The 57,671-nt window shown below is 49.3% G+C and carries 56 protein-coding genes and 2 pseudogenes (2 of these 58 running past the window's edge); 35 read left to right on the forward strand and 23 right to left on the reverse strand.

The features are described 5' to 3' along the window. Positions 1-1,356: the 3' portion of a tRNA uridine-5-carboxymethylaminomethyl(34) synthesis GTPase MnmE gene (gene mnmE, locus EWA64_RS08580; RefSeq protein ID WP_061893098.1), read on the forward strand. The gene continues 6 nt to the left of window position 1, outside the view; only the last 1,356 of its 1,362 coding nucleotides appear in the window; its start codon lies beyond the left edge, outside the window; the stop codon is at positions 1,354-1,356. Positions 1,357-1,527: 171 nt separating this feature from the next. Next, on the forward strand, positions 1,528-2,709 hold the full coding sequence (locus EWA64_RS08585) for a site-specific integrase (protein WP_061893099.1): 1,182 nt from the start codon (positions 1,528-1,530) through the stop codon (positions 2,707-2,709). Positions 2,710-2,728: 19 nt separating this feature from the next. Here EWA64_RS08585 and EWA64_RS08590 read toward each other — a convergent pair whose 3' ends face one another. The 3 genes from EWA64_RS08590 to EWA64_RS08600 are packed head-to-tail and all read right to left on the reverse strand — an operon-like array spanning position 2,729 to position 5,002. After that, complete coding sequence (locus EWA64_RS08590) at positions 2,729-3,064, reverse strand: helix-turn-helix domain-containing protein (RefSeq protein WP_061893100.1); 336 nt, start codon at positions 3,062-3,064, stop codon at positions 2,729-2,731. 60 nt (positions 3,065-3,124) lie between these two features. Then, entirely contained in the window at positions 3,125-4,798 is a 1,674-nt protein-coding gene (locus tag EWA64_RS08595; RefSeq protein WP_061893101.1) for a DUF927 domain-containing protein, read from the reverse strand. Positions 4,799-4,810: 12 nt separating this feature from the next. Continuing rightward, positions 4,811-5,002: a helix-turn-helix transcriptional regulator gene (locus EWA64_RS08600; RefSeq protein ID WP_061893102.1), complete on the reverse strand. Its 192-nt coding sequence runs from the start codon at positions 5,000-5,002 to the stop codon at positions 4,811-4,813. Positions 5,003-5,047: 45 nt separating this feature from the next. On the opposite strand from EWA64_RS08600, the gene EWA64_RS08605 reads away from it, so the two are divergent. Next, positions 5,048-5,176: a hypothetical protein gene (locus tag EWA64_RS08605; RefSeq protein ID WP_280512696.1), complete on the forward strand. Its 129-nt coding sequence runs from the start codon at positions 5,048-5,050 to the stop codon at positions 5,174-5,176. Positions 5,177-5,248: 72 nt separating this feature from the next. Beyond that, positions 5,249-5,391: pseudogene (locus EWA64_RS21225) on the forward strand (IS3-like element ISVpa4 family transposase); the annotation flags it as partial. 357 nt (positions 5,392-5,748) lie between these two features. Here EWA64_RS21225 and EWA64_RS08615 read toward each other — a convergent pair. Further along, positions 5,749-10,335 carry a PKD domain-containing protein gene (locus EWA64_RS08615; RefSeq protein WP_061893103.1) on the reverse strand — a complete coding sequence of 1,529 codons (4,587 nt, stop codon included), beginning with the start codon at positions 10,333-10,335 and terminating at the stop codon, positions 5,749-5,751. Positions 10,336-10,565: 230 nt separating this feature from the next. On the opposite strand from EWA64_RS08615, the pseudogene EWA64_RS08620 reads away from it, so the two are divergent. From EWA64_RS08620 to EWA64_RS08635, 5 genes and pseudogenes are all read left to right on the forward strand, one after another. Beyond that, positions 10,566-10,862, forward strand: a pseudogene (locus tag EWA64_RS08620) (transposase); the annotation flags it as partial. 20 nt (positions 10,863-10,882) lie between these two features. Further along, positions 10,883-11,074, forward strand: coding sequence for a hypothetical protein (locus EWA64_RS21280; RefSeq protein WP_483368907.1), 192 nt, complete (start codon positions 10,883-10,885; stop codon positions 11,072-11,074). A gap of 375 nt (positions 11,075-11,449) precedes the next feature. Then, positions 11,450-12,028, forward strand: a complete 579-nt coding sequence (gene mobI / locus EWA64_RS08625) for a conjugative transfer protein MobI(A/C) (RefSeq protein WP_061893104.1) — start codon at positions 11,450-11,452, stop codon at positions 12,026-12,028. After that, positions 12,021-12,530: a hypothetical protein gene (locus EWA64_RS08630; RefSeq protein ID WP_061893105.1), complete on the forward strand. Its 510-nt coding sequence runs from the start codon at positions 12,021-12,023 to the stop codon at positions 12,528-12,530. Before mobI ends, EWA64_RS08630 begins: the two co-directional genes overlap by 8 nt. Positions 12,531-12,881: 351 nt before the next feature. Further along, positions 12,882-13,337: a hypothetical protein gene (locus EWA64_RS08635; protein WP_244881398.1), complete on the forward strand. Its 456-nt coding sequence runs from the start codon at positions 12,882-12,884 to the stop codon at positions 13,335-13,337. Between the two features lie 141 nt (positions 13,338-13,478). Here the strand turns inward: EWA64_RS08635 and EWA64_RS08640 are convergent, their stop codons facing one another. Next, positions 13,479-13,799: a helix-turn-helix domain-containing protein gene (locus tag EWA64_RS08640; RefSeq protein ID WP_079863607.1), complete on the reverse strand. Its 321-nt coding sequence runs from the start codon at positions 13,797-13,799 to the stop codon at positions 13,479-13,481. Between the two features lie 94 nt (positions 13,800-13,893). Here EWA64_RS08640 and EWA64_RS08645 point away from each other — a divergent pair, with 94 nt between their 5' ends. The 17 genes from EWA64_RS08645 (at position 13,894) to glmU (ending at position 29,457) form a co-directional block, all read left to right on the forward strand. Continuing rightward, positions 13,894-14,277: a hypothetical protein gene (locus EWA64_RS08645; protein WP_061893107.1), complete on the forward strand. Its 384-nt coding sequence runs from the start codon at positions 13,894-13,896 to the stop codon at positions 14,275-14,277. A gap of 202 nt (positions 14,278-14,479) precedes the next feature. Further along, positions 14,480-15,337: a hypothetical protein gene (locus EWA64_RS08650; RefSeq protein WP_061893108.1), complete on the forward strand. Its 858-nt coding sequence runs from the start codon at positions 14,480-14,482 to the stop codon at positions 15,335-15,337. A 332-nt stretch (positions 15,338-15,669) separates the two neighbouring features. Next, positions 15,670-16,107: an FMN-binding protein MioC gene (mioC, locus tag EWA64_RS08655; RefSeq protein WP_061893109.1), complete on the forward strand. Its 438-nt coding sequence runs from the start codon at positions 15,670-15,672 to the stop codon at positions 16,105-16,107. 469 nt (positions 16,108-16,576) lie between these two features. Continuing rightward, the gene (gene mnmG, locus EWA64_RS08660) at positions 16,577-18,475 is read left to right on the forward strand and encodes a tRNA uridine-5-carboxymethylaminomethyl(34) synthesis enzyme MnmG (RefSeq protein ID WP_061893110.1); all 1,899 of its coding nucleotides are present in this window, start codon (positions 16,577-16,579) and stop codon (positions 18,473-18,475) included. Then, positions 18,472-19,104, forward strand: coding sequence for a 16S rRNA (guanine(527)-N(7))-methyltransferase RsmG (gene rsmG, locus EWA64_RS08665; protein ID WP_061893111.1), 633 nt, complete (start codon positions 18,472-18,474; stop codon positions 19,102-19,104). Before mnmG ends, rsmG begins: the two co-directional genes overlap by 4 nt. A gap of 13 nt (positions 19,105-19,117) precedes the next feature. Beyond that, positions 19,118-19,891, forward strand: coding sequence for a ParA family protein (locus tag EWA64_RS08670; RefSeq protein WP_039422363.1), 774 nt, complete (start codon positions 19,118-19,120; stop codon positions 19,889-19,891). 24 nt (positions 19,892-19,915) lie between these two features. Beyond that, positions 19,916-20,797: a ParB/RepB/Spo0J family partition protein gene (locus tag EWA64_RS08675; RefSeq protein ID WP_039440859.1), complete on the forward strand. Its 882-nt coding sequence runs from the start codon at positions 19,916-19,918 to the stop codon at positions 20,795-20,797. A 192-nt stretch (positions 20,798-20,989) separates the two neighbouring features. Continuing rightward, positions 20,990-21,379, forward strand: a complete 390-nt coding sequence (locus tag EWA64_RS08680; protein ID WP_039422368.1) for a F0F1 ATP synthase subunit I — start codon at positions 20,990-20,992, stop codon at positions 21,377-21,379. Positions 21,380-21,387: 8 nt separating this feature from the next. Then, on the forward strand, positions 21,388-22,200 hold the full coding sequence (gene atpB / locus EWA64_RS08685) for a F0F1 ATP synthase subunit A (protein ID WP_039422370.1): 813 nt from the start codon (positions 21,388-21,390) through the stop codon (positions 22,198-22,200). Between the two features lie 52 nt (positions 22,201-22,252). Next, positions 22,253-22,510: a F0F1 ATP synthase subunit C gene (gene atpE, locus EWA64_RS08690; RefSeq protein WP_011079050.1), complete on the forward strand. Its 258-nt coding sequence runs from the start codon at positions 22,253-22,255 to the stop codon at positions 22,508-22,510. Positions 22,511-22,580: 70 nt separating this feature from the next. Further along, positions 22,581-23,051 (forward strand): F0F1 ATP synthase subunit B, encoded by a 471-nt coding sequence (gene atpF, locus EWA64_RS08695; RefSeq protein WP_039440861.1) that lies wholly within the window; start codon positions 22,581-22,583, stop codon positions 23,049-23,051. Positions 23,052-23,065: 14 nt separating this feature from the next. Continuing rightward, positions 23,066-23,599, forward strand: a complete 534-nt coding sequence (atpH, locus tag EWA64_RS08700) for a F0F1 ATP synthase subunit delta (protein ID WP_039422375.1) — start codon at positions 23,066-23,068, stop codon at positions 23,597-23,599. A gap of 13 nt (positions 23,600-23,612) precedes the next feature. Next, a complete protein-coding gene (atpA, locus tag EWA64_RS08705) occupies positions 23,613-25,154 on the forward strand; it encodes a F0F1 ATP synthase subunit alpha (protein ID WP_039422379.1) in 1,542 nt (513 codons plus the stop codon). Positions 25,155-25,197: 43 nt separating this feature from the next. Next, positions 25,198-26,064, forward strand: coding sequence for a F0F1 ATP synthase subunit gamma (atpG, locus tag EWA64_RS08710; protein ID WP_061893112.1), 867 nt, complete (start codon positions 25,198-25,200; stop codon positions 26,062-26,064). Positions 26,065-26,099: 35 nt separating this feature from the next. Then, positions 26,100-27,503, forward strand: a complete 1,404-nt coding sequence (atpD, locus tag EWA64_RS08715) for a F0F1 ATP synthase subunit beta (protein WP_061893113.1) — start codon at positions 26,100-26,102, stop codon at positions 27,501-27,503. Positions 27,504-27,521: 18 nt separating this feature from the next. Beyond that, a complete protein-coding gene (locus EWA64_RS08720) occupies positions 27,522-27,944 on the forward strand; it encodes a F0F1 ATP synthase subunit epsilon (protein ID WP_039422386.1) in 423 nt (140 codons plus the stop codon). Between the two features lie 151 nt (positions 27,945-28,095). Next, on the forward strand, positions 28,096-29,457 hold the full coding sequence (gene glmU / locus EWA64_RS08725; protein WP_061893114.1) for a bifunctional UDP-N-acetylglucosamine diphosphorylase/glucosamine-1-phosphate N-acetyltransferase GlmU: 1,362 nt from the start codon (positions 28,096-28,098) through the stop codon (positions 29,455-29,457). Between the two features lie 45 nt (positions 29,458-29,502). Here glmU and punC read toward each other — a convergent pair whose 3' ends face one another. Beyond that, positions 29,503-30,702 (reverse strand): purine nucleoside transporter PunC, encoded by a 1,200-nt coding sequence (punC, locus tag EWA64_RS08730; protein WP_061893115.1) that lies wholly within the window; start codon positions 30,700-30,702, stop codon positions 29,503-29,505. Between the two features lie 151 nt (positions 30,703-30,853). Here punC and punR point away from each other — a divergent pair, with 151 nt between their 5' ends. Continuing rightward, positions 30,854-31,762: a DNA-binding transcriptional activator PunR gene (gene punR / locus EWA64_RS08735; protein ID WP_061893116.1), complete on the forward strand. Its 909-nt coding sequence runs from the start codon at positions 30,854-30,856 to the stop codon at positions 31,760-31,762. Between the two features lie 30 nt (positions 31,763-31,792). On the opposite strand, the gene ilvA is transcribed toward punR, so the two are convergent. Genes ilvA through ilvG form a run of 5 tightly spaced genes read right to left on the reverse strand, consistent with a single transcriptional unit; the run spans position 31,793 to position 38,072 of the window. Next, complete coding sequence (gene ilvA, locus EWA64_RS08740) at positions 31,793-33,322, reverse strand: threonine ammonia-lyase, biosynthetic (protein ID WP_061893117.1); 1,530 nt, start codon at positions 33,320-33,322, stop codon at positions 31,793-31,795. Between the two features lie 3 nt (positions 33,323-33,325). After that, entirely contained in the window at positions 33,326-35,167 is a 1,842-nt protein-coding gene (gene ilvD / locus EWA64_RS08745; protein WP_061893118.1) for a dihydroxy-acid dehydratase, read from the reverse strand. A 12-nt stretch (positions 35,168-35,179) separates the two neighbouring features. After that, a complete protein-coding gene (ilvE, locus tag EWA64_RS08750) occupies positions 35,180-36,118 on the reverse strand; it encodes a branched-chain-amino-acid transaminase (RefSeq protein WP_061893119.1) in 939 nt (312 codons plus the stop codon). A gap of 11 nt (positions 36,119-36,129) precedes the next feature. Next, positions 36,130-36,414 (reverse strand): acetolactate synthase 2 small subunit, encoded by a 285-nt coding sequence (ilvM, locus tag EWA64_RS08755; RefSeq protein WP_039422406.1) that lies wholly within the window; start codon positions 36,412-36,414, stop codon positions 36,130-36,132. 11 nt (positions 36,415-36,425) lie between these two features. Next, complete coding sequence (gene ilvG / locus EWA64_RS08760) at positions 36,426-38,072, reverse strand: acetolactate synthase 2 catalytic subunit (protein WP_039422409.1); 1,647 nt, start codon at positions 38,070-38,072, stop codon at positions 36,426-36,428. 468 nt (positions 38,073-38,540) lie between these two features. On the opposite strand from ilvG, the gene EWA64_RS08765 reads away from it, so the two are divergent. Then, positions 38,541-40,064, forward strand: a complete 1,524-nt coding sequence (locus EWA64_RS08765) for a YifB family Mg chelatase-like AAA ATPase (RefSeq protein ID WP_061893120.1) — start codon at positions 38,541-38,543, stop codon at positions 40,062-40,064. Here the strand turns inward: EWA64_RS08765 and EWA64_RS08770 are convergent. After that, the gene (locus EWA64_RS08770) at positions 40,061-41,017 is read right to left on the reverse strand and encodes a DUF2860 domain-containing protein (protein ID WP_061893121.1); all 957 of its coding nucleotides are present in this window, start codon (positions 41,015-41,017) and stop codon (positions 40,061-40,063) included. The genes EWA64_RS08765 and EWA64_RS08770 overlap by 4 nt on opposite strands. Before the next feature lie 159 nt (positions 41,018-41,176). Between EWA64_RS08770 and yihG the strand changes: the two genes are divergently transcribed. Continuing rightward, complete coding sequence (gene yihG / locus EWA64_RS08775) at positions 41,177-42,058, forward strand: 1-acylglycerol-3-phosphate O-acyltransferase, YihG family (protein WP_061893122.1); 882 nt, start codon at positions 41,177-41,179, stop codon at positions 42,056-42,058. A gap of 49 nt (positions 42,059-42,107) precedes the next feature. Here yihG and EWA64_RS08780 read toward each other — a convergent pair whose 3' ends face one another. The 4 genes from EWA64_RS08780 to EWA64_RS08795 all read right to left on the reverse strand — a co-directional run bounded on the left by EWA64_RS08780 (position 42,108) and on the right by EWA64_RS08795 (position 45,745). After that, positions 42,108-42,707, reverse strand: a complete 600-nt coding sequence (locus EWA64_RS08780) for a thiol:disulfide interchange protein DsbA/DsbL (protein ID WP_061893123.1) — start codon at positions 42,705-42,707, stop codon at positions 42,108-42,110. 31 nt (positions 42,708-42,738) lie between these two features. Beyond that, on the reverse strand, positions 42,739-43,725 hold the full coding sequence (locus tag EWA64_RS08785; protein ID WP_061893140.1) for a serine/threonine protein kinase: 987 nt from the start codon (positions 43,723-43,725) through the stop codon (positions 42,739-42,741). 50 nt (positions 43,726-43,775) lie between these two features. Then, positions 43,776-45,197 carry a cytochrome c oxidase accessory protein CcoG gene (ccoG, locus tag EWA64_RS08790; protein ID WP_039439348.1) on the reverse strand — a complete coding sequence of 474 codons (1,422 nt, stop codon included), beginning with the start codon at positions 45,195-45,197 and terminating at the stop codon, positions 43,776-43,778. Between the two features lie 281 nt (positions 45,198-45,478). Then, positions 45,479-45,745 (reverse strand): YihD family protein, encoded by a 267-nt coding sequence (locus EWA64_RS08795; protein ID WP_039422426.1) that lies wholly within the window; start codon positions 45,743-45,745, stop codon positions 45,479-45,481. A gap of 600 nt (positions 45,746-46,345) precedes the next feature. Here EWA64_RS08795 and EWA64_RS08800 point away from each other — a divergent pair. Together EWA64_RS08800 and trhA are read left to right on the forward strand one after the other, a co-directional pair. Beyond that, entirely contained in the window at positions 46,346-47,137 is a 792-nt protein-coding gene (locus EWA64_RS08800) for a sporulation protein (protein ID WP_039460927.1), read from the forward strand. Between the two features lie 89 nt (positions 47,138-47,226). Beyond that, positions 47,227-47,871: a PAQR family membrane homeostasis protein TrhA gene (gene trhA, locus EWA64_RS08805; RefSeq protein ID WP_039422432.1), complete on the forward strand. Its 645-nt coding sequence runs from the start codon at positions 47,227-47,229 to the stop codon at positions 47,869-47,871. On the opposite strand, the gene EWA64_RS08810 is transcribed toward trhA, so the two are convergent. The 6 genes from EWA64_RS08810 to def form a co-directional block, all read right to left on the reverse strand. After that, on the reverse strand, positions 47,868-48,401 hold the full coding sequence (locus EWA64_RS08810; protein ID WP_061893124.1) for a DUF3157 family protein: 534 nt from the start codon (positions 48,399-48,401) through the stop codon (positions 47,868-47,870). The two genes, trhA and EWA64_RS08810, sit on opposite strands and share 4 nt — an antisense overlap. Before the next feature lie 9 nt (positions 48,402-48,410). After that, positions 48,411-49,856 (reverse strand): TrkH family potassium uptake protein, encoded by a 1,446-nt coding sequence (locus tag EWA64_RS08815; RefSeq protein WP_061893125.1) that lies wholly within the window; start codon positions 49,854-49,856, stop codon positions 48,411-48,413. A gap of 9 nt (positions 49,857-49,865) precedes the next feature. After that, positions 49,866-51,242, reverse strand: a complete 1,377-nt coding sequence (trkA, locus tag EWA64_RS08820; protein ID WP_039435980.1) for a Trk system potassium transporter TrkA — start codon at positions 51,240-51,242, stop codon at positions 49,866-49,868. Between the two features lie 57 nt (positions 51,243-51,299). Beyond that, positions 51,300-52,580 carry a 16S rRNA (cytosine(967)-C(5))-methyltransferase RsmB gene (gene rsmB / locus EWA64_RS08825; protein WP_061893126.1) on the reverse strand — a complete coding sequence of 427 codons (1,281 nt, stop codon included), beginning with the start codon at positions 52,578-52,580 and terminating at the stop codon, positions 51,300-51,302. Between the two features lie 78 nt (positions 52,581-52,658). Beyond that, positions 52,659-53,606, reverse strand: coding sequence for a methionyl-tRNA formyltransferase (fmt, locus tag EWA64_RS08830; protein WP_061893127.1), 948 nt, complete (start codon positions 53,604-53,606; stop codon positions 52,659-52,661). A gap of 33 nt (positions 53,607-53,639) precedes the next feature. Next, positions 53,640-54,152 (reverse strand): peptide deformylase, encoded by a 513-nt coding sequence (gene def, locus EWA64_RS08835; RefSeq protein ID WP_061893128.1) that lies wholly within the window; start codon positions 54,150-54,152, stop codon positions 53,640-53,642. A gap of 138 nt (positions 54,153-54,290) precedes the next feature. Between def and EWA64_RS08840 the strand changes: the two genes are divergently transcribed. The 4 genes from EWA64_RS08840 to EWA64_RS08855 are packed head-to-tail and all read left to right on the forward strand — an operon-like array spanning position 54,291 to position 57,573. Then, the gene (locus tag EWA64_RS08840) at positions 54,291-55,388 is read left to right on the forward strand and encodes a LysM peptidoglycan-binding domain-containing protein (RefSeq protein WP_061893129.1); all 1,098 of its coding nucleotides are present in this window, start codon (positions 54,291-54,293) and stop codon (positions 55,386-55,388) included. Then, positions 55,388-56,491: a DNA-processing protein DprA gene (gene dprA, locus EWA64_RS08845; RefSeq protein WP_039460915.1), complete on the forward strand. Its 1,104-nt coding sequence runs from the start codon at positions 55,388-55,390 to the stop codon at positions 56,489-56,491. The genes EWA64_RS08840 and dprA overlap by 1 nt, the downstream gene beginning before the upstream one ends. A gap of 2 nt (positions 56,492-56,493) precedes the next feature. After that, complete coding sequence (locus EWA64_RS08850; protein WP_061893130.1) at positions 56,494-56,973, forward strand: DUF494 family protein; 480 nt, start codon at positions 56,494-56,496, stop codon at positions 56,971-56,973. A gap of 21 nt (positions 56,974-56,994) precedes the next feature. Next, a complete protein-coding gene (locus EWA64_RS08855) occupies positions 56,995-57,573 on the forward strand; it encodes a DNA topoisomerase family protein (protein WP_061893131.1) in 579 nt (192 codons plus the stop codon). Between the two features lie 71 nt (positions 57,574-57,644). Here the strand turns inward: EWA64_RS08855 and EWA64_RS08860 are convergent, their stop codons facing one another. Continuing rightward, positions 57,645-57,671 carry the 3' portion of a 5-(carboxyamino)imidazole ribonucleotide synthase gene (locus EWA64_RS08860; protein WP_061893132.1) on the reverse strand. It continues 1,107 nt past the right edge of the window, so only the last 27 of its 1,134 coding nucleotides appear in the window; its start codon lies beyond the right edge, outside the window; the stop codon is at positions 57,645-57,647.

Genomic DNA, 57,671 nt, shown 5'->3' on the forward strand with positions numbered 1-57,671 from the left:
ACAGATACGATTGTTGCCCAAGCCACTGCGCCGGGTCGCGGCGGTGTCGGAATCATTCGCGTCTCTGGGCCAAAAGCCGCTCAGGTGGCGCTGGAAGTGACTGGTAAGGCCCTCAAACCGCGCTACGCCGAATACCTCCCTTTTACCGCGCAAGATGGCAGCGTGCTCGATCAGGGCATCGCCCTCTATTTCCCCAACCCACATTCGTTTACCGGTGAAGATGTGGTCGAGTTCCAAGGTCACGGCGGCCCAGTCGTGATGGACATGCTAATTAAGCGTATTCTCACCATCAAAGGGCTACGCCCAGCGCGCCCTGGAGAGTTTTCTGAACGCGCCTTTCTCAACGACAAAATGGACCTCACTCAAGCCGAAGCGATTGCCGACCTGATTGACGCTAGCTCGGAAGAAGCGGCCAAATCGGCGCTCCATTCACTGCAAGGTCAGTTTTCCAAACGCATCAACACCTTGGTTGAATCCTTGATTCATCTGCGTATCTACGTTGAGGCCGCGATTGATTTTCCTGAAGAAGAGATCGACTTCTTAGCGGACGGCAAAGTCGCTGCCGACCTGCAAGGGATCATCGATAACCTTGATGCGGTGCGCCAAGAAGCCAATCAAGGTGCGATTATGCGCGAAGGGATGAAAGTGGTGATTGCAGGCCGTCCTAACGCTGGTAAATCGAGCCTGCTCAACGCCCTTTCTGGTAAAGAATCTGCGATTGTCACCGACATTGCCGGCACCACCCGTGACGTGCTGCGAGAGCATATCCACATCGATGGCATGCCACTGCACATCATCGATACCGCGGGCCTGCGTGATGCTTCTGATGAAGTGGAGAAAATAGGTATTGAACGTGCTTGGGATGAAATTCGTCAAGCAGATCGCGTGCTGTTTATGGTCGATGGCACCACCACCGAAGCCACCGATCCTCAAGAGATCTGGCCCGATTTTGTTGACCGCCTGCCCAGCAGCATCGGCATCACGGTGATCCGTAATAAAGCCGATCAAACCCAAGAAGAACTTGGGATCTGCCATGTGAGTAACCCGGCCTTGATCCGCCTTTCTGCCAAAACAGGTCAAGGGGTCGATGCGCTGAGAAAACATTTGAAAGAGTGCATGGGTTTTTCTGGCCAAAGCGAAGGGGGCTTTATGGCCCGCCGCCGCCACCTCGATGCGTTGCAACGCGCCGCAGAGCATCTGCAAATCGGTCAAGAGCAGCTTGAAGGTTACATGGCTGGGGAAATCCTCGCTGAAGAGCTGCGCATCGCTCAGCAGCATTTAAACGAGATTACCGGTGAGTTCAGCTCTGACGATTTGCTCGGCCGAATCTTCTCCTCGTTTTGTATCGGGAAGTAAAGTGGGCAAATAACGGAAAACAACAGCAAGCAATGGTAGATAACACACTGATTTTATTAGATCGTCATTTGCCGTTTGTTTCCATCTATTGCCGTTAATTGCCAAATCTAGTCCCCATTTGGGCTCCATGACATGCTACTCGCACTGATTGGGGCCCAAATGGAGTCTAAAATGAAAATTTCTATTCAAAAACGAACACTTAGAGCTGATGGCACACGCTCACTACGTTTGGTTTATGATCATGGTTATGCCACAAACACACTAGGTGGACGCCAAAATAAACGTAAACGCAGCTACGAAACTTTAGACCTGTACGTTCACGACAAACCTAAAACACCCACCCAGCGCCAACACAACAAAGAACACATGCTTCTCGCCGAAACCATTAGGAGTAAACGACTGGTTGAATGGCAATCCCAAAAGCATGGTTTTGAAGATCGAACTAAGCGCTCAGCTAGCTTCATTGATTACTTTCAACAGCAAATTGATATCAAAGAACAAACTACCTCAACCTCCAACCATTCGATCTGGCTTTCAGCTCGTAAGCACCTGCTGTTCTACTGCGGAAAACATGATCTTAGTTTTGATGAGCTGGATAAAGACTGGTTAGACGGGTTTAAGTATTACCTAACCAATGAAGCGAAAACCAAAAGTGATACCGCGTTATCTCGCAACACACAAAGCTCCTACTTCAATAAAGTTCGAGCGGCGATCAACGAAGCACATCGAGAAGGTATTATTCGCGATAACCCGCTTTCACAAGTGACCAGTATCAAAGCGAAAACGACTAAGCGGGTTTATTTAACACTGGATGAGGTCAACGCGTTAGCCCAAACGGAGTGTCGCTACCCAGTCCTTAAACGTGCGTTTTTGTTCTCATGCGTGACGGGTATGCGTTGGTGCGATATCCATAGACTTACCTGGTCAGAAGTAGAAACATTCAATAATCACAAACGAATTATCTTCGACCAAGCCAAACTCTCTCACGGCGATGCTAAGAGCCTTCAGTATTTAGACATACCAAAGTCAGCAGAATCACTCTTAGGCCCAGTCAAAGCAGCACACGAGCGCGTATTCAAGGGATTGAAATACTCTTCTTATATAAATGTAGAACTGCTTAGGTGGGCTCTGGCTGCTGGGATAAGTAAACACGTTACATTTCATGCTGGTCGCCATACCTTTGCTGTAATTCAGCTTAGCCGAGGAATTGATATATATGCCGTATCGAAACTGCTCGGCCACAGCGAACTCAAGACAACCGAGATTTACGCTGACATCATAGAACAGCGCAGGATGGAAGCCATGCTGACATTCCCTGATATTTTTGCTTCTGGAAAGGATTCAGCGGCCTAAGGCCGCTGCTATGAAAGTATTACTTACGAGAAGTGGTGGCGACATAGTTTGCTGCCCTTTTTTCTATCTCATGGCGAGATGAAACACGCTGCTCCTCAACCCACCTCATGATGGCTTGGCGCTCAAACCGGAGGTGTTTGCCAAGCTTAAAGTAAGGGATCTCTGCCGAGCTCGTTAGCTTATAAAGCTGGTTGGTTGATAAATCCAGCAAGGCTGCACACTCATCAACGGTTAGAATGTCCTTTCCAAGGAGTTCCACCTTTTGTTGCTGTAAACGCTGCTCCAGAACAGCACGCTCAACACGATCAATCTTGGCGAGAATGGATTGAAGAAGAACTTGCTCGTTGGTTGTCATCGTATCACCTCCTCACCCATTGGAATATCTCTGGGAAAAGTGGGAAAACTGGGAAGTACACTATTCATCGATGCCCATCTCCTTCAACTCAGAGAGGATCTTTTCCGGCCAGAAGGCGAAAAAACGATGATCAAACTCAGTATCGTTCTTCTTTTCGATAATCCGAAGTGTTCCCCTACGATCTTCATTGGTTTCAAACCACCCTTTATGAATCAAAGGGCTCAATTGACTCTTATATTGACGCCGCAGTCGTAGCTGCTTAACAAATTCTTGTTTGTGGATAAGCCACTGGACGTCATCACCATCCTGCCGCCAGTAACCAAACTTTGACGGTCTGCTTGTACAGAATTCAGGAAGCTTATTTTCCCAATGGCTAATGGCTTGTTTCAAAGCACTCAACACCTCATACGTTTCTTGATTGTGCTGGTGCCCTCTGTGAGATAACCAGCGGCTAAAAACGCTATATACGGAATAGAGCGACTCTTCTTCAGACCATGGCACTAACTGGTTTCGTGACGCAACAGACAACGCTACACCAACAAGGACAAAGCGCTTCAAGACCCGATGAACCTGACCGGAATAATTGCTTTTAGACCAATGCTGCCTCAGCGTTTCGATTTCACGCTGTAAAACGACTTCCAGATCGGGCTTATCTGAAATAAGCGTCATCCAAGCCGTGAACAAAGTGCCAAAGTACTTTTGAGTCTGCTTTTCTAAGTGCTCAGCAAACTGAGATGGTGAGGAAAAGCGGTGTAGATCCGCAAAACAGCCAAAGCGCTCTTCGGCAGGAATTTCGATGACTCGAATCAGCTGACCTGCTTTCACTTGATAACCAGAGGGCTCCATCAGCTCTGTCAGGCCAATCTCTCCATTACTCAAGGTCAACGTCCGCCAATTGGCAATATTCGCCAGGCCGCCTGTTTCCGTGGCTCGCAGCTTCCCACATCCGTTTACGATTTGATAAGCCGCAGAACTGGCTTCTTCCGCAGAGCACAACCCTAGCTCATCTAACACAAGCAACATGTCGTGATGTTCTGATGCAACCGCCTCAATACCGTTAGCGGTTGTTTTCCAAGACTTGATATAAGACTTATCAGCATAAACAGACGCAGCGACAAACGATGTGACAGACTTACCCGACGAAGATGGCCCCATAATATGGAATGCCGCACTTTCCATTCCAACAGGCTTGAGAAGCGGCGCGGCCAACGCAACGCCAACAGAAAATATGAGCAAAGGATTGCCGACCAGCAAAGAACCGACTTCACTTTGCCATTCCGCTAAGCTGCCTTCTGCCAAGCAGAGTGAATCAGCCATACCACCAGAAAAGTAGTAAGACTCATCTGACCGTCCGAAACTTTTCTCCGGAGTGACGAATACCTTGTCATGCCAACCTGTTCTTGTGACACAAAAGGCCGTTTCTGCCGCTTTGAGCTCTTCCCGCAAATAGCGCTGGACCATACTCCATGCAGTTTGCTCGGGCTCCAGCCAAAAACCGGTATCGAACAATTCATCTCTTAACTGATAGTTGGTCCCTCCCATGATCTTTCTGGCAGGCACTATCATTCTGATAATCTGCCTGTCCATATTGATGATTTCAATGCAAGCACTGAACCCTGACTTCCGATCAGGTGAACGCGTTCTAGCAAGAACCTTGACCGAAGAGCTCAACGAACGCCAGCCTCGTTCACGGCAAAAATACTGTAGTTGATCATGGTGATGACGAAACTTCATATGACCTCCCTATCACAGGCTCAAAAGCCACTTCTGCACATCTTCAAGGCGAAATCTCACACTTCTAGCGCCAGGTGATAGTGTGACTGGAGAAGGAAAAGAACCATTTTTCACATAACGGCGAATGGTTGCCTGAGATAGTTGCGTTAGTTTGCAAACTTCTTGATAGCTTAATAGTTGATTTGATTGTTTTTGTTCGGTCATAACTACTCCTGACAGTTAATGAATAATCAAGGAATAGTTTGCAGAATGAGCAATGCAAAGGCGCGCGGTGCTCAGGCCCAAAATGGGCAGATTGAGAGAAAATTAACAGATAAAAATACGATGGTATCAATCACAGGCGCACATAATGATATGGTAAAGATGTTCGACATCTAACGTTAAAATTGCCCATTCAACAGCCTACTATCAGCCCAAGAGATCTCTACTGAGGAAATTGAATTGCGCCATAAAACGACGCTGGTAAATAAAGCACACAAAGTTTATTCCTAACTGCTGTGTGATATCGAAGTCACTTACCAGAACCAAGCTTGTCTATTTATATCACTTGCATCCCAATGGCTAAAAGCTTCCTGTACTTAGTTGCCATTATCGCCTGATGTAGCACTACAATAAGGTATTGTCACTTATAGAGCACTATGGACCACCCGATATTTTTAGCTCCGATCAAAGTAGCCAATTTACCAGCACTAAATTCACACAAAAGTTGCTCTACCATGGCGAACGACTCAGTATGGATGGATAAACAAAAAACTTAGAGGGACTAAATACGGAAGTCATAACTTCAAGCAAGCGTGTATAGTTGAACAGGGGGGAAATCACTCTTTTAGTATCGGGGGGGATAATACCGCGATAAAAGTCCTTCAATTCTTATCCCGAGTTCAGATTACTTAGTGTTTACAGGGGGAAAAAAAGCAGCCCAGATTAAACTGGGCTGGCTATTAAGTTCATCATTTGAGTTCTACCACACCCGGATAATAAGCGTCTACCGGCGAGCTGCTTGGCAACGCCTTGGAAGTCACAGAGCCTCCAGCCAGAGGTGCTGCAAACAATAAATCCCCCGATCTCTGCCTTAAGATGCCCAGAATGTCGCCGTTGCTGTCTTCGGTAAGATAACCTACCACCTTACCCGCCCCCAACGCGGCGAACTGCTGCACCTGATTGAGCATAGGGTCAAACTGCATCAGTTTGCCATTCTCAGTGCCGTAGTACAGCTTGCCGTCAGAGGCGGCAAGCAGAGCCGTGGAAGGTATGTCTACAAGCCCAGTAACGGCATCGGTTCTGATGGGAGCAGAGCAATCATCGGTGATCTGCTGAATGGTTCCCAGCCCACTCACGCCGCTTGCCGCCGTTGGCAAATACCAGAGGCTGCTCGCAGCAGAATAGGTCATGGCCCTGACGGGGGAATGGGCGCCGTTGCTGACAAAGGAATGTGTATTGGCACGCGCCTTTGTCTGCAAATCAAAGCAGTAGAGATTGGCGTCTGAAATAACCCATGCATGAGTATCTTTCACAGCCACTTCTGTGGTTGCCTCAGCTTGACCGGTACTGTCAAAGCTGGCAATGGCAGAATAGGCCAGGGTATCCGGGTCTATGCTGTAGAGCACCTGCCGGAACGCATCTCTGGCATCTGTGCCAAGGCCAATCAGTTGCCCTTGCGAATCTTCTTTCAGTGCGATGCCCGGACGGACAGATTGGTTACCGGTTCCGTAATTGATAAGAGCATTGGTTGGATCGTAGCGGAACGTTGCGCCCCAGCCTTCAAATCCCGGCGCAAACCAAACGCCACTGAAAATATTACCGCTGGAATGCACCAAGGGTTTACCAATCGGATAGGCGCCTGCGGCATATCCCAGGCTGGTCACTGTGATTCTGTCATCCAAACGATCCTTGGTGACAATAGCGCCATTGCGGGTCGCACCGCCGTCATAGCTTAAGACAGACACATATCTGTCGTTAATATTGTCGTTGGGAAAATCGGCGATACCGGGGTCTCCCATAAAGATATAGCCTCGGTCTGCGCCCCCAACAATAAAGGCACCATCAGCATAGTTGAGACCACTGATACTGCGAACCTGTGAAGGTTTTACCGTGTAGCCGCCAATCACATTCGAACCACTGCTGCGAACACCACGAGCAAATGAGGATGCCGCATCATCGCCATTCGCAATATACAGTGCACCACCAGTGGTGGATGGTGCAAATCCGGTGGCGATTGCGCCCCCCCAGCCAGAAAAGCGCCTCACATCACTGGAACCACCATTGACTGTGTTTACTTCCGTCAGCAAAGGTGTGCGTGAGGAGTCTCCTCTACAAACAGAATAGCGGTTTCTTCCAAGCCAGTTGAATACCCCGAGGCTTCTCCTGCAGTCAAAATTGACGGTGCCAGAGCCACCACCCTCGCGGCTGCTCACATCAAAAATAGTTTTACCGTCAAAGTCATTTGCGCTGAGAAAAGAGTCTCCATAGGTACTGATGTAATTGCCGCTGTAGCTGTAAACAAATGAACTGATGTACCGTGGATTAAGGAAGGGGCTGGGAACCCAGGGCTGACTTAAATCCGCTGCATTAGAAGGCGTAAGCTCAAACACATTGGTCTTGGTCGCATTCACTTTGCTGTAGTTGGCAATAAAGATACGGTTTTCACCATTCCACTGCATATGTGCCAGCGGCGAGCGGCCAAAGGTATCACCTTGTGCGTCCGGGGCACCAAGGTCTGCGACCCAGGCAAATTTAAGATAATCCGCACTGGCAGGGTCTATGTTCAGGTAAAACACCCTACCCGCATCTAACAAACTGCCAAACTTGGCCAAACCAAACAGCGCTTTTCCGGATGGGTGAATTAGCAAGCGACTAGCAAACCCATAAACGCGATAACCGTTGACGACTTCATATTCAATATGGGTTAGCACCTCCACCGCTTTGGTTACCGGGTCGAAACTCATGACAGTCGCGCCGCCGTACAACCCCTCATTTGGCAGCATAAAGAAGAACTTGCCCCGTTCAGGGCTGAATACCAAGCCCAAATAATCGGTTGTCTGAACCCCGGGTTTGCCTTTCAGGCTCAATAGCGAGTGTATTTCATTGAGGTTTTTCTCGCTGATGGAATAGAGGCCACCGACCTGATCATCCCCGCCCAGGGAACTGCTTAAAATCAACGTATGACCACTGGGGACAGGGTTGGCACCAATACCCGAACTGGGCTTATTGCTGATGGATACGGTGACCGGGCTGCTGTCGAGCTTGCCATCGTTGACAATTAATTGGGCAACATAGCTGCCTGCGACATCCAGGGTAAACTGGCTGCTGGCCTGATTGGTACTGCTCAGTGAAGCCGCACTGGCTGCGGGCTTGCTGATGAGCGCCCAGCGGTAACTCAGGGAGTCGCCATTGGCATCGAATGACGCCTGGCCACTGAGGGCGACCACACTCCCCAAATCAACCTGCCTGTCATTGCCGGCATCGGCCACCGGGGCCACATTTTTGGCGATGTCATGGATAAGTACGGTATCCGGCAGGCTGTTGCCCTTACCGTCACTCACCACCAGTTGCACCACGTAATCACCCACCACATCGGTTTTAAGGGTCGGATTGGCACTGACGGCATCAGTTAACTGGGCGGCACTGCCAGTTGGTCGGGTCAGCAGAGCCCACTGATAGCTCAGGCTATCACCGTCGGCGTCATAGGAGGCACTACCATCGAGCAATATGCTCTGACCCGCTTCGGCAGCCAGATCGGTACCGGCTGAGGCCACAGGTAAGGTGTTTTTATCGAAATCACGCACTATGACAGTTGCTGGCGTGCTGTCGAGTTCACCATCGTTCACCACCAGTTGGACTATGTAATCGCCACCGACATCGGCCACAAAGTCGGTGGTTATGGTATCGGTCGCACTGAGCAGCGCCGCGCTGCCAGCAGGTTGGCTCAACAGTTTCCAGCGATAGCTCAGTGGCTGGCCTTCGGGATCGGTAGAGCGACTGCCACTTAGGTTCACCCTGCTGCCTTTACTGGCCTTTAAGTCGCTGCCCGCATCGGCCACCGGAGCCAGGTTTACATCGGTTATCACCACGGTATCCGGCGCACTGTCGGCGTAACCGTCATTGACCACGAGTTGAACAACGTAATGACCTTGCACATCAAGAGTGAATGATGGTTGTGCCGCTGTGCTATTGGTTAATACTGCCTGGCTTCCTGGAGGCTGGCTCACAATATGCCAGCGATAACTGAGTGGATCACCATTGCCGTCGGTGGAAGAGCTGCCATCAAGCTGAACGGTTTGTCCTGGGGTGCCTTTGAGATCGCCGCCGGCATGGGCGACAGGTGGAAGGTTGCTATCAGACAGGAGAACGCTAGTCGGAAGGCTGTCTCGCGTACCATCGTTAACGATTAACTGCGCCACATAACTGCCGGGGATATCCGGAGTAAAAAACGGATGGACACTGAACGGCTCACTGAGCTGCGCTAGACTGCCAGAAGGTTTATGTACCAGTGACCAGCGATAAGTCAGGCTATTACCTTCCGGATCATGGGAGGCGCTGCCATCGAGATGCACTTCCTGTGAAGTGGTTATCTGCCTATCGTGGCCTGTTACCGCAATGGGAGCCTGATTTAAATTGGAAGCAGCATGAATGGTCACGGTGGCTGGGCTACTGGCGTTGTTCCCATCTTTTACGACTAACGCTACGATGTAATCGCCTGCCACATCGGGAGTGATCGACGTTTGTGGCGTGGTCGCATCAAGTAAGTTTGCCTGGCTGCCGTTTGGCCTTGCGACCATATGCCATTGGTAACTTAAAGTATCACCATCCGCGTCAAACGACTCAGATCCACTTAAAGCGACCGCTTGTCCAAGGGTCATAAAAGCAGCGGCCTTTGGTTTGGCTATGGGGGCAATGTTGCTATCCGTCAAAACTACTCTATCTGGTGTACTTTGATACACGCCATCACTCACAACGAGCTCTGCGATATATTCGCCAGAAGAGTCGTAGTTTAGTGTGGGTGTCGCACTTGCTGGTTGGAGAATACTGGCACTGCTGCCTTGAGGTTTCTTTAGCAAAGTCCAGCGGTATTCGAGCTTGTCTCCATCTGAGTCGAAACTGCCAGTTCCGTCCAGAACGACAAAACCAAGATCCGATAGTTTTATGTCTTTCCCTGCATTGGCAACGGGAGGAGTATCTGCATCTGAAATGGTGACAATGGAAGGCTGGCTCTCTTTCTCGCCATTGCTGACGATGAGCTGAGCTTTATAAATGCCCACTTTATCGAGATATAAACTGGGAAAAGGGGATGTGTTGTCACTTAATGTTGAAAGGCTACCTGACGGTTTTTCGATAATTGTCCATTGATAAGTCAATGATTTTTCGTCTGGGTCGTGGGATTGACTGCCGTTGAGTACGACGGTTGTTCCACGCCCGCTGGATATTGGATGCCCTGCATTCGCAATCGGTAATATTTCTTCTTGGGTTGTTGTGTTGTTGTCACACCCAATGCTGAATACCGCGACAAAACCCAACAAAAGCATTGTTCTTTTTTTCATTGCCGTTCCTTGCACTAAAAAGATTCTTTGATTTTAAAGCTAGACAATGAATTTCATATATTCAAGGAAAGGCTCATAAAAATAACAGCTTAACAGCGGTAATCATTGTGTTTCGTTTGCATTTTTCATGTCAATGCTTTTTAGGTTGTGAGCGTTGTTCAAACTGAACGGGGATAAGAATTGAAGGGAACCAAGATCTGTTTCTGCGATCAGAAAGAATGACTTTCCAGCTCTGCTATACATGCTTTCTTGAAGTCATGCCTTACGTGTTTGCCCCTCTCAGTTCATTTCTTCACCCATCAGAAATGAGAACCTACAGGCATTGAATTTATTAATTTTAAGAGCATTAAGGTCTGTAACAACTTACGTATCCCGAGGCATAAAGTGTTTCAAGGGACTGTTGTAGGAAGTAAAAGCATAATAGTCTTTTATGGATTTAAACTTCACATCATCATGAATAACCTTAGTGACATTATTGCGATTGCGGCCCCCCCCCCCCCGCGAATACTGACGATAGAAAGCCCGTTGGTCATCAAGTTTAATAAACATGCCATACTCAGTGGCTCAATTAACAGCAACCTACTCTACGTTTGCTCGGAAAAGTGAATTGCGAAAACGCTACCAAAAACAGTTAACGCTTCTTGTGATGGTCTGCATTATCGTCCGAATTTGTGTGTCATTACTTTTCAGCTATACAAGGCACCAAGGGAAAGTTTGGAAAAGGTATGCTAATCGATAAAAACGACGGGCTTTCACATGTGAAAGTACATCAGCCCTCATCTACTACAAACAGGAAAAATCCCACAATAATCTAGAAATTTACCGTCACAATCCCATCAAAAGAAATAATCGACGCTCAGGTCCCACAATGATTGGACTATAACTCCCTACATCCCCTCCAAAACAATAAAGCAACGAAAATAATCCGTAGCAACGTCCCACAAAGATAGGTATCTGGAAAGTACAGGGATAGGTCCCAGGAGAGGAATTGCTGCCATGCTTGCCAATCAGCGGTGGGACACGAGGAAAATTATGCACCCCAAAAGGGCAATTACAGATGCGTAAGTAAGAATGTGTTTGCGCTACCTTGAGCCAAAATAATCAAGGAGTCACCATGACAGTATTAAGTGAACATTCCGCCGCCTATCAATGGCATCAACGATCCCAGCAACGACACACCGAAAATGAACAAGAATGCTTTGAACTCGCTCTATCACAATCGCTCAAAGCCCTTGCTGATATCGAAAACTTTGCAATGCAGGAACCCTATCTACTGGAGTTTTTAGCCAGTTACTACGCTAACCAGTTTTGGCGAACCCATAGAGCCCATAAGGAAACCTCACCTGGCCGCTACGGCTGTCGTATTCGGGTTCGCAACCATCGCTTTGAAGCGGCTTGGTATTACAACTGGTATCTCAGTACCAATCAAATGTCACTGAGAAACAACAAAGAACAACGTGTTCGTTCTAAGCATTTATCGAAAGGCAAAGGCTTTCGTTACCCACCTGGCCGATTTTCAAAAGCAAACTCGGAATGGGAATCCGATCTTATTGAGTACACAGAAGATGCCTTCGCACTGATCCGCGAAGTGCGGCATGAAATCCTCACCATCAAACAAAAAGCGCAAATCTGTACAAAACGACTTAACAAGCTTCGTGAACACTTTCAAAAAATGGAGAAGCAGAATGGCTAAGAAAACCACACCCGATGTCGGCATCGTGCAACTAAGCAAGGAAATTGAGTTAAGTAATCTCAAGTTGAAGCTGCCTGAACCAGTTCCTTTACCAGAAAGAATCGATGGTTTATCTGATTTCGTTGCGACAGAGTCAAAGCACTTGATGGCAGCAGCAAAAGAAATGAAGAAACAAATGGATAAACTAAAGGAAGCCTTGTCAAAAGAGTACAACGTCGAGTACCCATTTCGCTATGAGTTCATTGTTACGAGTGAACAGCGCTTACCTAAAATCAAATGGCACCGCATGATCGCTCGTGGAGGTTGGTATCCTGAGCTTGAAACCCAAGAAGTTTCAAATGGGGTGTTACGCCGTTTTTCACATGCAATGGATTGGGAAATCCCTCTCTATCTTCATTTGCTAGACCAGATCAACCGACTGGAACAGCGTGTGAATCCAATAAGAGAGCTGTCTAGCCAGGTGAGAAAAACGATGCGAGCGATAAAAAAACTGCAAATTTAGTTCTATCCAATCAGGAAGCTTCATGCAGTGAAATGAAGCTTCTCCCCACAGTTTGCATTTTCAAAATCGATGATACGCTGGTAGTAAAGTGAGGAGAAAATGCTGTGATGAGATTGAAAGTTCAGGTTGAAAACATCAATGCTGAAAGCGTCGAAGTCGCGTGGTTCACGGGGTTGAACAATCACGGTATCGTTACGGTTCAAATTGCTCAAAGTGAGTTCCGGTGCGCTATCGCAGAGTTAACGGCGGCAAGGTTCTTACTACTCGACAAACAGGTATTCGGGCGCGTACCAAACAGCGGTAAAGGGCTCGCACTCAGCCTAACCAAAGAGACCATTTTAGCGGCCAAGAATGAAGATCTCAAAACAACCGCACTTTTTTTGTCCAACCGTCTATGCGGTATCAAACTTTATTCTGACGAGATTGTTGATTATCACTCATCCAGAAACAAAAGACATTATTACGCCTTATGCTTCACCCTATCCGACGTTTGAGGTTGCAAAACTTGGCACCATCGCCATCAGCAACCATGCAATGCAACGCTACCAACAAAGGCACAGGCAAGGTGATATTCGCAATCCATGGCACAGCTTACAGAAGCAACTCTCCCACCCAAATCTAGAAAGACTGACTTTGTCATCAAGAACACGCTTTCAAAAGCTACTCCGTTACGGAAGCGAGCAACATGAAATTTGGACCAACCCTACAGGAAATCTTTACTTTCAAATTGCATCCTTAGCTGAACACAAGTTGGTTGTGACGGTTTTTTCTCAGATGACGCATGCTTTCGATGAAATTCATGCTTAGGAAAGCTAAGCTAAATAGAGATAGAAGATACTTACAGGAGGTGAATATGGAACTTTGGATTTGGCTGGGCGGTTTATTACTGACCGTCGCCGCAGTCGGTGGGGTATTTTGGTATTCAGGACGACAGCGATAGCTTTATTACTAGTCGATGTTATCGAGTTCCTGCCTGATCTGCTCAATAAGCGCCTGCTTTTTAGTTTCACTGAGCTTTTCAATCAAACATGCCAGTTCCGCTGAGCTGTCGGAATCTGAAAAGAAAAATGCAACAGGCACACCAAGCTCCTGAGCAAGCTTTTGTAGCGTACCAATATCGGGCATATGACGCCCTTTTTCATAATGATTCATACGGCCACTCGCTGAACTTGGGTCCATACCCAAACGGATACCAAGCTCCCTCTGGCTGATACCAACGCGATTTCTTGCCTGTTTAAGGCGCTGTGGAAATGGATTTGTTTTAGACAAGTGAGAATCATCATCAACCTACGATGCTTAGATTTTCTAAGTTTTAATTATACCTGTATACTTAGGAAAACTAAGCACAAGATGGAGACGTAAGATGAAAACACTAAAAAAGTTCGCACTATTTTGCGTTTTTTGTCTTGGTGTGTTAGTGACTGTATATCAAAGCTGGGGTGTGATGTTGATGGCCTTCCCAAGCGTTATTTGGCTACATAAACCTCTGGATGTTATCCACAAAAATAAGTACATCGCGTTGTTATTTTGGTTTGTACTCTTTTATATAAACTGGCTATTCGCTAGTGCCGCCGCCCTCACCTATTTCTTCATTCATGTCTGGCATTTGCACCAACAGAACATTCCGCTCAATGACTCGTCTTGCGTTACGCGCGCGCCTCGACGCATCAACCCAAGCACTGGTTTGTTGATGAAGAACAGACACTTTGACATGACAGGTGAAGCTTATGGCTGGAAGATTGATTGATATGGGTAGGTGATGATCACTTTCGCTCCTACTGGGAAGGATCGTAATAACAAAATGATCCACGATCCATAGCAAAGCCCCCGATCAACAACTGGTGAGTTTAAAGATCAAAAGATATCTCCTGCTTATCCACAATGTGTCAATTTGGTGATCACCCGATAAATAACTGCAAAATCAAACTGTTTTGAAAAGGAAATTTCTCATGAAACCGAAGGCTAGGTTCACTCCATTATCGTTACTCATTTTGCTCACTGGATGCGCCTCTACATCAACTCCTATCCAATATGACAACAGCCACAGCCGTGCTCATAACATTGCGCATGCAGGTGGGCTATACCAAACAGAAGACAAAGTCATTCCAATGAAAGATTTTGAGGCATTTAAGCTCGCGAAAGCTGCCGCAGGAAATACATTGTTGCTCACGTCTTCAGTAGGCGCGGGACTTGAGTTAAGTGAAGGACTAAGCCTTGGTTTGCTAACGTCATTGCTGGAACAGCCTGATACCGCTTCACGAAACAGCATTATTGCTTGGATGCCTATACAAGAAGCGACATCCGCTCGAGATGCACAGCAAAAGTTGCTCTACCACTTCAACGCAGCCATCGAAACCGTGCTTCAAGAACAATCTATTCACTATGAGCGCACTAATGGCAATTCAGAACAAAAGATAGAGTTCTACTTCCATAGTGCAGACTACCAATGTCCAAAATTCCAAGCTGGTATGACAAACCGGGACCTATGCTATATCACCATAGAAGTTTTCGAGCCGAGAAGAACGATGTCACCGTCTTTCGTCAACGATGGACAGGAAAGTTTTGCATTTGAATCCAACCATCACGTCTACTACCAGAGATTTAGAATTTCTCCAGGCAAGAATAGTGACATCCCTTCTGATGCACTTTATGCTGCTATTAGTAGTAAGTTGCCCGATTGGATCTTCATTTATATAGCAAAAGGGAAGATTCACTTTGGTAAGGAAACGATAATCGCACCTTACCTGCTAGAGAGTGGAAAACCTCTCTTGTTTGTTGTTGCTGAAGAGAAATATAGTGAAAGCTGATCCGGTTTCCCACCATTCCCACTTTTCCCATCCTGATCTATGATGGAAATCATCTTGGGAAGTAAGAATTTGACCATAAATTGCAATTTGGTCCCCAATCGGTCCCCAAGACGTCGCGCGAGGCCAGCTATTATGGGAAACTTCACTTTCTGTATCGGGAAGTAATCGACTTGTTGCAAAGCAGCCTCCGGGCTGCTTTTTTATTACCCGTAAACATAGGCATAAACCATCTCATTGATGCGGCTGCCTTTTTACAGCCGACACTTCCTCTCTTGGAAGAAATCACGCATCATAGACTCGATAACGACTGCAAACCGTTTAAAGGAAGAGCTATGATCCACATTATTACAGGCAGCACCTTAGGTGGGGCCGAATATGTTGGCGATCACTTAAGTGATCTCCTCAATGCTGAAGGGTTGGCAACCACCATCCACAACCAACCTGAGTTCAACGAGATCGCCAATCAAGGCATTTGGTTGATCATCACCTCCACCCATGGTGCGGGCGAATACCCAGATAATATCCAACCCTTTATTGCTGCTCTGCAGAATACGCCCCCCAAAATGAGTGACGTGCGCTACGCGGTGATCGCGATTGGTGATTCGAGTTACGATACCTTCTGCGCTGCTGGCCAGCACGCCCATCATCTGCTGCAAGACATTGGTGCAACCCCCATTACTGAATGCCTCACTATTGATGTGCTAGAACATACCGTTCCAGAAGATGCTGCAGAAATCTGGCTGAAAAGTCACTTGCCCCTGTTGCGTTAAACCATCTCACCCAATTCTTTCTCGCCTGCTAGAACGGCAGGCGTTTTATCCACTTACCATCCCCCGCCATTTAAACTGCTCATTTATCACACAAACCATCTGTGGATAAACATAGACAAATCCAGTGATCTTCCTATAGTTATCCCAATAATAACTTATCCACTCGCAGTGGTCTGTGCATAACCATCGATTTTGATCCCAGCTAATCCTCACGCTGATCAATTCATGATCACACGATATGATCTAAAACAGATCCATGATCTTATTGATCATTTTTCGCTTATCCACAGGTGAGTAGGATCCTAATAATAGATCCAGTAAAAGATCTTATATAAAGATCTTTATATATATTTAGCCTTCACTTTGATCCGCGCTAAGAGAGAAAACAATTTTCACCCACTGATAAAGAAGGTAGAATACCGCTCTTTTATTTTCTCGATTGAATCCTTTGAATACCTGAGGTCGGTTCATGCTTTATCACGAAAACTTTGACGTCATTGTTGTCGGTGGCGGACACGCAGGAACGGAAGCCGCACTCGCATCAGCTCGCACAGGGCAGAAAACCCTGTTGCTGACTCACAATATTGATACTTTGGGGCAGATGTCTTGCAACCCTGCGATTGGGGGTATCGGTAAAGGTCATCTGGTGAAAGAAGTGGATGCGATGGGCGGTTTGATGGCTGAAGCTATCGATCACGCAGGTATTCAATTTCGCACCCTAAATGCCTCCAAAGGGCCGGCGGTACGAGCAACGCGTGCACAAGCGGATCGTGCTTTATACAAAGCCTATGTGCGTCATGCATTGGAAAACACGCCGAATCTGACCTTGTTCCAGCAAGCCGCCGATGATCTGATGGTGGAAAACGATCGTGTCTGCGGTGTGGTTACCCAGATGGGGCTCAAATTCCGCGCTAAAGCGGTGGTATTGACCGTTGGCACCTTCCTCGGGGGTAAGATCCACATTGGTCTCGAGAACTTTTCAGGTGGTCGAGCTGGTGATCCACCGTCGATCGCTTTGGCGGATCGTTTACGCGAGCTGCCTTTCCGTGTCGATCGCTTAAAAACGGGTACTCCGCCGCGCATTGATGCGCGCAGTGTCGATTTTTCACAGCTCGAAGTGCAACACGGCGATAATCCGACGCCCGTGTTCTCTTTCATGGGCAATCGCACGCAGCACCCACGTCAGATCCCGTGTTTTATTACTCACACTAACGAACAGACGCATGATGTGATCCGCAATAACCTTGATCGCAGCCCCATGTACGCTGGCGTGATTGAAGGGATCGGCCCTCGTTACTGCCCGTCGATCGAAGATAAGGTGATGCGTTTTGCTGACAAGAACAGCCATCAAATTTTTATCGAGCCTGAAGGGCTAACCACCACGGAACTGTATCCAAATGGCATCTCGACCAGTCTGCCGTTTGATGTTCAAGTACAAATTGTCCGCTCAATGAAAGGGTTTGAGAACGCCCAAATCGTTCGTCCGGGCTACGCTATCGAATACGATTTCTTTGATCCGCGAGACCTCAAACAGACTTACGAAACCAAATTTATTCAAGGCTTGTTCTTTGCAGGCCAGATCAACGGCACCACCGGCTACGAAGAAGCGGCGGCGCAAGGTTTGATGGCAGGTCTCAATGCTAGCCTGTTTAGCCAAGAGAAAGAGGGCTGGAGCCCACGTCGCGATCAAGCCTATATGGGCGTGCTCATCGACGATCTCTCGACCATGGGCACCAAAGAGCCGTACCGCATGTTTACCTCCCGAGCGGAATACCGTCTGCTACTGCGTGAAGACAATGCCGATCTGCGTTTGACCGAGAAAGCGCGTGAACTTGGCCTGATTGGCGATGCACGCTGGGCTCGTTTTAACCAGAAAATGGAGAACATGCAGTTGGAGCGTCAGCGCCTCAAAGAGACGTGGATGAACCCGAACTCGTCAGGCGTGGAGCAGCTCAATGCATTGCTCAAAACGCCTATGTCGCGTGAAGCGAGCGGTGAAGATTTGCTGCGTCGCCCAGAAATGAGTTACGACCTACTGACTTCCTTACCTGCGTTTGCCCCAGCTATGGATGACCGTGAAGCGGCAGAACAGGTTGAAATCCAAGTGAAATACGAAGGCTACATTCAGCGTCAGCAGGATGAAGTCGAAAAATCATTGCGCTACGAGCACACCAAGTTGCCGAGCGATCTGGATTACAAAGAAGTCAAAGGGTTGTCAAACGAAGTGGTGCTCAAGCTCAATAATGCCAAGCCTGAAACCATTGGCATCGCCTCGCGTATTTCGGGCATCACCCCTGCGGCGATTTCGATTTTGCTGGTGCATTTGAAGAAGAGCGGCCTGTTGAAAGTGGGAGAAGAGCAGCTATGAGTGCACTGCGCGCCAAGCTTGATGCCTTGATCGCCCAAACGTCGTTAGAGGTGTCGGATAAACAGCGTCAGCAACTTATCGGTTATGTTGAGTTGCTGCATAAATGGAACAAAGCTTACAACTTAACCTCCGTGCGCGATCCGCTTGAGATGCTAGTGAAACATATTCTTGATAGCATCGTTGTGTCACCTCATCTGCGTGGCGAACGTTTTATTGACGTTGGTACCGGGCCTGGGTTGCCCGGAATACCTCTGGCCATCATGAATCCAGAAAAAAGCTTCTTTTTGCTTGATAGTCTTGGCAAACGTATCCGCTTTTTGAAGCAAGTGGTGCATGAGCTTGGTATTCATAATGTGACCCCGGTGCAAAGTCGCGTCGAAGCGTTTCAACCAGACGAAAATTTTGATGGTGTTCTAAGTCGTGCATTTGCTTCAATGACAGACATGGTGGAGTGGTGTCATCATCTGCCGAAAACCGATCACGGTGTTTTCCTCGCACTGAAGGGACAACACCCGAAAGATGAAATTGATCAGCTTCCTGACTGGTGCTGTGTGACAGAGATCATATCTTTGACAGTTCCCGAGTTAGAAGGTGATCGCCATCTTGTAATCTTATCGCGCAAGGAATAATAGCGAGGTCATCGTGGGTAAAATCGTAGCCATTGCCAATCAGAAAGGCGGAGTCGGAAAAACGACTACCTGTGTGAATTTAGCGGCCTCTATGGCTGCCACCAAACGCAAAGTTCTGGTTATCGACCTCGATCCGCAAGGAAACGCTACGATGGCCAGTGGCGTCGACAAGTACATGGTGGATGCCACTGCCTACGAACTGTTGGTGGAAGATACGCCGTTTGATCAGGTGGTTTGCACCACCACCACGGGCAAATATGACCTGATTGCGGCCAACGGTGATGTTACCGCCGCTGAAATAAAATTGATGGAAGTGTTTGCTCGTGAAGTGCGTTTAAAGAACGCCTTAGCCGCAGTTCGTGATAACTATGATTTCATCTTTATTGATTGTCCTCCTTCTTTAAACCTTCTTACAATCAATGCCATGGCCGCGGCGGATTCCGTTTTAGTGCCAATGCAATGTGAATATTTTGCATTAGAAGGTTTAACTGCGCTTATGGATACCATTAGTAAGTTGGCTGCGGTGGTGAATGAAAACCTCAAAATTGAGGGGTTACTGCGTACCATGTACGACCCGCGCAACCGCCTTTCCAATGAAGTCTCCGATCAACTGAAAAAGCATTTCGGTAGCAAAGTATATCGCACGGTGATCCCACGTAATGTGCGGCTGGCTGAAGCGCCAAGCCACGGGAAACCAGCAATGTACTACGACAAACACTCAGCAGGCTCAAAAGCGTATCTTGCGCTCGCTGGCGAAATGCTGCGTCGAGAAGAAATCCCAGTTTAACCTTAACCGAAGGAATTCGTCCCCATGACTAAGCGTGGTCTAGGAAAAGGACTGGATGCTCTGCTGTCCACCAGTTCATTAGCTCGTGAAAAACAACAAATCGCCACCCACAGCCAAAGTTTGTCGGCCGAAGGTGAATTGACCGATATTGCTGTGGGTCACCTGCAACCCGGGATTTACCAGCCACGTAAAGACATGTCTCCACAAGCGTTGGAGGAACTGGCAGCCTCCATTCAATCACAAGGCATTATTCAGCCGATTGTGGTGCGTGCGCTCAATGATGGCCATTTCGAAATTATTGCTGGCGAGCGCCGTTGGCGTGCGGCTAAGCAGGCAGGGCTAAAACGCGTGCCTTGTCTGGTGAAAAATGTTGAAGATCGCGCTGCGATCGCCATGGCATTGATCGAAAATATTCAGCGTGAAGATCTCAATGCGATCGAAGAAGCTCAGGCATTAGAACGGCTGCAAGATGAGTTTGCCCTGACGCATCAGCAAGTGGCGGATGTGATTGGTAAATCGCGAACCACAGTGAGCAATCTGCTCCGATTGAATAGTCTTGAGCCTGAAGTGAAACAATTTGTCTCGCAGAAGTTGCTGGAAATGGGCCATGCCAGAGCCTTGTTGGCCTTGGAAGGTGAGCAGCAAGTTGAAGTGGCTCAGCAGGTCGCCAGTAAGTTGTTGACCGTACGCCAGACCGAACAATTAGTGAAAAAGTGTTTAACACCTAAGGTTGAGCAAGAATTGCCATCAAAGGATGAAGAAACACAACAAATGTCACAAAAATTGAGTCAACTGTTGGGTGCTAAGGTTTCTATTGTGAGATCCATGAACGGCAAAGCAAAATTGACAATTAGTCTTGATGAGCCTCACAAATTAGAGCAACTAATTGCCAAGCTAGAAAGCTAAATGAGATAATTGATTTAGGTCAATTATGCAAAAAATCATTTTTTGTACGAAAGTTGTCGGTTTGTAAACAAAACTGTAAGTTTTTGCTGCGTTTTAATTGCAATCGGTTGGACTCACCGTATAATTTTCGCCAATTTCCCTCACCCCTAAATGAAGACAAGGTGATATGGGAGTTACTAGAGGTACGAATACATGGTAGCTGCGTTAGCCAGGCCAGGACGAGAGCTTGCAAAGCAATTGTTATTGATCGAGGCTGGCGCGGTTATTTTGCTGGCAGCAGGAATGGCGGTGGCTGTTAATGCTGAATGGGGGTTTTCATCGCTAATAGGCGGTAGCATTTTTGTTGCGGCTAATGCGGTGTTTTCTGTTTGTGCGTTCCTGTTTGTGGGGGCTAGGGCGGCGAAATACGTTGCCATTTCCTTTTATACAGGTGAGGCGCTGAAGATCCTCATTACAGTAGCGCTATTTTCTGTGGCCTACATGTATATGCAGGTGGAACTTGTTCCCCTGAAACTAACCTATTTGCTGGTTCTCGGTATTAATATCTTTGCGCCAGCGCTATTCATTAACAACAAAAAATAGGATGAGTTATGGCTGCGCCAGGTGAAGCGCTAACAGCTTCCGGTTACATCACTCACCACCTTACCAACCTTTCAACTTACAAGTTGGGGCTGGTGGCGGAAGAGACGAGTTTCTGGAACGTACATATCGATAGTCTGTTTTTTTCGTGGTTTACAGGTCTAATTTTCCTCGGAATTTTTTACTCTGTGGCGCGCAAAACAACAGCCGGTGTACCAGGTAAGCTTCAGTGTGCTGTAGAAATGGTTGTAGAATTTGTCGCCACAAACGTCAAAGACACATTCCATGGACGCAACCCGCTGATTGCACCTCTAGCACTGACTATCTTTTGTTGGGTATTCTTTATGAACTTGATGGACCTTGTGCCTATCGATTTCCTACCATACCCGGCAGAGCATTGGCTCGGTATCCCTTATTTGAAAGTGGTTCCGTCGGCTGATGTGAATATCACCATGGCTATGGCACTAGGCGTTTTTGCTCTGATGATTTACTACAGCATCAAAGTGAAAGGTCTGGGCGGGTTTGCCAAAGAACTGGCTTTACACCCATTCAACCACTGGACAATGATCCCATTCAACCTACTAATCGAAGTGGTATCGCTACTGGCGAAACCTCTCTCTCTTGGTATGCGTCTGTTTGGTAACATGTTCGCGGGTGAGGTTGTATTCATTCTTTGTGCGGCAATGCTACCATGGTATCTACAATGGATGGGCTCACTACCATGGGCGATCTTCCATATTCTGGTAATCCTGATTCAGTCATTCGTGTTCATGATGTTAACGATTGTTTATATGTCAATGGCCCACGAAGACAGTGATCATTAATTTTGTTTATTCTTATTAGACTTTTAGTTAATCGCTATAATTGGAGATAGTAATGGAAACTGTACTAAGCTTTTCTGCAATCGCAGTAGCAATCATCGTTGGCCTATGTGCTCTAGGCACTGCGGTAGGCTTCGCTGTTCTAGGTGGTAAATTCCTAGAAGGTGCTGCTCGTCAACCAGAAATGGCGCCTATGCTTCAAGTTAAGATGTTCATCATCGCAGGTCTACTTGATGCGGTTCCAATGATCGGTATCGTAATCGCACTTCTATTCACGTTCGCAAACCCATTCGTAGGTCAACTAGCTGGTTAATCATCGGTTTTGAACGACAAGCGTCAGCTTGTCTTTGATTAACACTAACTCGAATAGAGGGGTAGCTGTTGTGAATATTAACGCAACTCTGCTAGGTCAAGCGATTTCGTTTGCGATGTTTGTGTGGTTCTGTATGAAATACGTATGGCCACCAATCATGCAAGCGATTGAAGAGCGTCAGAAGAAAATTGCTGACGGTCTGCAAGCAGCGGAACGTGCTGCGAAAGACTTAGATCTAGCGCAAGCTAATGCTTCTTCTCAAATGAAAGAAGCGAAGCGCACAGCAACTGAGATCATCGATCAGGCCAACAAACGTAAAGCACAGATTATTGATGAAGCTCGCGAGGATGCACAGGCAGAACGCCGTAAGATCCTTGCGCAAGCGGAAGCAGAAATTGAAGCTGAGCGTAATCGTGCCCGCGATGAACTGCGCAAACAAGTTGCAACTCTGGCTGTCGCTGGTGCAGAGAAGATCCTTGAGCGTTCAATCGATAAAGATGCGCACAAAGATATTCTCGATAACATTACTGCAAAACTTTAAGTTTGGGGGCGCTTATGTCTGATTTGACTACAATCGCACGCCCCTATGCTAAAGCAGCATTCGACTTTGCCGTAGAAAAGAAACAACTAGACCAATGGGGTCAAATGTTGTCTTTCGCTGCGGAAGTTGCCAAGAACGAACAAATTAGTGAACTGTTGTCCGGTTCAATGTCAGCGGATAAGTTGACTGAGCTATTTGTAGCGATTTGCGGCGAACAAGTGGATGAACATGGCCAAAACCTTTTGAAGGTGATGGCTGAGAATGGCCGATTGAAGGCCCTTCCTGATGTTTGCAAACAGTTCTTTGTTCTGAAAAAAGAGCATGAGAAAGAGATTGATGTAGAAGTTATTTCTGCAACAGAACTTTCTGATGAACAAGTGGCAAATATCAGCAGCAAACTTGAGCAGCGTCTTGAACGCAAAGTGAAGCTGAATTGCAGTATAGATGAGGCCCTACTTGGTGGGGTGATTATTCGAGCCGGAGACTTAGTCATCGATAACTCAGCACGTGGTCGTTTGAACCGCCTGAGCGATGCATTGCAGTCTTAATGGGGATTGGAGCATGCAACTTAATTCCACGGAAATCAGCGATCTAATCAAACAGCGTATTGAATCGTTCAACGTTGTTAGTGAAGCTCGTAATGAAGGTACTATCGTATCGGTAAGCGATGGTATCATTCGCATTCACGGCCTAGCGGACGTGATGCAAGGTGAAATGATTGAATTACCGGGTGGCCGTTATGCACTAGCACTTAACCTTGAGCGTGACTCGGTAGGTGCGGTAGTCATGGGCCCATATGCTGACCTTAAGGAAGGCATGAAAGTAACAGGTACTGGCCGCATTCTTGAAGTGCCAGTAGGTCCAGAACTGCTTGGTCGCGTAGTGAACACACTGGGTGAGCCAATCGACGGTAAAGGTCCAATTGAAGCCAAATTGACTTCTCCTGTTGAAGTGATTGCACCGGGTGTAATCGACCGTCAATCGGTTGATCAGCCTGTACAAACTGGTTATAAGTCCGTTGACTCCATGATCCCAATCGGTCGTGGTCAGCGTGAACTTATCATCGGTGACCGTCAAACTGGTAAAACAGCGATGGCGATCGATGCAATCATCAACCAGAAAAACTCTGGTATCTTCTCTATCTACGTTGCGATTGGTCAGAAAGCTTCTACTATCGCTAACGTAGTACGTAAACTGGAAGAGCACGGCGCTCTGAAAAACACCATTGTTGTGGTGGCTTCAGCGTCTGAGTCTGCTGCACTGCAATACCTAGCGCCATATGCAGGTTGTGCAATGGGCGAATACTTCCGTGATCGTGGTGAAGATGCGCTGATTGTTTATGATGATCTTTCTAAGCAAGCTGTTGCTTATCGTCAGATCTCTCTACTTCTGAAGCGCCCACCAGGTCGTGAAGCATTCCCAGGTGACGTATTCTACCTCCACTCTCGTCTACTAGAGCGTGCTGCTCGTGTAAACGCAGACTACGTAGAGCGTTTTACTAATGGTGAAGTGAAAGGCAAGACCGGTTCTCTGACCGCGCTTCCTATCATCGAAACTCAAGCTGGTGACGTTTCTGCATTCGTACCGACTAACGTAATCTCGATTACTGACGGTCAGATCTTCCTGCAAACTGAACTGTTCAACGCGGGTGTTCGCCCAGCGGTTGACCCAGGTATTTCAGTATCTCGTGTAGGTGGTTCTGCTCAGACGAAAATCATCAAGAAGCTATCAGGTGGTATCCGTACCGCGCTAGCAGCTTACCGTGAATTGGCGGCGTTCGCTCAGTTCTCTTCGGATCTTGATGAAGCGACTAAGAGACAGTTGAACCACGGTCAAAAAGTAACTGAACTGATGAAGCAGAAGCAATATGCTCCGATGTCAGTTTTTGACCAAGCGTTAACTATCTTTGCGGCAGAGCGCGGCTATCTAAGTGATGTAGCACTGAATAAAGTGCTGGATTTCGAAGCGGCTCTACTATCGTATGCTCGCGGTCAATACGCTGAACTAGCAGCGCAGATCGACAAGACGGGTGCTTACAACGATGAAATCGAAGCTCAGTTCAAGAAACTGGTTGACGATTTTAAAGCAACCCAAACTTGGTAATAAGTCGGTGGCAGTGGCTGCCACCAACTAATGGAGAGTAACGATGGCCGGCGCAAAAGAGATACGTAGTAAAATCGGTAGTGTTAAAAGCACTCAGAAGATTACGAAAGCGATGGAAATGGTAGCAGCTTCAAAAATGCGTCGTTCTCAAGACGCCATGGAAGCTTCTCGTCCATACGCGGAAACAATGCGTAAAGTGATCGGTCATGTGGCAAACGCCAGTCTAGAATATCGTCATCCGTATCTAGAAGAGCGTGAAGCCAAGCGTGTTGGTTACATCATCGTTTCCACCGACCGTGGTCTGTGTGGCGGTTTGAACATTAACGTGTTTAAAAAAGCCCTTACAGACATGCAAGCGTGGAAAGAGAAAGGTGCTGAGGTCGAACTGGCTCTGGTTGGTTCGAAAGCAACGGCTTTCTTTAAAAGCAGCGGTGCTAAAGTAGCGGCTCAGGTGTCTGGTTTGGGCGATAGCCCGAGTCTTGAAGACCTGATCGGCTCAGTCAGCGTTATGTTGAAGAAATACGATGAAGGTGAACTGGACCGTTTGTTTGTGGTATCGAACAAATTCGTTAACACCATGGTTCAGCAACCAACGATCGATCAATTGCTACCTTTGCCTAAATCGAATAGCGAAGAGATGCAGCGTCAGCACTCATGGGACTACATCTATGAGCCTGAACCAAAACCTCTGCTTGATGCCCTGTTGGTGCGTTACGTAGAGTCTCAGGTTTACCAAGGTGTGGTTGAGAACCTTGCTTGTGAGCAAGCGGCTCGAATGATTGCGATGAAGGCTGCAACCGATAACGCGACTAACCTGATTGAAGATTTGGAACTTGTGTACAACAAAGCCCGTCAGGCGGCGATCACACAAGAACTGTCGGAAATCGTTGGTGGTGCAGCAGCGGTTTAAGCTTAGGTTAAACGAAACAGTTTAGAGGATTAACGATGGCTACAGGTAAGATCGTACAGATCATCGGTGCGGTAGTCGACGTAGAGTTCCCACAGAGCGATGTACCAAGTGTATACGACGCTCTAAACGTAAAGGACTCAAAAGAGCGTCTTGTTCTTGAAGTTCAGCAACAGCTAGGCGGTGGCGTAGTTCGTTGTATCGTGATGGGTAGCTCTGATGGTTTACGTCGTGGAGTAGAAGTGGTAAATACTGGCGCTCCAATTTCAGTGCCAGTAGGTACTAAGACCCTAGGTCGTATCATGAACGTGCTTGGTGATGCGATTGACGAGCGTGGTGAAATCGGTGCAGAAGAGCTGTACTCAATTCACCGCCCTGCGCCTAGCTATGAAGAGCAGTCAAACGCGACTGAACTTCTAGAAACGGGCGTTAAAGTAATCGACCTAATCTGTCCATTCGCTAAGGGTGGTAAGATCGGTCTATTCGGTGGTGCAGGTGTAGGTAAGACCGTTAACATGATGGAGCTTATCAACAACATCGCACTGCAACACTCAGGTCTGTCTGTATTTGCTGGTGTTGGTGAGCGTACTCGTGAGGGTAACGACTTCTACCACGAAATGCAGGAAGCGGGCGTTGTAAACATCGAGAAACCAGAAGAATCGAAAGTAGCGATGGTTTACGGTCAGATGAACGAGCCACCGGGCAACCGTCTGCGCGTTGCACTGACTGGTTTGACAATGGCAGAGCGTTTCCGTGACGAAGGTCGTGACGTTCTACTGTTCGTTGACAACATCTACCGTTACACACTAGCTGGTACAGAAGTATCTGCACTACTAGGTCGTATGCCATCTGCGGTAGGCTACCAGCCAACGCTAGCAGAAGAGATGGGCGTACTGCAGGAGCGTATCACGTCAACCAAACAAGGTTCTATCACCTCTGTACAGGCGGTATACGTACCTGCGGATGACTTGACTGACCCGTCTCCAGCAACCACGTTCGCGCACTTGGATGCAACGGTTGTACTTAACCGTAACATCGCTGCGATGGGTCTGTACCCAGCGATCGACCCACTGGATTCGACCTCTCGTCAGCTAGATCCACTGGTTGTTGGTCAAGATCACTACGACACAGCGCGTGGTGTTCAGCAGACACTTCAGCGCTATAAAGAGCTGAAAGACATCATCGCGATCCTAGGTATGGATGAACTGTCTGAATCGGACAAGCAAGTGGTTGCACGTGCTCGTAAGATTGAGCGTTTCCTAACTCAGCCTTACCACGTAGCGGAAGTATTTACAGGTGACCCAGGTGTTTACGTACCTCTTAAAGAGACTCTACGTGGCTTCAAAGGTCTGCTAGCTGGTGAATACGATGACATTCCAGAGCAAGCGTTTATGTACTGCGGTACTATTGACGATGCTATCGAGAATGCGAAGAAGCTATAAGGCTAACTAGGAGGCGATATGGCAGCAATAACCTTTCATCTGGATGTGGTGAGCGCGGAGAAGAAAATCTTCTCTGGTCGTGTTGAAACCTTTCAGGTGACCGGTAGCGAAGGTGAGCTGGGTATTTTCCACGGCCACACACCGCTGCTGACCGCTATCAAGCCTGGTATGGTGCGTATTGTGAAGCAACACGGCCACGAAGAGTTCATTTATGTCTCTGGTGGTATCGTTGAAGTTCAGCCTGGCACGGCAACCGTGCTGGCTGATACTGCGATTCGTGGTGAAGAGCTAGACGCAGCGAAGGCAGAAGAAGCGAAACGTCGTGCTAAAGAGAACATTCTCAATCAGCATGGCGATATGGACTTCGCACAAGCGGCCAGTGAACTGGCTAAAGCCATTGCTCAGCTTCGTGTAATCGAGCTGACAAAGAAACGTCGTTAATTTTAGCGGTGTTTTAGTAGTGATAAAGGCGGTCATTTGACCGCCTTTTTGCTTATTTTTTATCAGAAATTTTTATCATCAAGTTAACTAATATCAATTAGCTGGGTAAAATAAGCGCCAATATTTTTGTAAAACGTCATAGGTTAGAACAATGAAATTTAGCGCGGTGATTCTCGCGGCGGGTAAAGGTACCCGTATGTATTCCAATATGCCCAAGGTATTGCACACATTGGCAGGTAAGCCGATGGTCAAGCATGTGATAGACACTTGCACAGGCCTTGGCGCACAAAATATTCATTTGGTGTACGGCCATGGCGGCGATCAAATGCAAGCGGCGTTGGCGGATGAGCCGGTAAATTGGGTATTACAGGCTGAGCAGCTAGGGACGGGTCACGCGGTCGATCAAGCGTCAGCGCAGTTCCAAGATGACGAAAAAATTCTGGTGTTGTACGGCGATGTACCGCTCATCTCTTCCGAAACGATTGAAAGCTTGCTGGATGCACAGCCCAAAGGCGGTATTGCTCTTTTAACAGTAGTGCTGGATAACCCAACCGGCTATGGCCGTATTGTGCGTAAAAATGGCCCTGTTGTGGCGATCGTTGAGCAGAAAGATGCCAATGAAGAGCAGAAACTGATCAAAGAGATCAACACAGGTGTGATGGTTGCGACAGGAAGCGATTTGAAACGTTGGTTGTCAGGACTCAACTGCAACAACGCTCAAGGTGAATACTATTTGACCGATGTGATTGCGGCGGCGCACGACGAAGGCAATGCGGTGGAAGCGGTGCATCCGGTCAATCCGATTGAAGTGGAAGGCGTGAATGACCGTATTCAACTGGCTCGCCTAGAGCGTGCTTTCCAATCCATGCAGGCGAAAAAACTGCTTGAGCAAGGCGTGATGTTGCGTGATCCTGCGCGTTTTGATCTGCGTGGTGAGCTGCAATGCGGTATGGACTGTGAGATCGATTTGAACGTGATCATCGAAGGTAACGTCTCTCTAGGCGACAACGTAGTGATCGGCGCGGGTTGCGTACTGAAAGACTGTGAAATCGACGACAACACCATCATTCGTCCGTACAGTGTGATTGAAGGTGCTACTGTTGGTGAGCAGTGTACCGTGGGGCCGTTTACCCGTCTTCGCCCTGGTGCGGAAATGCGCAATGATTCGCATGTGGGTAACTTCGTTGAAGTGAAAAATGCGCGCATTGGTGAAGGCTCGAAAGCGAACCATCTGACCTATCTTGGCGATGCGGAAATTGGCCAGCGCACTAACATTGGCGCGGGAACCATCACCTGTAACTACGATGGCGCGAACAAGTTTAAAACCATCATTGGTAATGACGTGTTTGTTGGCTCAGATAGCCAACTGGTGGCTCCAGTGACGATTGCCGATGGCGCAACCATTGGTGCTGGCACCACGTTAACCAAAGATGTTGCTGAAGGTGAGTTAGTGATTACTCGCGTTAAAGAACGTAAGATTGCTGGCTGGCAGCGTCCTGTAAAGCAGAAATAACAAAAATCGCCGCTCAATTGAGCGGCGATTTTTTTGCAAAAGGGATTATTCGTCGCTAACTACGCGCGCGTTGTCAGGCGTCGTGAAATGCTTTGACAGCTCACGATTGGATATCACATAACCCATCCATAACCCACCCATACAGAGAATGATCGCCATCCCTGTCACCGCTTGCGCTTGGCTGGCAAGCGCTGCAACCAAGGCACTCGACAAACTGCTGACGGTGATTTGCAAACTGTTTTGCAAACCTGCGGCCGTGGCTGGGCTTTGCTTAGCACTGGCAAGTGCACGGTTAACCACGATAGGGTAAAGGGCACCATTGGCCACGGCAATCAAACAGAATGGCGCTAAGATGGGCCAAATCGAGGTTAACTGCCATTGTGATGCAATGAAAATCAGCAGCGCCGCAACGCTAAACAGACCAATCAGTTGACGAAGGACTTTTTCATCACCAAATTTGCGTACGCCGACTTTGCCTAAGTATCCGCCAAGCATAAACGCGATGGTTTGCGGTACAAAGCTCATGCCGATATCTTTGGCATCGTAGCCAAGTTTCGCCATGATCTCTGGCATACCGGTCAGGTAAGCAAAGAAAGCGGCAGACGCAGTGGCGAACATCATCACGTTACCTAAGTAGGTTTTTGAGCTGAGCAGATGTTTGATATCCGATTTCACACTGCTTTGCTTTGGCTCAATGGCGACACTAGGCTGTGCCATTGTTGCCGCAACCAAGACCAGTCCCAGTACCGTTAACGCGACAAAAATACTGTGCCAGCCAAAGCTATCTGCTAATACAACACCCAACTGAGGAGCGAGCGCGGGAGACAGTGCCACCAGCGGCATAATGGTAGCAAAAATTTGTTGGCTACTGCTGGAGTAACGTTTGATGACCATGGCTTGCCAGATCACGGCCGGCGCACATACCCCGATCGCTTGCACAAAACGCAAGCTGAGCAGTTGCCAAACTTGATCACTGAACGCCAAACCCAATGAGGCCAGCGTAAACAGAGCAAGGCCAGCTGCCAAGGTATTACGGTGGCCAAACTTATCAGAGGCAAGCCCCCAAAGCAGTTGACCGACCGCCATGCCGACCAAGAAGACCGTCAAAGAGAGCGCGATCTGTTCTGGCCCGGTCATAAAATCAATTTCCATCGCTTTAAACGCGGGGAGATACATGTCTGTTGCGACAAAGCCGAGCATCGAGAGGGCTGCAAGATACACAAGCTGCATTTTTGAAATGTTCATAGTTATTCCATTCAATTTTTTTCACTACAAATGTTTTGTGATCAGTTGGCGCCAACCCTGATTTATATGCTCTACTATTCTATTTTTCGCATTTGAAAAAATAAAACGCTAAAATTCGTAGTTATTAATCAAAATTTTTGAAAGGTAGACTGTGTTTTCAAAACCGTCGCTAGAAATGTTGGATACCGTCGCTCGTTTAGGCAGTTTTACTGCCGCCGCTGAGGTGCTGCACAAAGTGCCTTCGGCCATCAGCTATGGTGTGCGTCAGGTGGAACAAGAACTTGGCGTGTTGCTGTTTCGCCGTTTACCGAGAAAAGTAGAACTGACTCCTGCTGGTGAGCTGTTCATCGCGGAAGCACGCATGTTGCTAAGGCAGATGGAAGAAGTGAAGTCGCAGACGCGGCGCGCGGCGCAAGGCTGGCAATCTACGCTCAAGTTAACGCTGGATAACGTGGTCAAGCTCGAAAAGCTCAAGCCTTTAGTTGAGGATTTCTACCGCGAATTTGATTTTGCAGAGCTGCAAATCAATATGGAAGTGTTCAATGGTTCTTGGGAAGCGATCGCTCAAGGGCGTGCGGATATCGTCATCGGCGCCACCTCCGCCATTCCTGTTGGGGGCGATTTTGAAGTGCGCGATATGGGACGATTGGATTGGGTTTTTGTCATGTCACCAGCCCATCCTTGCGTGCGTCAGCAAGTGCTCACTGAAGCGTTTGTCAGCCAGTTTCCGGCGATCTGTTTAGACGATACCTCAAGCGTGTTACCTAAGCGCCATACCGGCCATTATCCGCAGCAGCGGCGTTTGTTGTTACCCAACTGGTACAGTGCCATCGAGTGTTTAAAAAATGGCGTTGGCGTCGGTTATATGCCCCGTCATATTGCCATGCCACTCATCAACGACGGTGTGCTGGTGGAAAAGGTGCTACCGGATGACAAACCGCTGAGTCAATGCTGCTTGGTATGGCGCAAAGATGATAATCACAAGTTGATTCAGTGGATGGTGGATTACTTGGGGAACTCACATCAATTGCATCAAGATTGGCTGCTGAGTACCAGATAAAATCACGCCCTGGCGAGCAGGGCGTGAAGCTTAAGAAAGGAAGAAGCGATAAGACGGATTGTCTGTCACATCCTTACACTGATAACCCAGCTCGCGCAAATGGGCGGAAAAACGCGATAAGTCGTTTTCATCCAACTCAAAACCACACAATACTCGGCCATAATCGGCGCCGTGGTTGCGGTAGTTAAACAAGCTGATATTCCAGTGTGTGCCCAGTGTGCTAAGGAATTTCAGCAGTGCGCCTGGGTACTCGGGAAACTCAAAGCTGTACAGGCGCTCTTTGAGTGGTTTGGACGGTTTACCGCCAATCATGTAGCGCACGTGCAGCTTGGCCATTTCGTCATCAGAAAGGTCCACCACCGGATAGCCACCCTCGCGCAAGTCGCGAATGATGCCATCGAGTTCCTCTTGGCCGTTTTGCAGGCGAACACCGACAAAAATATTGGCCAGCGAGTCGTCGTTGTAACGGTAGTTGAATTCCGTTACCGCACGTCCACCAATCAAATGGCAGAACTCAAAAAATGCGCCTTTACGTTCGGGAATGGTCACCGCAAGCAAGCCTTCGCGTTTCTCACCCAGCTCACAACGCTCAGAGACATAACGCAAACCGTGGAAGTTGGTATTGGCACCCGAAAGTACGGTACCCAAGTTGCGCCCTTTGAGCTTGTGCTTTTCCGCGTACTTTTTCAGCCCCGCCAGCGCCAGTGCCCCAGAAGGCTCGGCAATCGCACGGGTGTCTTCAAAAATATCTTTGACCGCCGCGCAGATTTCATCACTGGAGACGGTTATGTGATCGTCAATGTAGTGCTGGCATAGACGGAAAGTTTCATCGCCAATGCGTTTGACCGCCACACCATCAGCAAACATGCTGACTTGATCAAGTACCACCGGTTTGCCTGCATCCAACGCAGCTTTGAGGCAGGCGGAATCTTCTGGCTCAACGGCAATGACTTTGATCTCTGGCATCAGTTGCTTGACCAACACCGCCACGCCAGCGGCTAAACCGCCGCCCCCAACAGGGACGAAAATGTGGTCGAGGTGGCCGTTTTGCTGCAGCATCTCCATGCCGATGGTGCCTTGCCCGGCAATCACTAAAGGATGATCGAAAGGAGGAACAAAGGTGTAGCCTTTCTCTTGCGAAAGACGCTCAGCTTCGGATTTTGCCTCATCGAAGTTGCTGCCGTGCAACACCACTTTGCCGCCAAAACCGCGCACCGCGTCGACTTTGATATCCGGCGTCGTGCGAGGCATAACAATGGTGGTTTCAATGCCAAGACGGGTTCCAGAGAGTGCCATGCCTTGTGCATGGTTGCCCGCTGAGGCAGCAATCACCCCCGCATCCTTCTGCGCTTGCGACAGATTGGCCACCATATTGTAAGCACCACGTAATTTAAACGAATGCACCGGCTGGCGATCTTCCCGTTTGATCTGCACATTGTTACCAATGCGCGCCGATAAACGCGGCATCTCTTGCAGTGGGGTGACGGTCGCCACTTCATACACGGGAGCGCGCAATATCTGGCGCAGATAGTCTGCGCCAGTGTATTTGGTTAAGGTCATCGCTTAGCCCTCAAGCTTAGACTTATCTCTTACCGCGCCTTTGTCGGCGCTGGTTGCCATGCTGGCGTAGGCTTTCAGTGCAAACGACACTTCGCGTTGGCGAGATACCGGTTTCCAGCCAAGAGCGTCTTGCTCAGCGCGGCGCGCCGCCATCTCTTCATCGGATACTTGCAGAGAAATCGTGCGGTTTGGAATGTCGATGGCAATCAAGTCGCCCTGTTTGACCAAACCAATCGCGCCGCCGTTGGCCGCTTCCGGTGAGGCGTGGCCGATAGAAAGGCCCGATGTACCGCCAGAGAAACGGCCGTCGGTCAGTAGTGCACACGCTTTGCCAAGGCCCATCGATTTCAAATAAGTGGTAGGGTAGAGCATCTCTTGCATGCCCGGGCCGCCTTTTGGGCCTTCGTAGCGAATTACCACCACATCGCCTGCTTTAACTTTGCCACCCAAGATACCTTCCACCGCGTCTTCTTGGCTTTCGAAGACCACCGCAGGGCCGGTGAATTTAAGAATGCTTTCATCCACGCCTGCCGTCTTAACTATACAGCCATCCAGCGCAATGTTGCCTTTGAGGACGGCGAGGCCACCATCTTGGCTAAAGGCGTTTTCTTTGGTGCGAATACAGCCTTGGGCGCGATCGTCATCCAAAGTATCCCAGCGGCAATCTTGCGAGAACGCTTGAGTGGTACGAATACCCGCAGGGCCTGCGCGGTAGAAGCGTTTCACTTCTTCTGAGTCGGTCAGCATGATGTCGTACTGGGCAAGCTGCTCTTCCCAAGTGAGGCCAAGCACGGTTTTCGATTGATTGTGCAGCAAGCCAGCGCGGTTAAGTTCGCCCAAAATACCGACCACGCCACCCGCGCGGTGCACATCTTCCATGTGGTATTTCTGGGTTGATGGCGCCACTTTACATAAGTGAGGCACCATGCGTGACATGCGATCAATGTCTGTCATGTCAAAATCCACCTCACCTTCTTGCGCTGCGGCCAATAGGTGTAAAACGGTGTTGGTGGAACCGCCCATGGCTATGTCTAGAGCCATGGCGTTTTCAAATGCTGCTTTGGTTGCAATGTTGCGTGGCAGTGCGCTTTCGTCATCCTGTTCGTAGTAACGCTTGGTCAGTTCAACGATGCGACGACCGGCGCTTAAAAATAGCTCTTTGCGGTCAGCATGCGTTGCGAGCAAGGAGCCGTTGCCAGGCTGAGAAAGGCCAAGCGCTTCGGTGAGGCAGTTCATCGAGTTGGCGGTGAACATGCCCGAGCAGGATCCACAGGTCGGGCACGCGCTACGCTCGATCTGTTCGCTCTGCTCATCCGAGACTTTAGGATCCGCGCCTTGGATCATCGCATCGACCAGATCCAGCTTGATGATCTGATCCGAAAGCTTGGTTTTGCCCGCTTCCATTGGCCCGCCCGAGACAAAGATCACCGGAATGTTTAGACGCATTGACGCCATCAGCATTCCCGGAGTGATTTTGTCACAGTTGGAGATACACACCATGGCATCGGCGCAGTGCGCGTTGACCATGTACTCCACCGAGTCGGCAATCAATTCACGAGAAGGCAGCGAGTAGAGCATGCCACCGTGACCCATGGCGATACCATCATCCACCGCGATGGTGTTGAATTCTTTGGCGATGCCGCCTGCGGCTTCAATCTCTTTGGCAACCAGTTGGCCGAGATCTTTCAGATGCACGTGACCCGGAACAAATTGAGTGAAGGAGTTGACCACGGCAATTATCGGTTTGCCGAAGTCTTCATCTTTGACGCCTGTGGCACGCCAGAGTGCGCGTGCGCCGGCCATGTTGCGACCATGAGTGGTGGTGGCTGATCTGTATTTAGGCATTCTCTTGTCTCCCTACTTCGTCTCTGGGTACACGTAATCTAACCAGCCCCACTTATCTTCTGTGGTGCCATTGAATAAGCCAAAGTAGGCTTCTTGAACCGCTTTGGTGATTGGGCCGCGTTTGCCTGCGCCCACTTGTATTTGATCGACGCTACGCACCGGAACCACTTCGGCGGCGGTGCCCGTCATAAACACTTCGTCAGCGAGGTAGAGCGCTTCACGGGCGATGTTGGCTTCACGCACTTCATAACCCATCTCACGCGCGAGCGTCATGATGGAATCGCGGGTGATGCCGGGTAGAATCGCGGCCGTTGCAGGTGGTGTTGTGATGACGCCATTTTTGATGACGAAAATGTTTTCACCGGCGCCTTCTGAAAGGTAACCATCAACACTTAATGCAATCCCTTCGGCATAGCCATGACGACGTGCTTCACCACCAACCAGTAGAGAAGAGAGGTAGTTACCGCCCGCTTTAGCGGCGGTCGGAATGGTGTTTGGCGCGGCGCGGTTCCAGCTTGATACCATGGCATCAACGCCATTTTCCAACGCTTCTTCCCCTAAGTAAGAGCCCCAAGGGAAGGCGGCAATGATCAGGTCCATTTCGGTATCGGTGGGAGGACAAACACCCAAGCCAACGTTGCCGACAAACGCCAGTGGACGAATGTAGGCATTATCCAGCTTGTTTTGCCGCAGCGTTTCGCGAGTCGCTTCCATGATCTCTTCCACCGAAAAGGGGATTGGGAAGCGATAAATCTTGGCTGAATCTTTCAGGCGCTGTGCATGTTCTTGGTGACGGAAGACAATAGGGCCTTTTGGCGTGTTGTAACAGCGAACCCCTTCAAATACCGAGGTGCCGTAGTGCATGGCGTGAGTCAGAACGTGGACATTCGCTTCTGCCCAGGGAACCATCTTGCCATTAAACCAGATATAATCTGCTGTTTTCGTTGCCATTATTGCCTTCCTTATGCACTTACGTGTTGTTGTAGATTGTTGTTAGGGAGTTCGTCGTTACGAATCTTCATCACCTCAACACTACGAATATCCCACAATTTTTCAATTTGATTGATGAGAAATGAGATAGGGCGATCGCTATCTACGATGATTTCGACACTGGCGACCTTGCTCTCATGGTTTTGTGTCGCAGCGACTTGTTTGATGACAAAGCCGCGGTGGCGAATTACACGGAGAACTCGCTCTAACAGCACGGGTTTGTCATCGGCTTTGATGTCTAATAAATAACGTTCCATCAGTGGCTCTCCTAGGTGTTTTCCAACATATCACTGTTTGACGCACCTGGCGGTACCAGCGGCCACACATTTTCTTCTTCATCAATCAGCACATGCAGCAAGTAAGACGTTTTGCTTGCCAGCATCTCTTTGAGTGCCGGTTCCACTTCTTCTTTCTTGGTAATGGTTTTGCCCGGAATGTCGAAGGCTTTCGCCAGCATGACGAAATCAGGGTTGTCATCAAGGATGGTTTCACTGTGGCGACCATCGAAGAACAGCGATTGCCACTGACGCACCATGCCAAGGCGTTGGTTGTTTAACAACACGATTTTGACTGGGATCTGGCGGCGCTTCAGCGTGCCTAACTCTTGGATGTTCATCATGATTGAGCCATCACCTGAGATCAGCACCGATTGTGCATCCGGTCTGGCCACTGCCGCGCCCATCGCCGCTGGTAAGCCAAAACCCATGGTGCCAAGGCCCGCTGAGGTGATGAAGTTTTGTGGCTCGCGTGGCTGAATGTGCTGCGCTGCCCACATCTGGTGTTGACCCACGTCGGTGGAGACGATGGTGTTGTCCGGCATGAGATCGGAAAGTTGCTTTAGTAGCCCCGGCGCGTAGATGAGCTCGCCTGGATGGTCATAGCGCCACTTAAAGCCGCTGCGCAGGCTTTCACAGTGATGAACCCAAGGAGAAATATCACGAGTCAGTTCGAGTTGAGGCAAGATGACATTAATATCGCCGCGCAACGGTGCATTGGCATGACGCAATTTACTGATTTCTGCCGCGTCGATATCGATGTGGATCACTTTGGCGTGAGGAGCGAAGGTTTCTAATTTGCCCGTCACACGGTCATCAAAACGTGCACCGACGACCAGCAAAAGATCCGCTTCTTGCACTACGAGGTTTGCTGCTTTGGTGCCGTGCATGCCGAGCATACCCAAATAGTGAGGATCGTGACGCTCGATGGTACCTAACCCTTTTAAGGTGCTGACGGCAGGCATCGGGTTGAGGCGCAAAAACTCACGTACCGTGTGGGTCGCTTTGCCAATTTGCACGCCGCCGCCCACATACAGCACTGGGCGAGTGGCTTTATCCAGCAGTTCTTGCGCTTTTGCGATAGCCACAGGAGAAACACTAGGTGGGGCAGGAGGAGTAAATGGAGGCAATAAATCAACCGGCGCGTTGGCCAATTGCACATCTTTGGCGATATCGACAATCACAGGGCCGGGTCGGCCAGTTTTCGCCACTTCAAACGCTTCAGCCAAAGTAGGCGCTAACTCATGGATATCGGTGACGAGATAGCTGTGCTTAGTACACGCCAAAGACATGCCGATCACATCCATTTCTTGGAACGCATCGGTGCCGATATGAGAACTGGCGACCTGACCGGTGATAGCTACTAACGGCACTGAATCAAGAAAAGCATCGGCTAAACCAGTGACAAGGTTGGTGGCTCCGGGGCCAGAGGTGGCCATACACACCGCGACATCCTGTGTGGCTCGCGCCATGCCAATCGCTGCCATCGCCGCACCTTGTTCATGACGGCATAAAATGTGTTCTACTCCGCCATCGTATAGAGCATCGTAGATTGGCATGATGGCTCCACCGGGGTAGCCGAAAACGGTTTTGATGCCCTGTTGTTTTAATGCGGCAACGACTAACTCTGCTCCAGTCATCGTGTACCCCCTTGGCTACCTTGTGGCTGGTAGCGATTTCCATACTCATTGCACATAGCGTGCGCTCCCATACTTCCCGTCATTTCTGAACTGTAAAATTTATTGTATTCAGTTTAGAACTTCGCCAACCCATGGCTGTAAAAAAACCCCCGGACTTTTCAGTGCGGGGGTTTTTAAAATCTTGTGGTTATTTTGCGCCCACTCTCCCCCGCGCGGTGCTAATCAGGACCACGATAATGAGGATAATCAGAGAGTTAATTTGAGCGGCAAAGTTCATCTGTCTGTCGTTAAATCTGTTATGTAATCATGTACGAAATTGTTTGCGTCACTAGTGGTAACACACAAAACTGCCGTGTGACAAGCAAAAACTCATTCTTTTTTCACATTCTCCTCTTGGCGCTTCAAGCTATATAACTGGTCTGGCTAAAAAACTTTGCTTAATCGCACCGATAAATTAACGAGGACAAAATGGGACTGGCCATCATTCATAGCCGTGCAAGTGTTGGGGTCGAAGCGCCATTGGTGAGTGTGGAAGTCCATATCAGTAACGGTCTGCCCGGATTTACTTTGGTGGGTTTGCCGGAAACCACCGTGAAAGAGTCGAAAGATCGCGTGCGCAGCGCGATCGTCAACAGTAATTTTCAGTTCCCCGCTAAACGGATCACGGTCAATTTGGCACCAGCTGACCTGCCCAAAGAAGGCGGGCGTTTCGACTTACCGATTGCGCTGGGGATCTTGGCGGCCTCGGATCAAATTCCTATGCAGCATATCGCATTACATGAATTTATTGGTGAGCTGGCATTAAGTGGAGAGCTGCGCTGCGTAAAAGGGGTATTGCCTGCGGCATTGGCGGCCAATCTGGCCCAACGCCAGTTGGTGGTTCCGCATGCTAATGGCGATCAAGTGGCGCTGGTCAATAAGGAGCGGCACCGCTCGGCGCAATCGCTGTTGGAAGTGTGCGCACACCTGTGTGGTCAGCAAGGCTTGATTTTGTATCAAACACCCAAGCAGCCCACTCGCCAAAGCCATGAACGGGATTTGCAAGATATTATCGGCCAGCAGCAGGGCAAACGTGCTTTAGAGATTGCGGCGGCGGGCAACCACAACTTACTTTTCCTTGGCCCGCCAGGCACAGGGAAAACCATGCTCGCGTCACGTTTGCGTGATTTACTGCCGGAAATGAGTACGGAGGAGGCGATGGAAACCGCCTCGGTGGCCTCTCTGATGCAAAGTGACATCACCGAGCACAACTGGAAACAGCGGCCGTTTCGTGCGCCGCACCACTCCAGTTCAATGGCGGCGTTGGTCGGTGGTGGATCTATTCCTCGACCGGGCGAAATTTCCCTTGCGCACAATGGCTTGCTCTTTCTCGATGAAATGCCTGAGTTTGAACGCAAGGTGCTTGACTCGCTGCGAGAGCCGTTAGAATCGGGTGAAATTATCATCTCTCGGGCGCAAGGCAAAACCCGCTTTCCGGCGCGCTTTCAGTTGGTCGGCGCGCTTAACCCTAGCCCAACTGGCTATTACGAAGGGAACCAAGCACGTGCTAATCCACAGGCCATTCTGCGTTATCTGAGCCGTTTGTCAGGGCCGCTGCTTGATCGCTTCGATATGTCGCTAGAAATCCCTGCCCTTCCCAAAGGGATGTTGGCGGAAGGCGGGGATCGCGGGGAGCCTACTGCATTGGTCAAACAGCGGGTCAACTTGGCCAGAGAGCGCATGCAGCAGCGCAGTGGCAAAGTGAACGCGCTGTTAGGCAGCCGAGAAATTGAGACCTACTGCCCGCTAGCCAAGGAAGATGCGCAATTTTTAGAAACCGCGCTGCATCGACTCGGGCTCTCTATTCGCGCCTATCATCGCATTATCAAAGTGGCGCGCACCATTGCCGATCTGCAAGGCGCTGAGCAGATAACCCGTCCTCATTTGGCCGAAGCGCTGGGTTATCGGGCGATGGATCGGCTGCTCAGGCAATTGACCGCACAAGCGGTCTAAAAACGGTAGTTGACCCCGACAGAAAGTAGCACATCTTGCGCATCGTAAAAAGCGATGTTCGAGCTGGTTTGGTTGTAGCCTGCGAGCGTGATGAACGACCATTGAGGTTGCATGAACAGGTTCTGATATTCATAAGCCAAAAACAGGCTCAATTGCTGATCTTCGCGCGTTTTAGCAAAGATCTGGCTGCTGGCTTGATAATCTTGCAAGCGGTAACCTGCGGTGAAAGCTAAGTGGTGACGATCCATGATGTTAAACCAGCTTAGATCGGCGGCGTAGGAGTCATAAGAGGCGGCTTTACCATCTGCATCGTGCTGAATGTAGGTAAAGGCAGGCAGTAAGAAACTGGTTGGGCGCAGCATATACCGATAATCCACCTTGACGTAATAGCTCTTGCCATCTCGGCGTAAGCTGGCATCGTTCACGCTATCCTTTTCGATGTCTCTACTGGCATAGGCAAAATCGGCGCTGAGGTTCCCATCGGCGAGATTTTCCAATTTAAAGCGATACGCCATGCCATCTTCATCGGTAGTTTGGCGCTGAGAGTTGAGCGCATAAGGATCTTGCCACGTTTCACCTGACATCACGGTTGGTAGGAGTGAAACATCAAGCACGATACCCGACGGCAGTTGGTGCTTATAACCCAGTTGTAGCGCCAGTGTGCCGACCGCAACATCTTCGCGAGAGGTACCCAGATAGACTTGATGTTCCAACCCTTGACCGAAGGTGTAGGCGAGGCTGCCCAGAGTACCAATCAGTGCTTGGCTTTCACTTGAAGAGGGGGCGCGATAATCGCTGATGCTGGCCTTTGCTTCGGTATTGAAGTTGGATTCACTGGCGCTGTAACCGGTGATGAGTGACAACTCCCCGCTGAAGCCTTGGCTATCCGCTAGCCCTGCCTGTGCTGACTGAGTGACAACGCCGATGAGGGTTGCCAAAATGAGTTTTTGCATGGTTTATCCTTATGGTTTGCTGTGTTCGCGGGTGAAGGCGCACATTAATTGGTGAAAACTACTCGGACCATTTTTTCACGTGTTCCAAACTGACCTTGGAACAGTATAATCACACGCTGTTTTTTTCTTCACCTGATAAATGGGTTATTGAACATCATTATGTTGGCATATTTGTTACTTTTGATTAACGTTTTTCTGGTTATTCTCAACTCAGCAGTGTGTTCGATCTCAATCTGCCTGATTGCCCTCATCAAAGTGGTATTACCGACCATACGTTTAAAATCTCATGCTACGGCGGCCGCCAATCGTATGATGTGGTTATGGGCAACGGTTAATACCCTGCTTTTGTCTCTGTCCAACCGGGTCGAGTGGGATATTCAGGGTGGAGAAGGGTTGAAGAAGGATGGTTGGTACCTACTGATCAGTAATCATCTCAGTTGGACCGACATTGTGGTGCTGTGCAGCGTGTTCAAAGATCGTATTCCCATGCCGAAGTTTTTTCTCAAACAGCAGCTGCTGTACGTGCCTTTTATCGGTATGGCTTGTTGGGCTTTGGATATGCCGTTTATGCGTCGTTATTCACGTGAGTATTTGATCCGCCATCCACACAAGCGCGGGCAAGATTTACAAACCACACGCCGCTCTTGCGCCAAGTTTCAACATTCGCCAACCACCGTGGTTAACTATGTTGAAGGAACGCGTTTTACTGATCAGAAAAAGCGCAGCAGTAAAGCGGGTTACGACTATTTGCTGCAACCGAAATCGGGTGGTATTGCTTACACTTTAGCGGCGATGGGCGAGCAGTTTGACCATATCATCGATGTGACGCTGGCTTATCCGCACAACACCGACAAACCTTTTCGCGATCTGCTGCTTGGGCGAATGCGTAAAATCGTGGTGCGTATCCGTGTCTTACCAGTGAATGAGCAGGTGATGGGCGACTATTTCAACGATAAACCCTACAAGCGTCAGTTTCAGCAGTGGCTCGGCGATCTTTGGCAGGAAAAAGATGCTGTGCTCAAAGAGATTCACCGAGGTTAAAAAATCGGGGAGCCCATTGGGCTCCCCGATTTTTATCAACCTAGTGATATTATTTCTTCAGCAGGAAGTTGACCAGTTCAATGTACTCATCAACGCTCTTGATGCCTTGCGCCTGAACGAGGTATTTATTGTTCACCAGCACTGCAGGCACGCCAGATAAGCCACTATCTTGGAACTGTTTGTCAAAGCGACGCACCATAGAATCCACGGCAAAGCCATTGAAAGCCGCATCAAATTTCTTCGCATCAATACCTTCATCAAGGAAGATTTGGCGCAGCTCGGCGTCATCTTTTGGCGCTTTGCGCAGGTTGTGAATGCGGTTAAACATCACTGGAACCATTTTATCTTCGACTTTTAGCGCAATCATGGTGGCGTAGGCTTTACTCATCGATAGTCCCATCGAACCGCCCATAAAAGAGACATGATTTTTTTGCAGTTTAACCCCATCAGGCAACTGATTTTTCAGTTGCTGGATGATTGGCTCAAAACTATGGCAGTGAGGGCAGTAGAAAGAAAAGAATTCGGTGACACTGGGTTTTTTCGATGCTTCGAGATCCAGCACTTTGTAGTGCTCACCTTGTTTAAAATTGGCAGCGTTGGCTGTCAGGCTGAGCATGAGCAGTGAAAAAAATGCGAACAACTTTTTCATCTAATAATTTCTCCGTTAGTTGTAAGGCTGGTTACCATTGCGGCATCAATGAAAGAGGGGGCTCTTCTAAAGCGGCGATTTGTTCTTTAAACGCCAGAACCTGACCTTCCCAGTATTTTGGCTCATTGAACCAAGGAAAGGCGAGGGGAAACGCCGGATCCTGCCATCGTTTTGCCAACCAGGCCATATAATGCACCATTCGTAGACCACGTAAAGGCTCGATAAGTTTCAATTGAGCGTGATTAAAATCGCAAAACTCTTGGTAGCCTTCCAGCAAAATATCCAGTTGCATGGTTTTTTCGTGACGTTCGCCACTGAGTAACATCCATAAATCTTGTACCGCTGGGCCATTTCGCGCATCGTCTAAATCGACGAACATTGGCCCATCACGCCAGAGAATATTCCCCGGATGGCAATCGCCATGCAAGCGGATAATGTCGTTATGAGTGGGCCAGTGATGCTCGATGGCACTGATCAGCCGATCAAGGTCGCTGAAAAAACTATTTTGCAGATGATGTGGGATCATCTCTGATTGCTCAAGAGTGGCCCGTGGCTGGTGGAGGTACTCTTGCAGACCGATGGTTGGGCGATGGGCAAAACGTTGTTGGCCGCCCACTTTGTGCATCCGACCAAGAAAACGGCCGACCCCTTCGAGCTGATCGAGGTTGTCCACTTCAAACTGCCGCCCGCCCATGCTGGTAAACAGGGCAAATAAATGACCTTGATAGTGATGCAAAGTACGACCATGGATCACCAAAGGTGGGGCGACCGGAATGTCGTTGTCGAGTAGCTCTAAAGTGAACTGGTGCTCCTCTTCAATCTGTTCGGCGCTCCAACGCTCTGGGCGATAGAATTTCACCACGTAGCGTTTTCGGTCTTCATCGCTGAACTGATACACGCGGTTTTCGTAACTGTTTAACGGCAGAAATCCAGATTCAGCGCGCACACCAATGCTTTCTAGGGCGTACCACATAAAATCGGGGGTTAACGCAGCAAAATTAAACTCACTTTGCGACATAAAAACAAAAAGGCTCATTACTGAGCCTTTTTCCATAATTAAGGGTGAAGTTACAGTTTCTTAATGAAACGACTTTCTACTTCAATGCTGAAGTCGTTGCTCTTATCGGTCAGTATAAACTGAATTGTCGTAATTGAAGAGCTCAGCTTGTCGGGATTAACCCCTAAGCTTAACGGCAGATTCAAAACCTCACCGGGGCTGACGTGAATGGTTTGTTTGCCATACCAGCTGACATCCGACAAGCCTTTCACATCCAGTTGATATTCTTGAGTTTGCTGCGTCTTGTTGATCACTTTCAGCGTGTATGTGTTTTCCACTTCGCCGGAGCTATTGACTTTAAACAGCTGACTGCGGTCACGAATGACACTTAACCCGGCCGGATCCACCGAGGCGACTTGAGCGAAGAAAAGCCCGATCATAACTAACAGCACCAGACCATAACCAATCAGTTTTGGGCGCATCACTTTGGTATGTTTGCCAGAAAGACGATGTTCGGTGGTGTAGCTGATCAGCCCTTTTTCGTAGCCCATCCGCTCCATGGTGGTGTCGCAAGCGTCGATACAAGCGCCGCAGTTGATGCATTCGTATTGTAAACCGTCACGGATATCGATCCCGGTAGGGCAGACCTGCACACACAAGTCACAGTCGATACAATCACCCAAGCCCAGCTGTTTGGGATCGGCTTTGCGCGAACGAGGTCCGCGTTGCTCACCGCGTTTGGTGTTATAACCGACGATGAAGGTGTCTTTGTCAAACATCGCCGATTGGAAGCGGGCGTATGGGCACATGTGAATACACATGATCGAACGCATCCAACCTGCATTACCGTAAGTACAAATAGCAAAGAACATCACCCAGAACACCGGGCCAAAGCTGGCGTTGAGGGTAAAGAAATCCACCACCAGATCACGAATGGGCACAAAATAGCCGACAAAGGTAAATCCGGTCGCCAGCGCGATAGCAAACCATGCAATGTGTTTGACGGTTTTGCGCAGCACCAAATCGGTGGTTAGCTTGCCGGCATCTTGTTTGCGACGCTTGTTGGCGCTGCCTTCGAGTTTTTCTTCAAACCAGATGTACATAAACGTCCAAACGGTCTGCGGGCAGAGATAACCACACCACACCCGGCCAAGAAAGGTGGTGATAAAGAATAGGCCAAATGCGGCGATCATAAACAGCAGCGCCAGCAAGGTGAGATCTTGTGGGTAGAGCGTGGTGCCAAAGAAGTTAAATTGCTGGTGGCTAAAGTCGAGTAAGATGGCTTGGCGATCGCCGTACGAGATCCACGGCACCATCGCAAACAAGACAAGCAAAAACCAACCACCATAGCGGCGCAGCTTCTGGTAAGTCCCTTTGCTTTCACGAACGTAAATCCGGTTGCTGGGGTTGAATCTATCGCCGTTTCCTTTGTGGGTTTTCGGGTTGAACGTTTTGGGAGTCACATCTTTGATATCGATTTTATCCTGACTCATGGATTGATCCTTCTTAGGCTTTGGTGGCGCAATTTCTGTTTGTTTGCGCTCAGTGACATTGCTGATAGGCCGCCATTCATCGAATTGAACAGGGCTATCTACTATTTTAGTAAATACTGATGAATGACGATTATACAACCAATAACATTTGTATTTCTTTAACGCTATCAACCTTTAACAACAAATTTCAGTACAGTTAACGCAATTTTTCCCTGAACAGCGGGTGAAAATAAAAAAAGCGATTCATCGGAATCGCTTTGAGGAAATCAATCAGTGAGACGTTATTCGATGATGCCACGAGCTCGTAGAATGGCGGTTTTGAAGTCTTCTTCCTGATCTTTTTTCAGTCCAGGAATCATCTCATCTTTGGCACTGTTGCGCATTTTGAGGTGATAAATCAGCACATCGTCAGAAAGTGTTTCCAACGGGCCTTTAAATCCTGCTTCGCCAGCGAGCTTGACGATAAATTGCAACAGGTTCATCTCTTGCTCTTTTTGCCACTCGGGTTCGAGTAGTTCAAGCAACTCTTCAATGCGATGACACTTCATCTCTTTCTCCACAAATTTTATAGGTATTTTGCGTTAAGGTATCAAATTGCAAACAGAAGGCCAAACGGGAATGTGTGGCTTGGCAAAAGAAAAAAGCGCAGCAACTGCTACGCTTTTTAGATTAAGCTGCCTGAATGATTTTAGCCGGAGTTTGCATCAGAGCGGCTTGCTCGACTAGGGTCATACCAAGAGCCATTTTTTTTGCAGTCGGAGCAACGGCAAAACCATTACGACGACGCATTGCACTACGGTTTGTGTGCGAGAACCTGACTGCTGTTGGGCGCATTTTTTACCTAACGGTCAGGCATATCCATTGCCAATCTAATGGCCTGTACATTTATGAGTTGAACTTCAAAATTTGAAGGGTGGCTCTTTCTGGCGTCTGCCAATCCAAATAAATGTGCAGGAATAACGATATGCATGCATATCATATATAGATTAGCACCCTTATTAAAATCGATCGATAGTTGCACAATTAATCGCTGGAAAAATGTCTAACTGATGTGACAAGACGAAGATTACAGTGACTATCTGTGAGCTGGATACTATTCGCCAGTGGTGATTCATCAGTACACTGAGTGTCTGTTCAAGGAGGTGAATATGTCATTTTTCAAAAAAACGTTGGCCAGTTTTGGTATCGGCAGTGCCAAAGTGGATTCCGTGCTGCAGCAGGATGTGTTGTACGCCGGCCAGCAGGCAGAGCTCAAAATCCATGTCTATGGTGGGGCGAGCGCGCAGGAGATTGACAACATCGATGTGAAGCTTTGCTGCCGCTATATCGCCGAAGTCGCACAGGACAGTGGCGATCGAGAAAGCCAGTTGTTGCGTCGTGTCGCTCAGACGCATGTGTTGGCCAAGTGGACGTTGCCCTATGCGTTTACCATCCAGCCAGGTGAAGAGCGGGTTTTTGATGTGAGCTTGGCGATTCCGTGCAACACGCCGATCACCTTAGGCGATGCGCGTGTTTGGTTGGAAACGGGATTGGATGTGGCGATGGCGGTCGATCCCACAGATAAAGACAGTTTGACCGTGCGACCGGATGCGTTGATGGATGGCATTTTCACTGCGTTGGAAGAGAAAGGGCTGCGTATTCGCCAGGTGGAATGCGAAGCGGCTGAGGGGTTTGAGTTGCCCTTTGTGCAAGAATTTGAGTTTGTTCCAACCGCAGGCCCTTATCACGGGCGTTGGCGTGAGTTGGAAATGGTGGCCTATCGTAAGGATGATGGGTTGAGCTTATGGTTTGAAGTGGATCGCCTGCGCGAAGGTGGAAAAGGCATGCTAGCCAGCCTGCTTGGTGCAGGAAAACTGAAGCGTGAGTTGACGATTCCCCTTGATGTGAGTGGTCAAGAAGCTGGTGCGCGAGTGGTGCAGTTTTTGGAACAAAGCACGTAAATAAAGCGTCATAATTTTTAGCTTACACGTGTAAGCTAATTGTGCGATACTGACGCGAGATTCAGTCATCTTGTGCGGTGCAGTTTGTTATGTCAGTAAATCAATACAGTGTGCGTGAAGAAGTCGCCAACGCGGTGACGCACGCACTGGGCATGGTGTTTGGGATTGTTGGGCTGATTTTGTTGTTGCTCAAAGCCGCTGAACACAACGCCGACACCTTAACTATAACCAGTATGGCCGTTTACGGCGCCAGCATTATTGTGCTGTTTTTGGCCTCAACACTTTATCACGCGATTCCCTCACCGCAGGCCAAGCGTTGGCTGAAAACGTTTGATCACAGCGCCATCTATCTGTTGATCGCGGGCAGCTATACGCCTTTTCTGTTGGTGAGTTTACGCACGCCACTGGCGATTGGTTTAATGATCGTCATCTGGTCGATAGCCCTGCTCGGTATCATCATGAAAGTGGCGTTTGTCTACCGCTTTAAGCGCTTTTCTCTCATATCATACTTACTGATGGGATGGCTCTCTTTGGTCGTGATTTACCAGTTGGCGATCACGTTAGACGTGGGTGGGCTGACACTCTTAGCCTGTGGTGGGGTGATCTACTCACTGGGCGTGATTTTCTATGTGGCAAAACGCATTCCCTTCAATCATGCCATCTGGCACTGTTTTGTCTTGGCTGGATGCGTTTGCCACTTCTTGGCTATTTATCTCTACGTTCAGCCAGTTTAACGGCTGTCTATCTGCACGATATTGGCTTGTAGCTGATACTGAGCATGCGGTGGCAGAGCGATTTTTATCGTTTTGCCTTGCGCTAACTGTTGTGGACGCAAATAGGTTTCAGCTAAACGCTTGATCGATTGCCAAACGACGACGTTGTCGTGATAGAGAATTTCTCCATCTAAGTCAGTGATTGTCAGCTCGACGGCGACAGTGATCACCGATTGCGTGCTCTGATTGGCGACGGAGAGCGGAATGAGCAACTCGCCGTTTTGATACTCGGCCGCACGCAGGATCACATCCACACCAGAGTGCGAAAGTTGCAGCACGGGTTTGCTATTACCGGGGGTGATAGGTACACCAGCCAGTAGCGGTTTACGCAGCTGCATTGGTGGCGGAGTTTTCTCGCTCTGTTCTGGTAGCAGATAGCGCCAAGTAAAATCATCATTCAGCTCGGCCTGCCGCCCATCGGGCAGGGTAATCACTTGCCCGGCATAGCTGGCACCACTCAGTAGCATCAAGGCCGTTATCCACAGTTTCATCTCATCTCCTTAACGTCGCCAAAAGGCGGGGAAGAACAGCACCAACAAGGTCAAAATTTCTAACCGTCCCATCAACATACCTAGGCTAAGTAACCACTTGGCAGCATCCGGCAGAGGAGCAAAATTGCCTGTTGGGCCAATCACATCGCCCATTCCCGGGCCGACGTTCGCCACGGCGGTGATTGAACCCGAAATGCTGGTGACAGGATCCAGCCCCATGGCACTCAAACCAGCAGCGATGGCGATGATGGTGATAAAAAACATCAGACCAAAAGCCACTACGGATCGCACAATATCGTCATTGACTGGGCGATTGTTGTAGCGCTGCACGAAAATTCCCGAAGGGTGGATGAGTTTCATGATCTGCTTATTGAGCAGCGTCATCGCTATCTGAAAGCGGAAGACTTTAATCCCGCCTGAGGTCGATCCAGAGCAGGCTCCGGCCATCATCAAAAAGGCAAATAACGTGGTCGGCAAAGCGCCCCACGCGGTGAAATCTTCCAAGCCAAACCCGGTGGTGGTGACCACAGAGACAATATTAAACATCGCCACCCGCAGCGCATCAGCGATGGTATAACCGTTACGCAGAACTAACCAAGTCGCGACCACCAGGCTTGAGCCGAGAAACAAAAAGGTAAAGCCTTTCACTTGTGCGTCGCGAAACAGCGCGTCTAGACGTCGTTTACGCAGCGCCGAGACAAACAGCAGAAAAGGCAAGCCACCCAAAAACATAAACAGGGTTGCAACCCAATGTGCCCCTTTGGAAAAATGGTTCATCGAGCCGTCGGAAGTGGAGTAGCCACCAGTTGATAAGGTGGTGAAGGAGTGGTTGATGGCGTCAAACAGGTTCATCCCGGTCAGCAAATAACCCGCGAGACAAAGCACAGTGAGGATTAGATAGACCGCCACAATATTTTTGGCCACGGTTTTTGCTCTAGGGCTGCTTTTGTCCGACCAATCGGAAGATTCGGTTTGGAACAACTTCATCCCTCCGACGTTGAGCATCGGCAAAACCGCTACCGCCATAACGATAAAGCCCACTCCGCCGAGCCACTGCAAAATCGAACGCCACAATAAGATGCTCGGTGCCATGTTGTCCAAACCACTGAGCACGGTCGAGCCTGTGGTGGTGATGCCGGACATGGTTTCAAAGTAGGCATCGGTAAAGCTGATGTGGTTGATGAACATGAAAGGCAACGCGGCAAACGCACTGGCTATGGTCCACACCAAACTGGTGATGAGGAACATATCGCGCACGCTGAGTTTAAAGTGCGCGGTGCGACCAATGCTTAAACAGATAAACGCCGCGATATGCGTAATCACCACCGCTTGGGCGAAATCGAGAAAGCCGCCGGTTGCGGTAAAAAACGCCACTAGCGTCGGAACGTACATAAATAGGGCGATTTTGGACAATACCAGCCCAATCACAAACAGTACGGGACGAAAGTTAACCATACAACAGTCCTAGAGGAAGAATGGGCTCGGTTGGAATAAGGCTTCCACGTCGGGCACGTATTTCTTATCGACCAAGAACATCACCACGTGGTCATCTTGCTCAATCACGGTTCTGTCGTGGGCAATCAGTACTTCTTCACCACGTACGATGGCGCCAATGGTGGTGCCTGGTGGCAGTTTGATGTCGCCTACCGCGCGGCCAACCACTTTCGAGGTGTTTTCATCGCCGTGTGCGACCGCTTCAATCGCCTCTGCCGCGCCGCGGCGTAGTGAGGAAACGTTGACGATGTCTGCGCGGCGAACGTGGGTTAACAGCGCTGAAATGGTGGCTTGTTGTGGGGAAATCGCCACGTCAATCACGCCACCTTGCACGAGATCCACATACGCGCCACGCTGGATCAATACCATCACTTTCTTTGCCCCCATGCGTTTGGCCAGCATGGCAGACATAATGTTGGTTTCGTCTTCGTTGGTCAGGGCGATAAACACGTCCACTTGGTCGATGTTCTCTTCCGTCAGCAGCTCTTGGTCTGCGGCATCACCGCAGAAAACAATGGTGTTTTCCAGCTCTTCCGACAGTTTTTCGGCGCGCTGCAAGTTGCGCTCAATGAGTTTGACGCTGTAAGTCTGTTCAAGTCTTTTCGCCAAACTGGCGCCGATGTTGCCCCCGCCGACAATCATGATGCGGCGATAGGTTTTCTCCAGCCGTTGCAATTCACTCATCACCGAGCGGATGTGATTGCTCGCCGCAACGAAGAACACCTCGTCGTCGGCTTCAATAATCGTAGTGCCTTGCGGGCGGATTGGTCTGCCTTGGCGGAAAATCGCCGCGACGCGGGTGTCGATGTGCGGCATGTGTTCGCGCAGTGCAGAGAGTGCATTACCAACCAACGGCCCACCGTAATAGGCTTTGACCGCCACGAGGCTGACTTTCTCATCGGCAAAACTGACCACTTGTAACGCGCCCGGGTATTGGATCAAACGTTCGATGTAGCTGGTCACCAGCTCTTCTGGTGCAATCAAGTGATCGACCGGAATCGCTCCCGATTTAAAAAGTGCCTCTTTTTCAGCTAAATATTGCGGAGAGCGAATACGCGCAATGCGATTTGGGGTATTGAACAGAGTAAACGCCACCTGACACGCCGCCATATTGGTTTCGTCGGTGTTGGTCACGGCGACCAGCATGTCAGCATCTTGCGCGCCCGCTTCATGCAGCACATCGGGGTGGCTGGCATGACCGTTGACCACGCGCAGATCGTATTTGTCCTGCAACTCTCTCAGTCGGTCGCCGTTTTTGTCGACGATGGTGATGTCGTTGTTTTCCCCGACCAGGTTCTCTGCCAGCGTGCCGCCAACTTGGCCAGCACCAAGAATAATGATCTTCATACTCTGTTCTCTTAAATGGGAACAGGCGACTGAGCTGTGCTCAATCGCCTGTTGTGCTTATGCGTGCTTGCGAAGTACCGCGTAGTAGAAACCGTCCATGTCCTCTTCGCCCGGCAGAATTTGACGCCCTGGCTGCTCAGGATCGGAGCCCACTAACTCGGCATCTTGGGTGCGCTGCAAAAACGCTTTGACCTGTTCGACGTTTTCCATTGGCATGATGGAACAGGTGGCGTAAACCAGCGTACCGCCCGGTTTGAGCTGTGTCCACATTGCATCGAAAATCTCGCTTTGCAGTTGGGCCAAGGCCGCAATATCGTCCTCGCGGCGTAGCCATTTGATGTCGGGATGACGACGAATCACGCCCGTCGCAGAGCAAGGCGCATCAAGCAAAATGCGATCAAATTGTTCGCCTTGCCACCACTGCTGTGGGTAGCGTGCATCGCCGCAGATCACCTGCGCTTGCAGATCGAGGCGCTGCAGGTTCTCTGTCACGCGCTTAAGGCGGGTTTCATCGCAGTCGATCGCCACCACTTCTCGCGCGCTTACCTGCTCTAACACATGGGCGGTTTTGCCACCCGGCGCCGCGCAGCAGTCGAGGATTAACTCGCCATCTTGTGGCTGTAGATAACGCAGTGCCAATTGGGCAGCGGCATCTTGGACTGAAACCCAGCCTTCAGCAAACCCGGGCAGGGCACGCACATCGCAAGGCGCGGCCAATTTTATCGCGTCTTTTGCTTCGCTGTGCGTTGTGCTATCAATGTTTGCATCATTGAGCAGCGCCACATAGGCATCGCGATCGTGGTGCTGTTGATTGACTCGCAGCCACATTGGCGCTTTTTGGTTATTGGCGTCCACAATCTCTTGCCAATGCTGCGGATAGGCTTGTTGTAGTGTTTTTAGCAGCCAGCTTGGGTGGGCGTATTTTCCCGCATTGTGGCTAACGGAAAAGGCATCAAGCTGTTCTTGGTTGCGCTGGTAGTTACGCAGCACCGCGTTAATCAGGCCGCGCAGGCGTGGTCCTTTGAGATCCTGCGCGCCTTCCACGGTATCCGCTACGGCGGCATGGGCTGGAATGCGCATGTGCCCGAGTTGATACAAGCCAACCAAAATCAGATGATGAAAGACGCGTTGTTTGCCTTTGAGCGGTTTTTCCATCAACTGGCTGGCAATGCTTTCCAAACGAGGAAGATAGCGTAACGCGCCATAGCAGATCTCTTGCAGCAGCGCGTGGTCACGTGGACGAATTGATTGTTGAGCTTCTGGAAGGGCATTGGAGAGCGAGTGGCCTTTGTCGACCACAAGATACAGGACGTTGGCAGCCGCAGCGCGAACATTCATGTTGAGTACCTTAAAGTTAAAGAGGGCGTCTCTGCCCTCGTAAAGTTCTTAGTGAGGCGAATTGCATCGCCCGGAAAATTAAACCAGCACCGAGCCGACTTCAAACCAAGCCGCGCGCGAGTTAAGCACATCCTGAACTGGCATCGCTTTTTTACCCGGGATTTGGATCTGTTCTAAAACCAGTACACCGTTGCCAGTGGCGATGTAAATGCCGCTTTTGTCTGCTTGCAAAATGGTCCCAGCCGCTTTCGAGCTGGTTTGCTCTGCGACGCGGCTTTGCCACACCTTGATGCTGTTTTCGGCCACGTCAAAGTGGCTGATCGGCCAAGGGTTGAAGGCGCGCACACAGCGTTCAATGTGCGCTGCATCGTCTTGCCAGTTGATGCGAGCTTCTTCTTTGCTGAGTTTTTTCGCGTAGTTAGCGAGCTCGTCGTCTTGTTTTACTGCCACAGCGGTGCCAGCGGCAATTTCGCTCAAACAGTCGAGTAACGCTTTCGGGCCAAGCTGCGCCAGTTTGTCGTACATTGAGCTGCTGGTGTCGCTCGATTCAATCGGTAAAGTGGCGACTTTGAGCATGTCACCGGTATCGAGGCCGATGTCCATCTGCATGATGGTTACGCCTGTTTCGGCATCACCCGCCCAGATGGAACGCTGAATCGGCGCAGCACCACGCCAACGTGGCAAGATAGAACCGTGTACGTTAATACAACCGAGCTTGGGCGTGTCCAGTACCGCTTGCGGCAGTAACATCCCATAAGCCACCACCACCATGAGATCGGCATTTAAGTCGGCAAGCGCTTGCTTGGCTTCAGCCGATTTAAAGTTTTCCGGTTGATACACCGGAATGTTGTGCTCAAGGGCTAACTCTTTGACTGGCGGCGCGGCCAGTTTTTTACCCCGGCCCGCGGGGCGATCGGGGTTAGTGTACACCGCAATAACGTCGTGCTCCGAAGACAATAACGCCGCCAAATGACGGGCGGCGAAATCCGGAGTCCCTGCAAAGACAATACGTAAAGACTGGCTCAAGGCTGACTTCCTTCTAAATTCAAAATGGTCGTATTAGGCGTTTTTTTCGTTGTAGCGTTTAATTTTCGCTAATTTGTCCTGAATACGTTTGCGCTTAAGCGGCGAGAGGTAATCGACAAACAACTTACCTTGAAGATGGTCGAGCTCGTGTTGAATACAGATCGCCAATAAATCATCGGCCTCAAGCGTGAATGGGTTGCCATCACGATCCAGCGCCTTGACGGTGACTTCTGCCGCACGAGGTACCAATGCGCGCGCGCCGGGAACCGACAAACAGCCTTCTTCAATGCCGTCTTCGCCGCGTTTTTCCAAAATTTCTGGATTGATCAGCACCATCGGTTGATCACGGTTTTCGGAGATATCAATCACCACGATACGCTGGTGGATATCCACCTGTGTTGCAGCAAGGCCGATGCCCTCTTCGTCGTACATGGTTTCGATCATGTCGTCGACGATTTTCTGAATTTCAGGGGTCACGGTTTCGACCGGTTTTGCAACGGTGCGCAGGCGATCATCCGGGAATGTTAATACTTGCAATACAGACATATACACTCAAAATGTTGAAGCGTGCCGAAACAGCACAAACCTAGTTGGCTCAATTCTAGACATTTTATAGCCTAAATGACAGCATCCTGACACCAATTTCCGCGTGTTACTCCCGTTCTTGGGGCAGGGAACTCAATCATGAAGCTAGCCATTAAAGCGCTGTCGCGCGCCATATTATTGCCTCTGTTTTGTACCGCTACGTTAATGGCGCAGGCTGAAACGGTGCCTTTGGCGGTTAAAGCGGACGCACCGAAAACCTATGTGGTAGTGAAAGGCGATACCTTGTGGGACATTTCTGCGCTCTACCTAGACAGCCCTTGGTTGTGGCCACGTTTGTGGCAGATTAACCCGGAGATTGAGAACCCTCATCTAATCTATCCGGGCGATAAGTTATCACTGGTGTGGAAAAATGGTCAGCCGATGCTGAGTTTAAAACCCGTGGTCACCTTGAGCCCCAAAGCGCGCATTACCGAGAAGAAAGCTCTGCCCGTTGTGGCGGAAAGCTTAGTGCTCCCTTATCTCCAATCGGATCGCTTATTAGAAAAAGAAAAGCTTGCCACGGTCGCTCGTGTGATGGGCACCAGTGAGGGGCATCAATATCTCGCAAAAGAAGAGAGCTTGTTTATCAGTGGCCAACACAGTGAAAAGCTGTGGGCCATCTACCGTGTGGTGGCCGAGTTTACCCGTGACGATCTACCATCGCCAGTGGTTGCGCTGCGTGTGGTCGCGGAAGGGAAGCTTCGTCAAAGTGCTGAAGACTATTCGAGTCTTGAAGTGACAGCCCTTCGTCAAGAAGTTTTGTTGAATGACATCGCTTTACCCGTCTCAGAGAATCAACTCAATACCTTGTCTACCACTTTTTATCCCTCTCCGGCACCGCAAGGGCTAGCGGTAAAAATGCTCGGCAATATTGATGGCATTGACTACAGTGCGCCCAATCAGGTGGTGATTCTGGATAAAGGTTCAGCGGACAATCTGCGTCAAGGGCATATGTTTGAGCTGTATAGCGCTTCGGCCGAAGTTTATCGCCGAGATGATGCTTTTAGCTATGAATCCGGTTCGGCTGACGAAGCCATCACCTTGCCACAAACGCGCGTTGGCGAACTGATGGTGATTCGCCCTTACGACTATTTTAGTCTTGCTTTGATTACTCGCAGCAATAAACCGATCACCCGAGACATTATCGTTGTGCCGCCCTCAGAGCCTGAACCGAGCCCCTCGACTCAGGAGCCCTAATGTCAGAGCAAGAGCTGATTGCTTGGTTAAGTTTAAGTTTTACGCCGCAGATTGGCGCAAAGCGATTAGCCAAGTTACTCAGTATTGATGCTCCACTCAATATTCTCTCCTACTCAGATAATGCTTTACACAACTTGGGGTTTTCGACTGCTCAACTGGCTTATCTGCGGCAAGAGGCTCGCCGCGATGTGGAAGCGGCGCTGACTTGGCAGTTGCAACAAGATCATCACATTCTCACCTTAGCCGACGACAATTATCCGCCACTGCTTAAAGAAGCTGGAGCCGCGCCGCCTTATCTGTTTGTTAAAGGCGAGGTGGGCGCACTGAGCAAGCCGCAACTTGCGATGGTTGGTAGTCGTAATGCCAGCCTAGAGGGGCTGCAACATGCTCGGCAGTTTGCGGAGTTTTTAGTTCAACAGGGGCTTGCTGTGACCAGTGGTTTAGCGCTGGGTATTGATGGCCACGCTCACGATGGGGCACTCAGTGCAGGTGGTGACACCATCGCCGTGCTCGGCTCAGGGCTGGAACACATTTATCCCGCTCGCCACCGCAAGCTGGCGCAACGAATCGCCGAGAACGGCGCGTTGGTGTCTGAATTTCGCCCTGATGCCAAACCCCGCGCAGAAAACTTCCCTCGCCGCAATCGCATTATCAGTGGCTTAGCGCTAGGGGTGTTGGTTGTGGAAGCGGCGGAAAAAAGCGGCTCACTCATTACCGCTCGTTATGCGGCAGAGCAAGGGCGAGAAGTCTTTGCGCTGCCATGTTCGATCTCTTCGGTGAATGGTCGAGGCGGAAATCAACTGATCAAAAACGGGGCGTGCTTAGTCTCTGAGCCCAATGACATCTTGCGTGAAATACAATCGTTACTGGATTGGTCTTATCAGCAGCAGACGAGAGATTTATTTTCTCCACTTAATACCGAAGAACAATTGCCATTTCCTGAGCTGTTAGCTAACGTAGGAAGTGAGGCGACACCAGTTGATATTCTGGCAAACAGGACCAATATACCTGTGCAAGAAGTCATGATGCAGCTCCTAGAGCTTGAGCTTTCAGGACATGTTGTTGCAATTAACGGTGGCTATATTCGAAGGGGGAGGGGCTAGCTATGATGATGGATATACTGATGTATCTGTTTGAAACTTACATCCATAGCGATGCAGATTTGCAAGTGGATCAAGATGAGCTTGAAGAAGAACTGCTTCGAGCGGGATTTCACCAACAAGATATCTATAAAGCCCTTCTTTGGTTAGAAGAGCTCGCCGCGTTGCAGCAAAGCGATGCGCACTCAGCTATTTCGCGTTGTAGCGCCATCGCTTCTACTCGTATCTATACGGCGCAGGAAATGCAACGATTGGATCTCGAAAGTCGTGGTTTTCTGTTGTTTCTCGAGCAAATTAATGTGCTGACCACCGAAACCCGTGAAATGGTGATCGATCGGGTGATGGGGCTAGAAACCAAAGAATTTGAGCTCGACGATCTCAAGTGGATTATTCTGATGGTGCTGTTTAATGTACCTGGCAATGAAAACGCCTACACGCTGATGGAAGAGCTGTTGTACACCAAAGAACAAGGCATTTTGCATTAACGCTTTCCCTGCACGGTATCTATGAGTAGTAAAATCGACCACACCCTATTTTCGGCGCATGAACACGCATTAGAGCGTGAGCCGTGCCCGAAATGCGGTGGAGAATTGGTGTTAAAGCACGGCAAACATGGTCCTTTCCTTGGCTGTAGCCACTATCCCGCGTGTGATTACATCAAAGCGCTGCATCACAATGATGGCCATATCGTTAAAGAACTTGGCGTCGCCTGTCCAGAGTGTGGTCAAGAATTGGTGCTACGTCAGGGGCGTTATGGCATGTTTGTCGGTTGCAGTGCTTACCCGCAGTGCCATCATATTGAATCGATTAATCCAGTTGAACCCAGAGAGCAAAAGGTGTTGTTCGCTTGCCCTGAATGTGGAAAAGGCCATTTGCTGGAACGGAAAAATCGCTTTGGTAAAACCTTCTATGCCTGTGATCAGTTCCCAAAATGCAAGTTCGCGCTCAATCAAGCTCCAGTAAAAGGGCGCTGTGAGCAATGCGGTTATGCTTTATTAGTGGAGAAGAAATCCGCTCACGGGGTTAAATATCAGTGCGCAGATCGTAAGTGCCAGCATGTGCAATCGAGTGGTACTGAATCTTAAAGAGGTCGCTTAAATAACAAAGGGGCCATGTGCCTGCCCCTTTGTTATCTTCGTTATCATCAGCGATTGAATTAATCACGCCATTTGCTGGCAAAGGC

Origin of the sequence: Vibrio cidicii (assembly GCF_009665415.1) — a bacterium.
GTDB lineage: Bacteria > Pseudomonadota > Gammaproteobacteria > Enterobacterales > Vibrionaceae > Vibrio > Vibrio cidicii.

Bases quoted from the DNA above. Each gene is read 5' to 3' on its own strand.
- EWA64_RS08850 (WP_061893130.1), top strand. From the start codon at position 56,494: ATGATGATGGATATACTGATGTATCTGTTTGAAACTTACATCCATAGC.
- EWA64_RS08840 (WP_061893129.1), top strand. From the start codon at position 54,291: ATGAAGCTAGCCATTAAAGCGCTGTCGCGCGCCATATTATTGCCTCTG.
- EWA64_RS08720 (WP_039422386.1), top strand. From the start codon at position 27,522: ATGGCAGCAATAACCTTTCATCTGGATGTGGTGAGCGCGGAGAAGAAA.
- ilvD (WP_061893118.1), bottom strand. From the start codon at position 35,167: ATGCCTAAATACAGATCAGCCACCACCACTCATGGTCGCAACATGGCC.
- mobI (WP_061893104.1), top strand. From the start codon at position 11,450: ATGACAGTATTAAGTGAACATTCCGCCGCCTATCAATGGCATCAACGA.
- EWA64_RS08605 (WP_280512696.1), top strand. From the start codon at position 5,048: ATGAGCAATGCAAAGGCGCGCGGTGCTCAGGCCCAAAATGGGCAGATT.
- trkA (WP_039435980.1), bottom strand. From the start codon at position 51,242: ATGAAGATCATTATTCTTGGTGCTGGCCAAGTTGGCGGCACGCTGGCA.
- EWA64_RS08645 (WP_061893107.1), top strand. From the start codon at position 13,894: ATGAAAACACTAAAAAAGTTCGCACTATTTTGCGTTTTTTGTCTTGGT.
- yihG (WP_061893122.1), top strand. From the start codon at position 41,177: ATGTTGGCATATTTGTTACTTTTGATTAACGTTTTTCTGGTTATTCTC.
- ilvM (WP_039422406.1), bottom strand. From the start codon at position 36,414: ATGGAACGTTATTTATTAGACATCAAAGCCGATGACAAACCCGTGCTG.
- glmU (WP_061893114.1), top strand. From the start codon at position 28,096: ATGAAATTTAGCGCGGTGATTCTCGCGGCGGGTAAAGGTACCCGTATG.
- EWA64_RS08800 (WP_039460927.1), top strand. From the start codon at position 46,346: ATGTCATTTTTCAAAAAAACGTTGGCCAGTTTTGGTATCGGCAGTGCC.
- ilvA (WP_061893117.1), bottom strand. From the start codon at position 33,322: ATGACCTTAACCAAATACACTGGCGCAGACTATCTGCGCCAGATATTG.
- EWA64_RS08810 (WP_061893124.1), bottom strand. From the start codon at position 48,401: ATGAAACTGTGGATAACGGCCTTGATGCTACTGAGTGGTGCCAGCTAT.
- atpE (WP_011079050.1), top strand. From the start codon at position 22,253: ATGGAAACTGTACTAAGCTTTTCTGCAATCGCAGTAGCAATCATCGTT.
- EWA64_RS08595 (WP_061893101.1), bottom strand. From the start codon at position 4,798: ATGAAGTTTCGTCATCACCATGATCAACTACAGTATTTTTGCCGTGAA.
- EWA64_RS08590 (WP_061893100.1), bottom strand. From the start codon at position 3,064: ATGACAACCAACGAGCAAGTTCTTCTTCAATCCATTCTCGCCAAGATT.
- EWA64_RS08635 (WP_244881398.1), top strand. From the start codon at position 12,882: ATGAAGATCTCAAAACAACCGCACTTTTTTTGTCCAACCGTCTATGCG.
- atpA (WP_039422379.1), top strand. From the start codon at position 23,613: ATGCAACTTAATTCCACGGAAATCAGCGATCTAATCAAACAGCGTATT.
- dprA (WP_039460915.1), top strand. From the start codon at position 55,388: ATGTCAGAGCAAGAGCTGATTGCTTGGTTAAGTTTAAGTTTTACGCCG.
- atpB (WP_039422370.1), top strand. From the start codon at position 21,388: ATGGCTGCGCCAGGTGAAGCGCTAACAGCTTCCGGTTACATCACTCAC.
- ilvG (WP_039422409.1), bottom strand. From the start codon at position 38,072: ATGACTGGAGCAGAGTTAGTCGTTGCCGCATTAAAACAACAGGGCATC.
- EWA64_RS08765 (WP_061893120.1), top strand. From the start codon at position 38,541: ATGGGACTGGCCATCATTCATAGCCGTGCAAGTGTTGGGGTCGAAGCG.
- def (WP_061893128.1), bottom strand. From the start codon at position 54,152: ATGTCTGTATTGCAAGTATTAACATTCCCGGATGATCGCCTGCGCACC.
- EWA64_RS08785 (WP_061893140.1), bottom strand. From the start codon at position 43,725: ATGTCGCAAAGTGAGTTTAATTTTGCTGCGTTAACCCCCGATTTTATG.
- atpH (WP_039422375.1), top strand. From the start codon at position 23,066: ATGTCTGATTTGACTACAATCGCACGCCCCTATGCTAAAGCAGCATTC.
- EWA64_RS08675 (WP_039440859.1), top strand. From the start codon at position 19,916: ATGACTAAGCGTGGTCTAGGAAAAGGACTGGATGCTCTGCTGTCCACC.
- EWA64_RS08815 (WP_061893125.1), bottom strand. From the start codon at position 49,856: ATGGTTAACTTTCGTCCCGTACTGTTTGTGATTGGGCTGGTATTGTCC.
- EWA64_RS21280 (WP_483368907.1), top strand. From the start codon at position 10,883: ATGCCATACTCAGTGGCTCAATTAACAGCAACCTACTCTACGTTTGCT.
- trhA (WP_039422432.1), top strand. From the start codon at position 47,227: ATGTCAGTAAATCAATACAGTGTGCGTGAAGAAGTCGCCAACGCGGTG.
- EWA64_RS08680 (WP_039422368.1), top strand. From the start codon at position 20,990: ATGGTAGCTGCGTTAGCCAGGCCAGGACGAGAGCTTGCAAAGCAATTG.
- rsmB (WP_061893126.1), bottom strand. From the start codon at position 52,580: ATGAATGTTCGCGCTGCGGCTGCCAACGTCCTGTATCTTGTGGTCGAC.
- atpG (WP_061893112.1), top strand. From the start codon at position 25,198: ATGGCCGGCGCAAAAGAGATACGTAGTAAAATCGGTAGTGTTAAAAGC.
- mnmG (WP_061893110.1), top strand. From the start codon at position 16,577: ATGCTTTATCACGAAAACTTTGACGTCATTGTTGTCGGTGGCGGACAC.
- EWA64_RS08630 (WP_061893105.1), top strand. From the start codon at position 12,021: ATGGCTAAGAAAACCACACCCGATGTCGGCATCGTGCAACTAAGCAAG.
- rsmG (WP_061893111.1), top strand. From the start codon at position 18,472: ATGAGTGCACTGCGCGCCAAGCTTGATGCCTTGATCGCCCAAACGTCG.
- EWA64_RS08780 (WP_061893123.1), bottom strand. From the start codon at position 42,707: ATGAAAAAGTTGTTCGCATTTTTTTCACTGCTCATGCTCAGCCTGACA.
- EWA64_RS08585 (WP_061893099.1), top strand. From the start codon at position 1,528: ATGAAAATTTCTATTCAAAAACGAACACTTAGAGCTGATGGCACACGC.
- ilvE (WP_061893119.1), bottom strand. From the start codon at position 36,118: ATGGCAACGAAAACAGCAGATTATATCTGGTTTAATGGCAAGATGGTT.
- mioC (WP_061893109.1), top strand. From the start codon at position 15,670: ATGATCCACATTATTACAGGCAGCACCTTAGGTGGGGCCGAATATGTT.
- EWA64_RS08600 (WP_061893102.1), bottom strand. From the start codon at position 5,002: ATGACCGAACAAAAACAATCAAATCAACTATTAAGCTATCAAGAAGTT.
- EWA64_RS08650 (WP_061893108.1), top strand. From the start codon at position 14,480: ATGAAACCGAAGGCTAGGTTCACTCCATTATCGTTACTCATTTTGCTC.
- EWA64_RS08615 (WP_061893103.1), bottom strand. From the start codon at position 10,335: ATGAAAAAAAGAACAATGCTTTTGTTGGGTTTTGTCGCGGTATTCAGC.
- EWA64_RS08795 (WP_039422426.1), bottom strand. From the start codon at position 45,745: ATGAAGTGTCATCGCATTGAAGAGTTGCTTGAACTACTCGAACCCGAG.
- EWA64_RS08855 (WP_061893131.1), top strand. From the start codon at position 56,995: ATGAGTAGTAAAATCGACCACACCCTATTTTCGGCGCATGAACACGCA.
- atpD (WP_061893113.1), top strand. From the start codon at position 26,100: ATGGCTACAGGTAAGATCGTACAGATCATCGGTGCGGTAGTCGACGTA.
- EWA64_RS08770 (WP_061893121.1), bottom strand. From the start codon at position 41,017: ATGCAAAAACTCATTTTGGCAACCCTCATCGGCGTTGTCACTCAGTCA.
- punC (WP_061893115.1), bottom strand. From the start codon at position 30,702: ATGAACATTTCAAAAATGCAGCTTGTGTATCTTGCAGCCCTCTCGATG.
- ccoG (WP_039439348.1), bottom strand. From the start codon at position 45,197: ATGAGTCAGGATAAAATCGATATCAAAGATGTGACTCCCAAAACGTTC.